The organism is uncultured Treponema sp., assembly GCF_934725225.1.
Classification (GTDB): domain Bacteria; phylum Spirochaetota; class Spirochaetia; order Treponematales; family Treponemataceae; genus Treponema_D.
In genome coordinates, this window is sequence record NZ_CAKVAM010000002.1 from 288,358 (window position 1) to 346,028 (window position 57,671).

Annotated in this window: 55 protein-coding genes and 1 tRNA gene (2 of these 56 only partly in view); 44 read left to right on the forward strand and 12 right to left on the reverse strand. The window is 40.6% G+C overall.

All coding sequences use genetic code 11. The features are described from left to right. The 5 genes from lepB to rfbB all read left to right on the forward strand — a co-directional run. A protein-coding gene (gene lepB / locus Q0H92_RS04150; RefSeq protein WP_296012262.1) for a signal peptidase I crosses the window boundary here: on the forward strand, window positions 1-1,686 show its 3' portion. 75 nt of this gene lie to the left of the window's left edge; only the last 1,686 of its 1,761 coding nucleotides appear in the window; the start codon falls outside the window, past its left edge; its stop codon occupies window positions 1,684-1,686. Window positions 1,687-1,734: 48 nt separating this feature from the next. Next, a complete protein-coding gene (locus Q0H92_RS04155; protein ID WP_296012263.1) occupies window positions 1,735-2,646 on the forward strand; it encodes a hypothetical protein in 912 nt (303 codons plus the stop codon). Window positions 2,647-2,707: 61 nt separating this feature from the next. Further along, window positions 2,708-3,583 (forward strand): glucose-1-phosphate thymidylyltransferase RfbA, encoded by an 876-nt coding sequence (gene rfbA, locus Q0H92_RS04160; RefSeq protein WP_296012264.1) that lies wholly within the window; start codon window positions 2,708-2,710, stop codon window positions 3,581-3,583. Further along, window positions 3,583-4,182: a dTDP-4-dehydrorhamnose 3,5-epimerase gene (rfbC, locus tag Q0H92_RS04165; RefSeq protein WP_296012266.1), complete on the forward strand. Its 600-nt coding sequence runs from the start codon at window positions 3,583-3,585 to the stop codon at window positions 4,180-4,182. The genes rfbA and rfbC overlap by 1 nt, the downstream gene beginning before the upstream one ends. A 1-nt stretch (window position 4,183) precedes the next feature. Next, window positions 4,184-5,299 (forward strand): dTDP-glucose 4,6-dehydratase, encoded by a 1,116-nt coding sequence (rfbB, locus tag Q0H92_RS04170; RefSeq protein WP_296012534.1) that lies wholly within the window; start codon window positions 4,184-4,186, stop codon window positions 5,297-5,299. Window positions 5,300-5,354: 55 nt separating this feature from the next. Here rfbB and Q0H92_RS04175 read toward each other — a convergent pair whose 3' ends face one another. The 3 genes from Q0H92_RS04175 to Q0H92_RS04185 form a co-directional block, all read right to left on the reverse strand. Next, window positions 5,355-5,921, reverse strand: a complete 567-nt coding sequence (locus Q0H92_RS04175) for a hypothetical protein (protein WP_296012267.1) — start codon at window positions 5,919-5,921, stop codon at window positions 5,355-5,357. 57 nt (window positions 5,922-5,978) lie between these two features. Then, complete coding sequence (locus Q0H92_RS04180; RefSeq protein WP_296012269.1) at window positions 5,979-8,006, reverse strand: UvrD-helicase domain-containing protein; 2,028 nt, start codon at window positions 8,004-8,006, stop codon at window positions 5,979-5,981. A 132-nt stretch (window positions 8,007-8,138) separates the two neighbouring features. Next, on the reverse strand, window positions 8,139-9,959 hold the full coding sequence (locus Q0H92_RS04185) for a methyl-accepting chemotaxis protein (RefSeq protein WP_296012270.1): 1,821 nt from the start codon (window positions 9,957-9,959) through the stop codon (window positions 8,139-8,141). Window positions 9,960-10,105: 146 nt separating this feature from the next. Here Q0H92_RS04185 and Q0H92_RS04190 point away from each other — a divergent pair, with 146 nt between their 5' ends. The 7 genes from Q0H92_RS04190 (at window position 10,106) to miaA (ending at window position 16,817) form a co-directional block, all read left to right on the forward strand. Beyond that, entirely contained in the window at window positions 10,106-11,395 is a 1,290-nt protein-coding gene (locus tag Q0H92_RS04190) for a hexokinase (protein ID WP_296012272.1), read from the forward strand. 102 nt (window positions 11,396-11,497) lie between these two features. After that, on the forward strand, window positions 11,498-12,130 hold the full coding sequence (locus tag Q0H92_RS04195; RefSeq protein ID WP_296012273.1) for a flagellar protein FlbB: 633 nt from the start codon (window positions 11,498-11,500) through the stop codon (window positions 12,128-12,130). 54 nt (window positions 12,131-12,184) lie between these two features. Next, a complete protein-coding gene (locus Q0H92_RS04200) occupies window positions 12,185-13,573 on the forward strand; it encodes a flagellar hook-length control protein FliK (protein ID WP_296012276.1) in 1,389 nt (462 codons plus the stop codon). 9 nt (window positions 13,574-13,582) lie between these two features. Then, window positions 13,583-14,032 carry a flagellar hook assembly protein FlgD gene (gene flgD, locus Q0H92_RS04205; protein WP_288605426.1) on the forward strand — a complete coding sequence of 150 codons (450 nt, stop codon included), beginning with the start codon at window positions 13,583-13,585 and terminating at the stop codon, window positions 14,030-14,032. Between the two features lie 45 nt (window positions 14,033-14,077). Then, window positions 14,078-15,469 carry a flagellar hook protein FlgE gene (flgE, locus tag Q0H92_RS04210; protein WP_296012278.1) on the forward strand — a complete coding sequence of 464 codons (1,392 nt, stop codon included), beginning with the start codon at window positions 14,078-14,080 and terminating at the stop codon, window positions 15,467-15,469. 167 nt (window positions 15,470-15,636) lie between these two features. Continuing rightward, entirely contained in the window at window positions 15,637-15,858 is a 222-nt protein-coding gene (locus Q0H92_RS04215; RefSeq protein WP_288605425.1) for a DNA-directed RNA polymerase subunit omega, read from the forward strand. Between the two features lie 26 nt (window positions 15,859-15,884). After that, a complete protein-coding gene (gene miaA / locus Q0H92_RS04220) occupies window positions 15,885-16,817 on the forward strand; it encodes a tRNA (adenosine(37)-N6)-dimethylallyltransferase MiaA (protein ID WP_296012280.1) in 933 nt (310 codons plus the stop codon). On the opposite strand, the gene Q0H92_RS04225 is transcribed toward miaA, so the two are convergent. After that, entirely contained in the window at window positions 16,798-18,174 is a 1,377-nt protein-coding gene (locus Q0H92_RS04225) for a HAMP domain-containing sensor histidine kinase (protein ID WP_296012283.1), read from the reverse strand. The genes miaA and Q0H92_RS04225 overlap by 20 nt on opposite strands. Then, on the reverse strand, window positions 18,171-18,872 hold the full coding sequence (locus tag Q0H92_RS04230) for a response regulator transcription factor (RefSeq protein WP_296012284.1): 702 nt from the start codon (window positions 18,870-18,872) through the stop codon (window positions 18,171-18,173). Before Q0H92_RS04230 ends, Q0H92_RS04225 begins: the two co-directional genes overlap by 4 nt. A gap of 131 nt (window positions 18,873-19,003) precedes the next feature. On the opposite strand from Q0H92_RS04230, the gene Q0H92_RS04235 reads away from it, so the two are divergent. The 18 genes from Q0H92_RS04235 to Q0H92_RS04320 all read left to right on the forward strand — a co-directional run bounded on the left by Q0H92_RS04235 (window position 19,004) and on the right by Q0H92_RS04320 (window position 36,426). Next, on the forward strand, window positions 19,004-19,660 hold the full coding sequence (locus Q0H92_RS04235) for an HD domain-containing protein (protein WP_296012286.1): 657 nt from the start codon (window positions 19,004-19,006) through the stop codon (window positions 19,658-19,660). Between the two features lie 120 nt (window positions 19,661-19,780). Then, window positions 19,781-19,972, forward strand: coding sequence for a flagellar FlbD family protein (locus Q0H92_RS04240; RefSeq protein ID WP_296012289.1), 192 nt, complete (start codon window positions 19,781-19,783; stop codon window positions 19,970-19,972). 24 nt (window positions 19,973-19,996) lie between these two features. After that, window positions 19,997-20,779 (forward strand): motility protein A, encoded by a 783-nt coding sequence (locus tag Q0H92_RS04245; RefSeq protein WP_296012291.1) that lies wholly within the window; start codon window positions 19,997-19,999, stop codon window positions 20,777-20,779. Between the two features lie 17 nt (window positions 20,780-20,796). Further along, the gene (gene motB / locus Q0H92_RS04250; protein ID WP_296012293.1) at window positions 20,797-21,519 is read left to right on the forward strand and encodes a flagellar motor protein MotB; all 723 of its coding nucleotides are present in this window, start codon (window positions 20,797-20,799) and stop codon (window positions 21,517-21,519) included. Between the two features lie 90 nt (window positions 21,520-21,609). Continuing rightward, a complete protein-coding gene (locus Q0H92_RS04255) occupies window positions 21,610-22,164 on the forward strand; it encodes a flagellar basal body-associated FliL family protein (protein WP_013701726.1) in 555 nt (184 codons plus the stop codon). 23 nt (window positions 22,165-22,187) lie between these two features. Next, window positions 22,188-23,222 carry a flagellar motor switch protein FliM gene (gene fliM / locus Q0H92_RS04260; protein ID WP_013701725.1) on the forward strand — a complete coding sequence of 345 codons (1,035 nt, stop codon included), beginning with the start codon at window positions 22,188-22,190 and terminating at the stop codon, window positions 23,220-23,222. After that, window positions 23,219-24,460, forward strand: coding sequence for a flagellar motor switch protein FliN (fliN, locus tag Q0H92_RS04265; protein WP_296012295.1), 1,242 nt, complete (start codon window positions 23,219-23,221; stop codon window positions 24,458-24,460). The genes fliM and fliN overlap by 4 nt, the downstream gene beginning before the upstream one ends. Before the next feature lie 121 nt (window positions 24,461-24,581). Further along, window positions 24,582-25,247 carry a flagellar biosynthetic protein FliO gene (locus Q0H92_RS04270; RefSeq protein ID WP_296012296.1) on the forward strand — a complete coding sequence of 222 codons (666 nt, stop codon included), beginning with the start codon at window positions 24,582-24,584 and terminating at the stop codon, window positions 25,245-25,247. Further along, a complete protein-coding gene (fliP, locus tag Q0H92_RS04275) occupies window positions 25,244-26,089 on the forward strand; it encodes a flagellar type III secretion system pore protein FliP (RefSeq protein WP_296012298.1) in 846 nt (281 codons plus the stop codon). Before Q0H92_RS04270 ends, fliP begins: the two co-directional genes overlap by 4 nt. A 36-nt stretch (window positions 26,090-26,125) precedes the next feature. Beyond that, window positions 26,126-26,395 carry a flagellar biosynthesis protein FliQ gene (gene fliQ, locus Q0H92_RS04280; protein WP_288984883.1) on the forward strand — a complete coding sequence of 90 codons (270 nt, stop codon included), beginning with the start codon at window positions 26,126-26,128 and terminating at the stop codon, window positions 26,393-26,395. A 1-nt stretch (window position 26,396) separates the two neighbouring features. Beyond that, a complete protein-coding gene (gene fliR, locus Q0H92_RS04285; RefSeq protein ID WP_296012304.1) occupies window positions 26,397-27,218 on the forward strand; it encodes a flagellar biosynthetic protein FliR in 822 nt (273 codons plus the stop codon). Beyond that, window positions 27,215-28,315 carry a flagellar biosynthesis protein FlhB gene (gene flhB, locus Q0H92_RS04290; RefSeq protein WP_365920454.1) on the forward strand — a complete coding sequence of 367 codons (1,101 nt, stop codon included), beginning with the start codon at window positions 27,215-27,217 and terminating at the stop codon, window positions 28,313-28,315. The genes fliR and flhB overlap by 4 nt, the downstream gene beginning before the upstream one ends. Window positions 28,316-28,412: 97 nt before the next feature. Continuing rightward, complete coding sequence (locus Q0H92_RS04295; protein ID WP_296012306.1) at window positions 28,413-30,539, forward strand: flagellar biosynthesis protein FlhA; 2,127 nt, start codon at window positions 28,413-28,415, stop codon at window positions 30,537-30,539. Next, window positions 30,532-31,875, forward strand: a complete 1,344-nt coding sequence (locus Q0H92_RS04300) for a hypothetical protein (RefSeq protein WP_296012307.1) — start codon at window positions 30,532-30,534, stop codon at window positions 31,873-31,875. Before Q0H92_RS04295 ends, Q0H92_RS04300 begins: the two co-directional genes overlap by 8 nt. A 35-nt stretch (window positions 31,876-31,910) precedes the next feature. Beyond that, on the forward strand, window positions 31,911-32,786 hold the full coding sequence (locus Q0H92_RS04305) for a MinD/ParA family protein (protein WP_296012310.1): 876 nt from the start codon (window positions 31,911-31,913) through the stop codon (window positions 32,784-32,786). Between the two features lie 62 nt (window positions 32,787-32,848). Next, the gene (locus Q0H92_RS04310) at window positions 32,849-33,592 is read left to right on the forward strand and encodes a hypothetical protein (RefSeq protein ID WP_296012327.1); all 744 of its coding nucleotides are present in this window, start codon (window positions 32,849-32,851) and stop codon (window positions 33,590-33,592) included. A gap of 69 nt (window positions 33,593-33,661) precedes the next feature. Continuing rightward, window positions 33,662-34,450, forward strand: a complete 789-nt coding sequence (gene whiG, locus Q0H92_RS04315; RefSeq protein ID WP_013701714.1) for an RNA polymerase sigma factor WhiG — start codon at window positions 33,662-33,664, stop codon at window positions 34,448-34,450. Window positions 34,451-34,458: 8 nt separating this feature from the next. Next, window positions 34,459-36,426: a FapA family protein gene (locus tag Q0H92_RS04320; RefSeq protein WP_296012329.1), complete on the forward strand. Its 1,968-nt coding sequence runs from the start codon at window positions 34,459-34,461 to the stop codon at window positions 36,424-36,426. A gap of 103 nt (window positions 36,427-36,529) precedes the next feature. Here the strand turns inward: Q0H92_RS04320 and gap are convergent, their stop codons facing one another. Genes gap through Q0H92_RS04350 form a run of 6 tightly spaced genes read right to left on the reverse strand, consistent with a single transcriptional unit; the run spans window position 36,530 to window position 43,638 of the window. Continuing rightward, window positions 36,530-37,597, reverse strand: coding sequence for a type I glyceraldehyde-3-phosphate dehydrogenase (gene gap / locus Q0H92_RS04325; protein ID WP_296012331.1), 1,068 nt, complete (start codon window positions 37,595-37,597; stop codon window positions 36,530-36,532). A gap of 48 nt (window positions 37,598-37,645) precedes the next feature. Further along, on the reverse strand, window positions 37,646-38,575 hold the full coding sequence (locus tag Q0H92_RS04330; protein WP_296012334.1) for a TIGR01212 family radical SAM protein: 930 nt from the start codon (window positions 38,573-38,575) through the stop codon (window positions 37,646-37,648). 8 nt (window positions 38,576-38,583) lie between these two features. Next, the gene (locus tag Q0H92_RS04335) at window positions 38,584-39,318 is read right to left on the reverse strand and encodes a tRNA1(Val) (adenine(37)-N6)-methyltransferase (protein WP_296012336.1); all 735 of its coding nucleotides are present in this window, start codon (window positions 39,316-39,318) and stop codon (window positions 38,584-38,586) included. Between the two features lie 4 nt (window positions 39,319-39,322). Beyond that, window positions 39,323-41,731, reverse strand: coding sequence for an AAA family ATPase (locus tag Q0H92_RS04340; RefSeq protein ID WP_296012338.1), 2,409 nt, complete (start codon window positions 41,729-41,731; stop codon window positions 39,323-39,325). 9 nt (window positions 41,732-41,740) lie between these two features. Then, window positions 41,741-42,943: a hypothetical protein gene (locus Q0H92_RS04345; protein WP_296012340.1), complete on the reverse strand. Its 1,203-nt coding sequence runs from the start codon at window positions 42,941-42,943 to the stop codon at window positions 41,741-41,743. A gap of 20 nt (window positions 42,944-42,963) precedes the next feature. Next, window positions 42,964-43,638, reverse strand: coding sequence for a hypothetical protein (locus Q0H92_RS04350; RefSeq protein WP_296012342.1), 675 nt, complete (start codon window positions 43,636-43,638; stop codon window positions 42,964-42,966). A gap of 205 nt (window positions 43,639-43,843) precedes the next feature. Between Q0H92_RS04350 and folD the strand changes: the two genes are divergently transcribed. Together folD and folE2 are read left to right on the forward strand one after the other, a co-directional pair. Beyond that, window positions 43,844-44,728 carry a bifunctional methylenetetrahydrofolate dehydrogenase/methenyltetrahydrofolate cyclohydrolase FolD gene (folD, locus tag Q0H92_RS04355; RefSeq protein WP_296012345.1) on the forward strand — a complete coding sequence of 295 codons (885 nt, stop codon included), beginning with the start codon at window positions 43,844-43,846 and terminating at the stop codon, window positions 44,726-44,728. Then, window positions 44,721-45,506 (forward strand): GTP cyclohydrolase FolE2, encoded by a 786-nt coding sequence (gene folE2 / locus Q0H92_RS04360; protein ID WP_296012347.1) that lies wholly within the window; start codon window positions 44,721-44,723, stop codon window positions 45,504-45,506. The genes folD and folE2 overlap by 8 nt, the downstream gene beginning before the upstream one ends. A gap of 45 nt (window positions 45,507-45,551) precedes the next feature. Here folE2 and Q0H92_RS04365 read toward each other — a convergent pair whose 3' ends face one another. After that, complete coding sequence (locus tag Q0H92_RS04365) at window positions 45,552-45,911, reverse strand: glycogen-binding domain-containing protein (protein ID WP_296012349.1); 360 nt, start codon at window positions 45,909-45,911, stop codon at window positions 45,552-45,554. Between the two features lie 205 nt (window positions 45,912-46,116). Here Q0H92_RS04365 and miaB point away from each other — a divergent pair, with 205 nt between their 5' ends. From miaB to sufU, 12 genes are all read left to right on the forward strand, one after another. Next, entirely contained in the window at window positions 46,117-47,499 is a 1,383-nt protein-coding gene (miaB, locus tag Q0H92_RS04370; RefSeq protein WP_296012351.1) for a tRNA (N6-isopentenyl adenosine(37)-C2)-methylthiotransferase MiaB, read from the forward strand. 101 nt (window positions 47,500-47,600) lie between these two features. Then, entirely contained in the window at window positions 47,601-48,374 is a 774-nt protein-coding gene (locus tag Q0H92_RS04375; RefSeq protein WP_296012353.1) for a transporter substrate-binding domain-containing protein, read from the forward strand. 15 nt (window positions 48,375-48,389) lie between these two features. Beyond that, a complete protein-coding gene (locus Q0H92_RS04380; protein ID WP_295799932.1) occupies window positions 48,390-49,058 on the forward strand; it encodes an amino acid ABC transporter permease in 669 nt (222 codons plus the stop codon). Next, window positions 49,045-49,767, forward strand: coding sequence for an amino acid ABC transporter ATP-binding protein (locus Q0H92_RS04385; protein WP_296012355.1), 723 nt, complete (start codon window positions 49,045-49,047; stop codon window positions 49,765-49,767). The genes Q0H92_RS04380 and Q0H92_RS04385 overlap by 14 nt, the downstream gene beginning before the upstream one ends. A 122-nt stretch (window positions 49,768-49,889) precedes the next feature. After that, window positions 49,890-50,078, forward strand: coding sequence for a type II toxin-antitoxin system HicB family antitoxin (locus Q0H92_RS04390; RefSeq protein ID WP_296012357.1), 189 nt, complete (start codon window positions 49,890-49,892; stop codon window positions 50,076-50,078). 101 nt (window positions 50,079-50,179) lie between these two features. Further along, window positions 50,180-51,739, forward strand: a complete 1,560-nt coding sequence (locus tag Q0H92_RS04395) for a hypothetical protein (protein ID WP_296012360.1) — start codon at window positions 50,180-50,182, stop codon at window positions 51,737-51,739. A gap of 129 nt (window positions 51,740-51,868) precedes the next feature. Next, window positions 51,869-51,943: transfer RNA gene (locus Q0H92_RS04400), tRNA-Arg, on the forward strand. A gap of 652 nt (window positions 51,944-52,595) precedes the next feature. Then, a complete protein-coding gene (sufC, locus tag Q0H92_RS04405) occupies window positions 52,596-53,435 on the forward strand; it encodes a Fe-S cluster assembly ATPase SufC (protein WP_296012361.1) in 840 nt (279 codons plus the stop codon). Between the two features lie 15 nt (window positions 53,436-53,450). Beyond that, complete coding sequence (gene sufB, locus Q0H92_RS04410) at window positions 53,451-54,866, forward strand: Fe-S cluster assembly protein SufB (RefSeq protein WP_296012363.1); 1,416 nt, start codon at window positions 53,451-53,453, stop codon at window positions 54,864-54,866. A gap of 10 nt (window positions 54,867-54,876) precedes the next feature. Next, window positions 54,877-55,929, forward strand: a complete 1,053-nt coding sequence (locus Q0H92_RS04415; RefSeq protein ID WP_296012365.1) for a SufD family Fe-S cluster assembly protein — start codon at window positions 54,877-54,879, stop codon at window positions 55,927-55,929. Between the two features lie 10 nt (window positions 55,930-55,939). Next, window positions 55,940-57,184, forward strand: coding sequence for a SufS family cysteine desulfurase (locus Q0H92_RS04420; RefSeq protein ID WP_296012367.1), 1,245 nt, complete (start codon window positions 55,940-55,942; stop codon window positions 57,182-57,184). 26 nt (window positions 57,185-57,210) lie between these two features. Next, a protein-coding gene (gene sufU, locus Q0H92_RS04425) for a Fe-S cluster assembly sulfur transfer protein SufU (RefSeq protein WP_296012368.1) crosses the window boundary here: on the forward strand, window positions 57,211-57,671 show its 5' portion. 13 nt of this gene lie beyond the right edge of the window; 461 of the gene's 474 nt are visible here — the first part of the coding sequence; it begins with the start codon at window positions 57,211-57,213; its stop codon lies off the right edge, out of view.

Sequence of the window (57,671 nt, forward strand, 5' to 3'; positions counted from 1 at the left end):
CATTTGGACATTTCCGCCGTGGCTTTTCCTATTTCCGCAGGATTTACTGTTCTTCTTTATTTTGCTTCATACGTTGAGCTTGTAAAAAATAAATCAGTGCGCCACTTGAATTCTGTGCGCCGTGTTTTTCAGTACGAGCCTTTTGTTTTTATAACAGCTTTTGTTATTCAGCGTTCTGGAAAATTTGGATTTTCTGCTGCCTTTGATTTTTTGTGTGCTTTTGCTTGGATTGTGATTCTTGTTCTTGCACTTTTGGCGCAGTATTTTCTTGCTGAAAAACGGATTGCGTCTCTTGATTCCGGCTGGGCTGAATTTTTAAAGGCGAATCCTTACAAAAAGCCAAAGGGAATAAAGCGTGTTGCTGTTGAAATTCTTGAATGGATTGACGCGCTTTTCCAGGCTGTCTTTACAATCATGCTTTTGAATATTTTTATTTTTCAGCTTTACGAAATTCCGTCAGAAAGCATGGTTCCGACTTTCCTTGTAAAAGACAGGGTTGTTGTTTTTAAATCTCTTGCCGGTCCGAAGTTTCCGCTTAGCAATGCAGGTTTCCCTTATCTTCAAAAATATAAAAGAGGCGACATTGTTGTTTTTAGAAATCCGCATTACGGAAGCGACCGCGAAAATGAAGTGAAAACTTTTTTCAGCCAGTTTATTTATATGTGCAGCCTTACACTTTTAAAGACGAACACTGACGAGCATGGCGAAATAAAAGCCGACCCTCTTGTAAAGCGTGTAACCGCAGTTCCGGGCGAACAAATTTATATGCTTGATGGAGCTCTTTATTCGCGTACAAAAGATAATCAGGAATTTAAGCCTGTAGTGCAGGATTCTTCTTGGGCTGCTTGGAATTTGAATCCGCTTTCTTCAAAGATAAAATCAAAAATTCAGGCAATTCCTCTCTCCGAAGCTCAGGCTGAATCGACTTTGAAGATTGAAGAGCAGCGCAGAACTCTTGACTTGAACAGCGCAAAAGCTGAATGCGAAAAACTTTCCAAGGAATTTGCTCGTTATGCGCGTCCAAAAGAAAATTCGGGCAAATCTATTGAAGAGATTTTTTCAGCTCGGGACTTGTTTGTCTACAATTTGTTTTCAAATATAAATAACGAAACGATTTCGCTTTTGACTGTAAAAGGCGGCTCCGATTGGGTTGACTCGTTCCTGAACAGCTGGCACCGTGAAAATAATATTTCTTTGCAAATGGTTGGAAGCGATGCGTATGCGGAATCAAGTTTCAGACTCAATGTAATGGCAAAGCTTTTATTCGGCAGGATTCTTGTAAGAAATGCAAGCCTCCTGGCTTCTGAAATTCCAGTTTCAAAATGGCAGTCTGATTCTGTGCGAATGGAATATCTTAAGGCGGCTCAAGAACTTTGCCTTTACATTCTTGAAATGGATTTAAGAAATCTTCCTGTTTTCCCTGCAAATGATGCGAATGGAAACGCTCAGTACATTCCTGAAAACTGCTATTTTATGATGGGAGACAACCGCTACAATTCTCTTGATATGCGCCATAGCTACGAGCAGACTTTAGTTTCAGTTTCGAAAATGGATTCAATGTCTGTAACTTACTATACAAGCCTCTCTCCTCAATATGTAAACAGAAGCCGTATGCTTGGAAAAGCTTGCTTTAGATTCTGGCCGTTGAACCGTGTTGGAATTCCCAAAAGTGGTTTGACTGACTAAAAGTGAATTGTTGTTGATTTTTGAAATAATAAATAATATAATAGATTTATGACTGAACAGTACGAAAATAATAATGAAGATGAAATTTCTTTGATTGATTTGTTTGCGGTTCTTATCCGCTATAGAAAACTTGTAGTTATAGGAACACTTTCTGTTGCGCTTATCGTTTTTACATGGCTTTTTGTCCTGCCGAAATTTGTTCCTTCGCTGAATAAAAAAACGCTTACAGTTTCATATTTGTTAAAAACAGAACGTTTGCCTGCCAGCGTTCTGCCTTCTGTTAATAATTATAGCATTTTATGGACTGCAATAAATTATATGAAGGATGTTAGAGTGCTTGCGGATGTACAACGGGAATTTTCAATTTTTGCTGATGAAAAAAAGGCTTCTTCTGTTAGCGCTTATAATAAGCAGATTCAAGATGCTATTGATAAAGAAAAGTTTGTAGTAAAAACTTCTCCTATTGTTGATACAATTGCTGTTATTTTAAAGATTTCTGTTGAAAAAAAGGAATTTGCTGATGATTTCATTAAGAAAATAGCAAAAATGACATCTGATTATATTGAAACTGATTTAATGCCGGAAATTGACACTTTGGAAGATAATGCGGATAGGATTCTTGAAAAATATGGTGAGATGGGATTGTCTGAAAAAAAAGCTTCCGCTTCCGCTTCCGCTTCCGCTTCCGCTTCCGCTTCCGCTTCCGCTTCCGTGAATTATGCAGATATTTCATCTGATATAAAATCTTTTAAGACAAAGCATGATGAGTTTGTAAAATCTTTGGATGATGCATTTGTAATTACAGATCCTGCGGGCCGCGCAATGAAATTTATAATTGCTGTGTTTGCATCGTTCTTTGTATTTGTATTTATATCATTTTTGCTGAATGCTGTGGCAAATATAAAGACAGACCCTTATGCTTCAAATCTTATAAAAAAAGCATGGGATGAAGGAAAATAAATTTATAAGCATGACTTTTTGAAATTCAAAAAGTCATGCTAAAAAAATCAAGGATTGAGATATGAAAGGAATTATTTTAGCAGGCGGTTCTGGAACTAGGCTTTATCCAATTACAAAAGCTGTTTCAAAGCAAATTCTTCCGTTGTATGACAAGCCGATGGTTTATTATCCGTTAAGTTGCCTTATGCTTGCGGGAATAAAAGAAGTTCTTATAATTTCAACTCCAAGAGATTTGCCTTTATTTAAAGAACTTTTTGGAGACGGAAGCTGGCTCGGAATGAAATTTGAATATAAGATTCAGGAAAAGCCGCGCGGACTTGCTGACGCTTTTATCATCGGAAAAGATTTTATCGCGGATGACAGCGTTGCGTTGGTTCTTGGCGACAACATTTTTTACGGACAGTCTTTTACTTCAACTTTAAAACGCGCAAAAGAAACTGTTGAGTCTGGAAAGGGCAGTGTGATTTTCGGCTATTATGTAAAAGAGCCTTCTGCCTACGGAGTTGTTGAATTCGATAAATCTGGAAAAGTTCTTGGAATTGAAGAAAAACCTTCTGTTCCAAAATCAAACTATGCAGTTCCGGGACTTTACTTTTATTCAAATGATGTTGTAAAAATCGCCGCTGATGTAAAGCCTTCTGCCCGCGGAGAAATTGAAATAACTTCTGTAAACAACGAATTCCTTTCAAGAGGACAGCTTTCTGTTGAACTGCTTGGACGCGGAATGGCTTGGCTTGATACAGGAACTTACGACGGACTTTTGGAAGCAAGCAATTTTATTGCAACAATTCAAAAGCGCCAGGGAATGTATGTAAGCTGCATTGAAGAAATCGCATTCCGCAACGGATGGATTTCAAAAGAAGAGCTTTTGTCTCTTGCTTCAGGCTACAAAACTGAATACGGCCGTTATCTTGAATATATCGCAGGAGCAAACTGATGTTCGAATTTAAAAAATGCGTTTCTTCCGACGGAATAGAATTTTCAGGACTTTATGAAATTCAGCCGAAAGTTTTTGGAGACAGCCGCGGATATTTTTTGGAAACTTACAGTGAAAAAGATTTTTTTGATGCTGGACTAAAAATGAAATTTGTGCAGGACAATCAGTCGTCTTCTTCAAAAGGCGTTTTGCGCGGACTGCACTTTCAGACAAAGCATCCGCAGGGAAAACTTGTGCGCTCGTTGCAAGGAAAAGTTTTTGATGTCGCCGTGGATTTGCGCAAAGGTTCTGCTACATTTGGAAAATATTACGGAGTTGTCCTTGACAGCGAAAAGCAAAATCAGTTTTACATTCCAGAAGGCTTTGCCCACGGATTTTATGTGATTTCTGATTCGGCGGTTTTTGCTTACAAATGCACGGACTTTTATCATCCGGAAGATGAAGGCGGCTTGATGTGGAATGATTCTTCAATTGGAATCGACTGGAAATCTGTTGGGGCTGAACAGATTCCGCTTTTAAGTGAAAAAGACAAGAAGCATCCGTCATTCTCTTTTGATGCGGATTATTTTGATTTAAATGGAAAATGGCAGGGAAAATAAAATGCGCAAACTAAAAAATATTCTTGTAACTGGCGGAGCTGGCTTTATTGGCTCGAATTTTATTCACTATTTGTTTGGACTTTCTTCAGCGAACGGAAATCTTTTTAACGATGCGGATTTCAGCGGAAACGTTGTGAATGTTGACTGCCTTACTTATGCCGGAAATCTTGAGTCTTTAAAAGATGTTGAAGAAAAATTCGGCGGAAAGCGTTACTTCTTTGAAAAAGTGGACATTTGCGACCGTTCAGAAATTGAGCGCATTTTAAAGCAGTATGACATTGATACAATTATTCATTTTGCCGCGGAAAGCCATGTTGACCGTTCTATTCTAGGACCTGAAACTTTTATAAAAACAAATGTTATGGGAACATTCACCCTTTTGGATGCTGCCCGCAATTTTTGGAAAAAGCCGGACGGAACATTCAGAGACGATGTTCTTTTTCATCATATTTCAACTGATGAAGTTTACGGTTCTCTTGGCGAAACTGGATATTTTACAGAAACAACTCCTTATGATCCGCGCTCTCCATATTCTTCTAGCAAGGCAAGTTCCGACCATATTGCAATGGCATATTTCCATACTTACGGCTTGCCGCTTACTTTAAGCAACTGCACAAACAATTACGGACCTTATCAGTTCCCGGAAAAACTTCTGCCACTTATGATTAGCAATATCCGCGACGAAAAGCCTCTTCCTGTTTATGGCAAGGGCGACAATATCCGCGACTGGATTTATGTTGAAGACCACAACCGCGCAGTTTGGCTTATTGTAAACAAAGGACGCACTGGCCAGAAATATAATATCGGCGGAGAAAATGAGTGGCAGAATATAAAGCTGCTTCATAAAGTGATTGAGCTTGCCTCTGAAAAACTCGGAAAACCTGTTTCTGAAATTGAAAAGACAATCACTTATGTAAAAGACCGCCCTGGGCATGACAAGCGTTATGCTATTGACTGCACAAAAATAAAAACTGAGCTTGGCTGGCAGCGCAAAATGACTTTTGAGGAAGGCTTGAATGCGACTGTTGACTGGTATTTAAAAAATACAGAATGGGTTGACCACATTCTTAGCGGCGAATACACAAAATGGATAGACGCTAATTACAAGTCAAGATAAAATGAAAAGAAAAGCCTCGTGAAAACGAGGCTTTCTTTATGCGTAAAAATATTGCTTACTGTCTTTTTACAAACTGTATGAAGTCTAAATTCATTCCGACATCTCCAGTTTTTTGCTCTGAATTTGCCTGAATTGTAATAAGAATTGTGCGCGGCTCGTCAATTGTAAAATAGATTGGCGCTCTTGTTGTAAGCTCCCAAGTTCCTAACGGCGGATTGCTTGGATAAACGCGGAAAGGCGTGTTGTCAATATAAACATAAAACGCGCTGTGGTCGGAATCTGTGGCTTTTTCCTTTATAAGGCATTCGTAAGTTCCAGCCGGAAACTTTACCTTGAGTTTTGCAGTTGCTGCCTCATCAAGAAGCCGTGCCGCAAACTGTCCGCTTGCATCTTTATCCTGAACAACAAGAAAATGATGAAGCAGCATGGATTCAACTTCGTATTTTATTCCGATTCCAGAATATTCAATAACAGGAAGCTCTGTCATCATTGGCGGCGGAGTCTGCTTGTCTTCAACTTTCAGAAATTCCGAATTCTTAGGTGAAGTTGCGCAGGAAAAAAATGCCAGTGTATATACTGCCGTTAAAATAGTAAAAAGTGTTCTCGATAAAATTGTTCTCATTTTTTCATTATAACACAAGAACTTTGCATTTGCAAATATCAATCTTGCCTGAAACTTTTAAATCTTTGGAACTCTTGGTTTTGCCATGTTCTTCAGCATGTTTTGCAAAAGCTCGTGGGCTGTTTCTGCATCCACTTCTTTTGAAGGCTCGTGATATTCAACAAGATTTTTTGGAATTTCATCAAGGAAGCGGCTTGGCTCGCATTCAACTGTGGAAGTCATTTTTCTTCTGTGTGAACATGAGGAAATCAAAAGCCTGTCTCTTGCTCTTGTAACTGCAACGTAAAAAAGCCGCCGCTCTTCTTCGACTGCCGCATCTCCGCCTTCTTCTACAGCGTGGGCGTGAGGCATAAGACCTTCTTCCGCTCCGGCAATAAATACAACTGGAAATTCCAAGCCCTTGCTTGCGTGGATTGTCATTAAATTCACTTTGCCTTTGTCCTGCTCGTCGCCCATATCATCTCTTGAAATCAAAGTGATTCTGTTTAAATATGCGTAAAGACTTGTGTCGTCATAGTTCGGATTGTTTTCCCATTGCTCCATGCTTTTGATTAAGCTTTCAATGTTCATGTATTTGAATCTTGCGGATTTTTCACTTTTTGGATTTTCTGAAATCAAGTAGTCAAAATAATTTATTTCATCAACTAAAGCGCGAACTTTTTTTGCAAGTCCTTTTCCGGAAAGCATGCTTTTGGAATTTTCTATTATATTTGAAAAAGTTTCAAGATCCGCTTTTGTTTTTTCACTTACAGGACATTCCTCTTCCGAAGATGACAAAATCGCCTGAATGGATTCCCACAGAGAAAAATTCATTGTGGAAGCAACTTTGTTTATTGATTCGATTGCAGCTTTTCCGATTCCACGACGCGGCGTGTTTATTATGCGCAAAAGATTTATGTCGTCGTCATGGTTTGCAATTACGCGCAGATAGCTGATTATGTCTTTTATTTCCTTCCGCTCAAAAAAACTTGTGCCGCCGCTCATTGTGTATGGAATGTTGTTTTCAAGAAACGCTTCTTCGATTGCGCGGCTCTGTGTGTTTGCCCGGATTAAAACTCCAAAGTCGTCATAGTTGCGTTTTTCGTCTACGCTGATTCCAAGAATTCCTTCTGCGATAAAGTCAGCTTCCGCGGCTTCGTTTTCCGGCGAATAAAGTTCGATTGGTTTTCCGTTTCCATTTCCGCTCCAAAGCTCCTTGTCTTTGCGGTTTGTGTTGTGTTTTATAACTCCGTTTGCCGCCGCCAAAATTGTTCCAGTTGAACGGTAATTCTGCTCAAGCCTTATTTCAGTAACATCAGGAAAATCTTTTTCAAAATTGATTATATTCTGAAAATCTGCGCCGCGCCAGCTGTAAATGCTTTGGTCATCATCGCCAACGACTGCGATATTTTTGTTTGCAAGAAGATGCATCATTTCGTACTGCTGATGGCTTGTGTCCTGAAATTCGTCAACCATTATGTAGCGGAACCTGTTTCGGTATGCTTCCAAGATTTCCGGGTTCTCTTTAAAAAGTTTTATCGGAAGCACAATCAAGTCGTCAAAATCAACTGAATTAAAAAGCTTAAGGCTGGACTGGTATTCTTCGTAAAGGCTTCTGTACATATCGCTTTCGGAATTCCAGTTTTTGCGTCCGGTTTTTATATCGCTGAACAACGTGCTTATTTTGTAAAGATCCATTGCGTCCGCTGAAAATTTCAGTTCGCGACCGCTTTCTTTTATAAGAGCCTTTTTGTCGGTTTCGTCATAAATTGAAAAATTTTCCCGGTAGCCAAGCTTTGTAATTTCCTGCCTTAAAATTCGCACTCCGAATGCGTGAAAAGTGCTGACTGTAAGATTGTTCAGTTTTTTGCCGGTCAGTTCCTTTATGCGCTCTTCCATTTCCTTCGCAGCTTTGTTTGTAAAAGTTAGCGCGAGAATCTGGCTTTGCGGAATTCCTTTTTCAAGCATATTTGCGATTCTGTAAGTGATTACGCGGGTTTTTCCAGAGCCTGCGCCTGCAATTATTAAAATCGGTCCTTCAATTGTAGACACAGCTTTGTATTGCTCTGGATTGAGTTTGTCCTTTAAATCATTTTCAAGAGACATTTTTATTCCTTTTTTAACTAATTGATAATTGTCATTGCCGTGCTTGACACGGCAATCTGCTGTAATTTTTTTATGGATTATCGGGTCAAGCCCGATAATGACAAATTCAATTTTCTGACTAACTAGCTTTTTTTATTCAGTTTTGTAGCTGTCAACAATTTTCTTTACAGATTCAGAAAGCTCAAGATTTTCTTCTGAATGTGAATTTACTTTGCCGGCAAAATTTTTCATCTTGTCAATATTTTCAGAAGCGGTGCTTGAGCTGTCAAGAATTTCCGAAGCTTTTTCCTGCAAAATTGAAACCTGCTCTTCAAGAAGCGAATTTTTTATTTTGAGCTGCCCGGACGAAACAGAAATCGCATCGGACTCTTCATGAAGAATTTGCATCATGCTTTGGATTTTGCTTGACTCTGAATTCTGCTCGTTCATTTTTTCGCAAACGCTTTGAATTGAAGTGTTCATGCTTTTTATGCTTGATTCCAGCGCGTCAAATGATTTTGTGGAATTTGTGGAAGCAGAAACCATTTGCTCCACAGCCGACTCTATATTTTCAACAAGTTCTTTTATTGATTTTGTCTGCGATGCGGAATTTGTGGCAAGTGTTCTGATTTCATTTGCAACTACGCTGAATCCTTTTCCTGCTTCTCCTGCGTGCGCCGCTTCAATTGCCGCGTTCATGGCAAGCAAATTTGTCTGCGCAGAAATTTCAGAAATTACTTTGTTCGCTTCAAAAAGCTTAGTCGCAAGTTCCTGAATCGCTTCAATTTTCTTTGCGACTTCGGACTGGCATTGCTTTCCGTCGTTGGATTTTTGAACGATATTTTCGTATTCGCTGTTGATTCCAGAAATTTTTTCATTGATTTCTTCTATATTTTTTGTAATCTGGCTAACGGCGTCTGTGGAATTTTGAATTGCCACGTGCTGATTTTTTGCTTTTTCATCAAGCTCAATTACAGAAGTTACAACGTCATCAATCGTTCCGTTTGCTTCCTGAGTTTTTTCAGTCTGTTCCTTTGCCTTTGAGTAAATGTCTTCTATTAATTGACCTTCCGTTTCAATTAGGCTTGTTGTTTCGTGAGTCTGGCTTAAAAGCACATTTGAATTTTCGCTTAACTTTGAAACTGCTGTTTTTTCAGAGATAATCATTTTCTGGAGCTTTTCAATTATTTTATTGCAGGCCCTGGAAATTTCAGCAATTTCCTTTTCTTTGTATTCCAAAACACGCGCTGTAAGATCACTTTCTCCGCTGGCGATTTCGTCCATTCTATATGAAATTGTAAAAAGCTTTGTAAAAAATGAAGAAATCCACATATATGAAAAAACAATGCAGATGACTAAAAGTACCAGGCAGGTAACGGTCATTGTTGTTTGGCTTTGTTTTATAGATTTTATTATTGAAGCAGCTTCAAAATCGCAGGCAACAAATCCGATTGCTTTATTGTCCTTTATAATTGGCGCATAAGCTGTTATCATCCAACCCCATTCATCTTGCTCTCTGAAATCTGAAATTATGATTTCTTTTTCATTCAGCACAATGTGTGGATAGTCGCCGTAACTTGTCAAGTCTTCAACAGTTCCGATTGGAGAAAAATTTTCATCGTCAAAAGGAGTTGTGCTTCCGTCTACAATATAAGTGAAATTGTTTCCGCCGCTTGGAATCATTGTGTAAAGAAATTTGCACTGCGTCTGCGATTTTATGATTCTAAGTTCTTTATATAGTTCTGTATAGTACGGATGTGATTCGTCAAGTTTTTCTGCAAGCTCTGAAAAACGGTCTGCATCTATTTTGTATAGCGCGCGTTTTACTAAGGATTCTCCTTGTGATGAAAAAACATTGAATGCTGTTGATTTTATGTTTATCATCGCTATTATCGTGGTAATAACTGAAATAAGAACTATAAAAAAAGATATAAATACCAAGAACTTAAATTTGTATGAATTTGCAAATTTCATAAATACCTCTCTGCTATTTTCTTATTCTTTTATAGATTATATACGATAATTTCCATTTTGAACATATAAATCAGATTGATAATTCTTAGTTTTATATTTATAATAGTAGCAATCTTTTTAATTTCAAGTTTATAAGGAGTTCGTTTATGAACCGGAAAGTTGCAGCCTTTTTGGGCAGACACAATTTCAGCATCCATCAGGACATTAATTCAGTTGTTGAAGCCATGCTTTTTGATATGAATGAAGGTTTGAGCGGCCGTCCATCTGGCGAGGATATGATTAGAACTTATGCGAATCCTCCGTCTCAGGCTACAGCTGGAAAAAGTGTCATTGTAATTGATGCCGGCGGAACAAATTTCCGTTCTTGCCTTGTAACTTTTGATTCAAACGGAAATCCTTCAATTGATTTTATGGAAAAAACAAGAATGCCTGGCGTTGACCGCGAGCTTTCTAAAAAAGAATTCTTTGACCAGATTGCAGCAAACCTTGAGCATTTAAAGGACAAGTCTTCTAGCATTGGATTCTGCTTTTCTTATCCAGTTGACATTCAGGAAGACGGAGACGGCGTTCTTATCAACTTTACAAAGGAAGTAAAAGCTCCTGAAGTTGAAGGCTCCCACATCGGAAAAGAACTTGAAAAGGCGTTGAAGGAACACGGCTGGAAAAACAAGCTTCATGTTTCAATGCTGAACGACACAGTTTCCGCCCTGCTTGCTGGAGCTGCCGACCCTGATGAAGGAATGAAATATTCTTCTTACGTTGGATTTATTCTTGGAACTGGAATGAATTCCGCATATATTCAGACTGCAAGCCTGGAATACAAAAATTTAAAGACACAGATTATAAACTGCGAGTCTGGAAAATTCGACAAGGTTGCAAGAAGCGACTTTGATATTTCATTTGACAAAAAAAGCGAAAAGCCTGGAATCGGCATTATGGAAAAACTTTGCTCAGGCGCGTATATGGGACCGATTGCGTTTGAAGCCGTAACAACTGCCGGCAAGGAAAATCTTTTTACAGAAAAACTTTCCGAAAAACTTTCCAAGCTTGATTCTCTTACTCAAATTGAAATGGATTCGTTCCTTCATGCTCCGTATTCAACAAATTCAAAACTCGGCTCAATTATGGCTGAATGCGCCAAGGAAGATGACTACGATGTTTTGTTCCAGCTGCTTGACGCTCTTGTAGAACGTTGCGCTAGAATGGCCGCCGCAATTTTGTCTGCCTGCGTAATAAAGAGCGGGGAAGGTAAGACTGCCGACAAGCCTGTGTGCATTCTTTGCAACGGAACTTCATTCTTTAAAACTTATAAAGTTCGCCAGCGTGTTCTTGGTTATCTTGAAGAAATTCTTGTAAAGGAACGCGGACTTTACTTTGATGTAATCAGCCGTGAAAACGACATTACTCTTGGCACTGCGATTGGTGGTCTTCTTTAATTAAATTCAAGGGGAAAGCTTTTAAAGTTTTCCCTGTTTCTTTTGGGCGTGGTTTTTCTTAGGTTTTTCTAAAAAAAGTCCGATAATCAACTGGAGCAATATATGTCAAACGCTAAAGTTTTAGGAAAATCAATTCTCCTCATCATTCTTATTGTAGTTCTTGTTTTGTTCGGACTTCTTTGGTTTGACTATCTGGGAATAATTCAGGCTAAGAGAGCTTTTGCGCCTTTGTTTAAATTAGCCGGGCTTTCTCCGCAGACTTCTGTCTCTGCTTCATCTTCAAAGGAACTTGTTGAGGCTGACCTTGACAATGACCGTTTTGCAAAAAGACTTGAGGCGCTTGACATTCGTTCTCAGGAGCTTGCAAAAAGAGAAGCGGAAGTGAAAGAGCGCGAGGATGCGAATGCCCAGGTTGCGCAGGAACTTGAAGACAAAGAAAAAACTCAGGCTGAACGTGAAAAAACATTTAATAATTTAGTAAAAAAGTACGATGATAGAAGTGTAAACATCGAGCAAATTGTTGCTAATTTGAACGGTATGCCGCCAAAAAGCGCAGTTGGAATTCTTGTTGAAATGGACGATCAGGACGTAATTGATGTTCTGCGCCGCGCCGATGAGATTGCCGCAGCTTCTGGTGAATCTTCTACAGTCGCATATTGGCTTTCTTTAATGCCTAGTGAGCGTGCTGCTGAAATTTCACGCAAAATGGCAAACAAACCGCTTTCAATAAATTAGCAAAATTGCCTGTTAATGCGGCGCGCCGGTGTTTATAGAATCCGGAGGTTGCCCATGCAGGCATTAAGTTTACAGATTGTAAATCCACAGCAGGAACGCGATGTTTCTGTAAAGAAAATTCCGACTGCAAAATCTGAAGACAGAGAGCCGTCATTTAAAGAAATGGTGGAATCCGCTTCAAGAAAAGATCGGGCAGACAATTCTCCTTCCAAAGAAAAAGTTCAAAAAGTTTCAAAGGCTTCTGATGAGCCAGCTGCAAATTCCGTAGAAGAAAAATCTAGCACGGAAATTCAAAATTCTTCCTCGGCTGTTTTTGCTTCGTTTGCGGTTGTTCAAGAACCTTCTGTGCAGGAAGAATCTTTTGTTAATTTAGATTTTCAAAGTGAACTTTCTTCTGATTCTATTTCTGAAATTTTGCCTTCTAGCGAGCAGCTTGCGTTTTTGCGTTCTGAAGATTTTTCTTTAGAAAATAAAACTGATGATTTTTCAGCTGAAAACAATTTTTTCCTTCCGTTGAACGAAATGCAGAATTTGCAGGCGGCGCAGAATCTTTCAGTTGACGAGCCTGAAAAGTTTTTAGAAACCACAAAACTTGCCGGGCATTTTTCTTCTTCTGATGAAAAGTCTATGCTTGCGTCTTTGCAATCTACTCCAGATGAAATTGCAGCTTTGCAGAATTCCGCGGAACTTTCCCAGCTTGGAATTTCTTTAGAATCCGGCGAAAAGAAAACTGATTTTTTCAAGCTTGAGCTTTCTTCTTCCGATGATAATGGCGCAAAAGAAGTGCCGTCGCTTTTTGAAAATATTTTTACAGTTACAGACGAACGTTCCGTTGAACAGAAAATTGCTGACTTTAAATCCGAGATGAAATCTGACTATTCAGAGCAGGACAACAGCCTGAATCTTTCGCTTTCACTTTCTGAAAATGCAAAGCAGAACATTCTTGCTTCAAACAACCAGAGCGCAGGAGCTTCCGGCTCTACTTTCCAGCAGATGCTTTCTCAGCAGATTCAGTTTAATGCGCCTGATTTTGCACGCGCTGGAAACATTGTTTTGCAGGACAACAATTCCGGCTCAATAAACATGATTTTAAAGCCAGAAAATTTAGGAAATGTTAAAATAAATCTTCATCTTTCCGATAATGTGATTACAGGGCAGATTACTGTAAACAGCAAAGAAGCTTTCGAGGCTTTTAAACAAAACCTTGAGACTTTAAAGCAGGCTTTTCAAAACAGCGGATTTGAAAATGCAAATTTAAGTCTTAGCTATGCCGACACTTCTTCCGGCTCATTTGCGCAGGGAGAACGGCAGCAGAGCAGCGAACAGTTCTTTTCTAACAAAGTTTACGGTGATTATACGTCTTCCGCTGAAATTTCAGGAGCGGCTTCTTCGCAAGCTGCATATAGCGCGGATTCTGACAGAAAAATCAGCGTTGTTGCATAGGAGTAAAAGATGGACGGAATTCAGTTGAATACAAGGCTTAGCGATCAGGAAATGGCAAAGCTGAATATGCAGGTAGATTCTTTCAACAAGTCAATTACGATTGAAGGAAGAAAAGTTCAGCGCGACTTGGGAAAGGATGATTTCCTTAAGCTTTTGATTACTCAGCTTTCAAATCAGGATCCTACTTCTCCTATGGAAAATACAGAGTTCATTGCGCAGATGGCTCAGTTCAGTTCTCTTGAGCAGATGACAAATATGAATCAGGAATTTGCAAAGATGAATTCGATGCTTGTTTCTTCACAGGCTGTGGGAACAATCGGAAAAACTGTTGACATTGCGCTTGGCGACACAAAGACAACTGGAGTTGTTGAAGCCGTAACTTACGGAGCGAATCCGCAGGTTCGTGTAAACAATATGTATTATGATATGAAACAAATCTCCGCAGTTTACGGAGAATGAGTTCAGGTTGGGGAACTCTATAAAAAATCATAAGAGGGTAAATTTATGATGAGATCACTTTATGCAGGCGTTTCGGGCTTGCAGAATCACCAGACAAGAATGGATGTAATTGGAAACAACATTTCCAATGTAAACACTTATGGATTTAAAAAAGGCCGCGCTACTTTTCAGGACATGATAAGCCAGCAGATTAACGGTGCCGCTCGTCCTACAGAAGAAGTGGGCGGTGTAAATCCTAAGGAAGTCGGACTTGGAATGAGTGTTGCTACAATTGACACAATCTTTACACAGGGAAACCTTCAGACAACAGGAAACACAACCGACCTTGCGATTCAGGGAAACGGATTCTTTGTTCTTAAAAACGGAGATGAAACTTTCTATTCACGCGCAGGTGTTTTTGGAACAGACTCAAACGGAACTCTTGTAAATCCTGCTAACGGACTTCGTGTTCAGGGCTGGATGGCAGAAGGTGTGAATGGTCGTCAGGTTGTGCGCACTTCAGCAACTCCTACAGACTTGGTGATTCCAGTTGGCCAGAAAGACCCGCCTAAAGCAACAGAAAATGTAAGATATTTCTGCAACCTTAACAAGAACACACCTGAAATCCCGGAAAATCCGACTGCGGATCAGGTTATTGAAGGAACTTGGCAGACAGAAATTGACATTTATGATACTTACGGAAACGCTCATCAGGTTCAGATGAATTTTGCAAAAGTTCCGGGAAACCCAAACCAGTGGACAGTTACTGTAAATGTTGACCCGGACAACGCTGAATTTACTCAGACAAGAATCGGCTTTGGAACAACAGACGGCGTGCAGAATACTTACACTTTGAATTTTGACAACACAGGCAAACTTCAGTCTGTGGTTGACAGCGCAGGAAATCAGTCTAATCCTCAGGGCGAAATTGTTCTTCAGGCTTCTTATGCTGTCGCTGATTCAAATGCTGATGCAAACGGAAATCCATACCGCCAGACTTTCAACTTGAACCTTGGAACAATCGGCTCAATGGAAAACACGATTACTCAGGCAGCTTCAAAATCTACAACAAAAGCAAACTATCAGGACGGCTACAAACTCGGCTATCTTGACAACTTTAAGATTGACCAGTCTGGAATAATTACAGGCGTTTATTCAAATGGTTCTGTCCGCACAATCGGACAAGTCGCAATGGCAAGTTTTACAAACCAGGGCGGTCTTGAAAAGAAAGGCGACAACACTTACGCGGAATCAATCAACTCTGGAATGGCGAACATCGGCGAAAGCGGAACTCAGGGAAAAGGAAGCATGCTTTCTGGAACTTTGGAAATGTCAAACGTTGACCTTACAGAGCAGCTCACAGACATGATTGTAACTCAGCGTGGATTTGAATCGAACGCAAAGACAATTCAAACTGGAGATTCAATGCTTGAAACTGTTTTAGGTTTGAAACGCTAATTTAGTTGAACTAGGAATCTTTAGAAAGCAATTTCTTTAGAACCTCTAATTCATAACCCAACCTTAGCTGGACAGATGAACCCTCGTCTGTTCAGCTTTTTTTGTATTTGTTTGACTATGCCTGCATTTTTTGATATAATTATTTCACTTTTTGTGAGGGGTAAACTATGATTTTTCCACTTGAAGAACTTGCTAAATTCAAAGGCGGAATGTACGCCATTACTGTTGCTGCTAGCCGCCGTGCATATCAGCTTGCAAAACTTGCCATGATAGAAGATCCTGCTGTTTCTGAGCTTGTAGAAGACAATGACGGAAAAGTTGTAAGTCTTGCGGCTCGTCAGCTTTTTTCTGGTGAAGTTAAATACGCTATTGAAGCTCCGGCACGCTAATTTTGTTTTTTTGCATTGATTAAAAATTGATTCCAGTAATTGTTGTTTTTGCACCAACTGCTTGCGGAAAAACTGCTTTGGCTGAAGACTTGTTCGGCAAAAGCAGTTCTTTTGTTTTTAAAGGAAAAGCGGAAGTCATAAGCGCAGACAGCCAGGCGGTTTACAAAGGGCTTGATATTGGAACTGCCAAGCCTACAAAAGAAGAACAGCAGGAAATTCCTTTTCACCTTATTGATGTTGCCAGTCCGCAGGAACAGTTCGGGCTTGGAAACTTTCTTGAGTCCGCAGATTCTTTGTGCGCGCAAATTTGGAGCAGAAAAAAAATTCCTTTGGTGATTGGCGGAACTGGTTTTTATATAAGAAATTTTTTGCTAGGCTCGCCGTCAACTCCAGAAAGTCGCCCGGAAATCAGAGCGCAGATAAAACAAAAACTTTCCGATTTAGGAAAAGAAAGTTTGTATGCCGAGCTGAAAATTGTAGATCCTGTGAGCGCAAAAAAAATAAATATAAATGACGAATATAGAATTTGCCGCGCCCTTGAAATTTTTTATTCATGCGGAAAACCTTTAAGCTCGTTCAGTCTTCCTTGCGAACTTAGAAAGCAATATAATTTTTGCACGCTGATTTTAAATCGCAGCAGAGAAGAACTTTACAAGCGCATTGATTTGCGTGTGGAAAAAATGTTTGAAGCAGGACTTGCGCAGGAAGTTGAGGCGTTGAAGAAATCAGGGCTTACAAAAGATTCTCCTGCAATGAAAGCCATTGGCTATAGCGAGTTTTTTATTGAAGGTCTTTCCGTGGAGCAAATAAAAGAAAAAATAAAATTCAACAGCCATCGTTATGCAAAAAAACAATACACATTTATGCGCGGAATTCCCGGAGCTTGCATTGTTGATGCTGACGACAAAGAAAAAATAAAGCAAATAATTTCAAGTTTTCTTAGTTCAGTGTTATTGTAAAAGTTGTTCCTTGGTTCGGCTTGGATTTTACATTTATGCTCCAGCCGTGGCTGTCTATAATTGACTTGACTACAGAAAGTCCTATTCCCATTCCATTTTCACGCCGGGAATTTGAGGCGCGGAAGAACAGCTCAAAAACTTTTTCCAAATCTTCTTCTGGAATTCCAACTCCAGTGTCGCTTATTGAAATTTCAATTTTCCCAAGTGAATTCTTTTTTGCTTCAAGTGAAATTGAGTCTCCGTCATTTGTGTAGCGCAGAGCGTTTCCGTAGATATTTTCCAAAGCGCGTGTAAAAAGATTTTTGTCCATAAGAACTTGCTGCTCTTCGATTTCTATTGAACTTGAAATTTTCCGCTTGTACAATTCTGCGGCGCCTTCCATGTTTGCAGCAAAATCCTTTAAAAATAATTTCAGTTCAACAGGTCTTAAAGTTTTTTTCCATTCTGTGTTGTCCATTTTTACATAGTTGATTAAATCATTTATCATTGACTCAAGCAGTCCGGCTTTTGTGTTTATTATTGAAACTGATTTTTTTATGTCGTCAATGCTGTTTACAATTCCATCTGAAACCGCTTCGGAATATCCTTTTATCAGCGCGACCGGCGTTCTCAAGTCGTGGCTTATTCCCATTATAAAACGTGAGCGGCGTTCAAGATTTTCCTTTAACGCTTTTCTCATGCGCTCCAAGTCTTCCGCGAGCTGCAAAATTTCGTTTGAGTTTCTTCTGCCTGAAATTTCAAGCTTTGTGTCAAGTTCTCCGTTTGCGATTTTTTGTGTTGCCTTTTGAATTATTTCTATTGAATTTGAAACCGACTTTGCAATTAAAATAATCACCGTGATTGACAATGTTTCAAAAACAAGCACAACAAAAAAAATGTGCATCATGAATTTTGGAATTCTTTTCAGCGAGCTTTTTCCTTTTGCATCGAATCTGCTTATAATCAGACCTTTGTTTTTGTGGCTTCCGTCGCGCGCTTCTTTTTGTTGCTCTTCAAGAAAGAAAGACTGAAACTGATAGTCGTAAGTGGAATTTGTTGTCTGCACAAAATCAAAAAGTTCCTTGGGATTGTGCGTGCTTCCCGTCTTTAATTCTGGAATTGTAGAAAGAATAACCTTTGAGTTGTAAAAAACTAAAATCTGAACGTCCGGCGGAATTTTTTCAATATAGTTTTGAATCTGGTTCCAGTCGCTTTCCGAAAGATTCGCCTCGTTTATTTTTCTGATTTCCTTGTAGCCTTTCATCAAAAATCTTCGCGGGGAATTGTAATACGTGTAAATTGGAAAAAGAATCATGCACAAAGTTGGAAGTATTAAAATTCCCGTGATTAAAAGCGAAATTTGATTTTTAATTTTCATTCATTGTTTTCCATGCTGAACTGGTAGCCCATTCCAAAAACTGTCTTTATATATTTTGGATTTGCAGGATTTTCTTCAATTTTTTTTCTTAGTCTTTGAACATAAACTCCAACCGCCGTCATGTCTCCGAATGGAGTTTTCCATACCGCATTGAAGACTTGTTCTGGAGTTGCTGGCTTGCTGTTGTTTTTTACAAGGTATTCAAGAACTTCATATTCTTTTGTTGAAAGCGGAATTTTTTCAGCTCCTTTTTTTAGAATGCAGCTGTTGCAGTAAAGAGTGTAGGAACCGAAATTTATTGTTTCTTCCACGGAAGCTTCTGTTGCGCAAAGACGCGCGAGCTTGGACTGAACTCTTGCAACTAGAACTTTCGGACTGAATGGCTTTGTTACAAATTCATCCGCGCCAAATCCAAGCCCTTCTATTATGTCTTCATCAGCATCCCGCGCAGAAACTATGATAACTGGGATTGTCGCTTTGTAGTTTTTTCTGAAAGCCTTTAAAAAGTCAAATCCGCTCATTCCAGGAAGATTTAAATCCAGAATTACCAGAGCAGGCGAATATCCTGTGTTTAATTTTTCAAGAGCTTTTTCTGCTGTGTCAAATGCCAGCGATTCAAAATCCGCGTTGTTCAAGTACATGCAAATCAGCTCTGCCATTTCTGGAACATCTTCAATTACAAGGATTTTTGTTTTCATGGCTGAAATTTACAATTATTCAAAAGGAAGTTCAAGAATTTTTGCGCGCCTCTAACAGATTATTATTATTTTTTGAAGGAATAATTTCTGATTTAATGCTTTTTTAACAAATGTTTTCTATAATATATGATATGACAGTTGAAGAAATAAAAAAGAACACAGAAATAAATGCGTTTTTGAACAAAGGAAATGAAATTTTAGGGAATCTTGGTTTTACAGACCATGGCCCTGGACATTGCGCCTTGGTTTCTGAACGTGCAGGATTTATTTTGCAGGAATTCGGAGAATCAAAAGAAAAGATTGAGCTTGCAAAAATAGCTGGATATATGCACGACATTGGAAATGCTCTGAACAGAAATCACCACGCAGAATACGGCGGACTTCTTGCAAATGAAATTCTTGGCAAGCTTGATTTTTCTTGCGAAGACAGAATTGAAATTGTTTCGTGCATTGCAAATCATGACGAGTCAACTGGAGGAGCGTTCGACAAAGTTTCCGCAGCCCTAATAATCGCCGACAAAACGGATGTAAGGCGAAACCGCGTAAGAACAAAGGAAAAATCTGCATTCGACATACATGACCGCGTTAATTTTGCAGTTGAAAATTCGACTTTAAAGATAAACCACGAAAAAGGTCAGATTTCCCTGAATCTTCAGATTGACGAGAACATTTGCACAATGTGCGACTACTTTGATATTTTCTTAGCGCGAATGCTCATGTGCAGAAAAGCCGCGGAATTTTTTGACTGCCGTTTTAAGCTTATGGCGAACGGAAGCAAAGTTCTTTAGCAGTTTTTTTCAGTTCTGACAGTTTGAGTCAATTTAAAAATTCCGCTTTCTCTTGTTTTTACGCCAAAAATAGTCTAAAATACTTGACGATTCACATTTTACAGTTCATTATAGTATATTATGATTGAAGTAACGCGTCTGAACGGAAAGAAATACTGGGTCAATCCGCACCAGATTGAATCTATGGAACAAAATCCTGATGTTACGCTTGCTCTTCTTTCAGGCAAAAAAATTGTTGTAAAAGAATCTCCAGAAGAAATCATAGAACGAATTGTTGTATATAGAAAAAAAATAGGTATGCAGGAACTTTGATTCTTGCGCGAGCGGGAGGAAAAAATGGATTTAGCTACTCTGATAGGATTCTTTGGCGGACTTGCAATGATGGCAGTTGGTGTTTTTACGTCCGGCGGATCCATTATGGGTATTATAGATATTCCATCAATTTTCGTAACTATTGGCGGATCTTATTTTTCTTTGTGGATTTGCGCCCCTATGAATCAGATTATCGGTCTTTTTGGCATTATGGGAAGGGCTTTTAAAACTTATGACTACGGAGAAAAAACAACAGTTCAGAATATGGTTGCCCTTAGTGAAAAAGCCCGCCGCGAAGGAATTCTTGCTCTTGAAGAAGGACTTGACGACCTTGACGATCCGTTCCTAAAAGAAGGCTTGCGTCTTATGGTAGACGGAAACGACGGAAGCGCAATCCGCTCTATTCTTGAAAATGAAATGGCTCAGGCAGAAAGCCGCCACATGGCCTGGATTAACGTTGTTATTCAGTGGGCTGGTTTTGCTCCTGGTTACGGAATGATGGGAACCGTTATTGGTCTTATTGGTATGTTAAGAAACCTTGAAGACAAAAGTGCGCTTGGTCCTAACATGGCGGTTGCTCTTATTACAACTTTGTATGGGTCTATGCTTGCGAACTGGCTTTTTGGTCCTTTGGCTCAGAAGCTCATTATGCAGAATGGAAACGAAATGAATGTAAAGGAAATGGTTCTTGAAGGAATCCTTTCAATTCAGGCTGGAGACAACCCTCGTATTCTTGGTCAAAAGCTTCTTACATATTTGGATCCAAAATCCCGCAAGGCAATTGAGTCCGACATCCTGAAAGACTAGGCTTGGGGAGTTTTTCAATGGCAAAAAGAGAAAAAAAAGAACCAGAAAAACCGTCAACCGCCTGGATGGGTACTTACGGAGACATGATTACTCTCATGCTCTGCTTTTTCGTTATGCTTTACGACCCTTCTGAATCAGACGCAGTTCAAATGGCGGCTTTGCAGGCTTCGCTTTCAAATAATAATCCGGGCGGCGGAATTTCAGTAAGTCCCGGTAGCCTTGCTAACTTGGGAAACGTTGTCAGTTCTCTTCCTTCTATAGAGAAAGGCCGGGCTTTGGGTCCTGCTATGAAAAAGGCGATTTCAAGTTTTGCGCCGGAAGTAAAATCAAATAAAATAACTATAACCAGCGATGAACGCGGACTTGTAATTTCTCTTGCATCCGATGCTTTTTTTGAGGAAGGCAGCGCGGAACTTAACATTGAAGAGGCTAGGGGAACTTTGCTTAACCTTGCGAAATTTTTTGCTTCCCCGGAAGTCGCAGGCAGAAGATGGCGCATTGAAGGACACACGGACAACAAGCCTGTTCCAGCTTCAAGCATTTATCCAAGCAACTGGGAACTTTCTGCGGCGCGGGCGGCAAATGTCTTGCATTATCTTGCGGATTTTGGCGTAGATGAAAAGCAGTTTTCTATTGCAGGATACGCGGACACTCGTCCTAAGCTTAGCAATGACACTGCGGAAGGCCGCGCTTACAACCGCCGTGTGGATGTGATTGTTCTTGATGACGGACATTTTTAGCAGAAATGCTTATTTTTCAATTTCTTCTAAGATAAAATTTAAAAATTCCGATATAAATAACGAGAAGATTTTAAAATCCGGGAGGACTTTATGGCAGACGAAAGCAATGCAGACGACTTGGGCGATGACATCGGAGCTGAAGTTTCAACAGGAAAAAAGAGCGGAATAAAAGGCGCGTTTCCTCAGCTTTTGAAATTTATTTTGATTGGTGTTGCTGCTGTAATTTTCATTGTTACTATCGTAGTTGTTACAACTGCTATTTTAAATAAAGGCGGAAAAACACCTTCACAGTCAATTCCAATCAGCGAGGAATATACTGTAAAAAGAGAATCTTATGACTGGTACACTTCTTTGGATCAGATTCGCACATCAACAAGCGATCCTGTTCCGGCGAGTGTGAGCGTTACAATTGCGCTTGGCTACAAAAAGGAGGACAAGGCGGCTTCAACTGAAATCACAGAGCGCCGTATTGAAATCATTGACTTTTTGAGAAGATTTTTTTCAGAGCAGACTGTTGAAGATTTGCGTCCGCAGAATGAGGAAGTTCTAAGACAGCAAATCCGCGACCAGATAAACGATGATATTTTAAGCAACTCCAGAATACGCGATGTTCGTTTTACAGGAAAGGATGTTGTTCAGCAGTAAGCTGAAAAAAGGTGGAATGAGACATGAATGAAGTTCTGTCACAGGATGAAATTGACCAGCTCCTTCAGGCTATAAGCACTGGCGAAAGCGAAGCAGATGAATTTAAGCCGGTTACCGATACCAGGCGTATAAAAATCTACGACTTCCGCCGTCCTGATAAATTTTCAAAGGAGCAGATTCGCACGGTTTCCAATATGCACGAAACTTTTGCGCGTCTTACAACAACAAGCCTTTCTGCCCAGCTGCGTACTTTGGTTCATGTCCATGTTGCTTCCGTAGACCAGCTGACTTACGAGGAATTCATTCGTTCTATTCCAACGCCTACAACTTTGGCTGTAATAAACATGGATCCTTTAAAAGGAAACGCAGTTCTTGAAATTGCTCCTGAAATTACATTTATAATAATTGACCGTCTTTTTGGCGGCTCTGGAGATACAGGCGGAAAAGTAAACCGCGACCTTACAGATATTGAGCAGTCTGTTATGGAAGGAATCATCGTCCGCATTTTGGCGAACATGAGAGAAGCTTGGACTCAGGTTATAGACTTGCGCCCGCGTCTTCAGCAGATTGAAACAAATCCGCAGTTTGCCCAAATTGTTCCTCCGAGCGAAATGGTCATCCTTGTTACTTTGGAAATAAAAATAGGTGAGGAAGCGGGTATGATGAATATCTGTATTCCTTATATAACGATTGAGCCGATTGTTTCAAAACTTTCGTCTTCTTTCTGGTTCAGTTCAGTTAGAAGAAGCTCCACAACTCAGTACCTTGGAACTCTCAAGGAAAAACTTGCGGATGTTGAGATGGAGCTTGTTGCGGACATTGGTTCGATAAATGTTCCTATTAGAGATGTTCTAAGCCTTAGGACAGGCGATGTTATAAGGCTTAACACTATAAAGGTTGGAGAGCCGCTTACATTAAGTGTGGGCAGCAAGAAGAAATTCTACTGTCAGCCTGGCGTTGTCGGGAAAAAGGTTGCCGTTCAGATTATTGAAAAAATCGACGAGCAGGAAACTGAAAATTTTGAAGAATTAACACCAGAAGGAGACGATAACCTATGAGTGAAGGATCTATATCACAGGAAGAAATCGATGCATTGCTGTCCGGCGTAGATGTCGGCGGACTTGGTTCAGGCGGCTCGTTTAATTCTGCTCCAGAGGTTGACATTGATGTTCCAACATTGCAGAATTTCGCTGGAACTATAAAAGACAAGCTTGCTGAAGTCATTAAGAATATGACCGAAAAGGACACTGTTCCGGGGGCTCCTGTTGTTGAGGCGATTGGACGTGATCAGCTGCTTGCAAAGCTCCCGGAAGAAGCTGTGGCTGTAATGGCGGACTTCTCTTCTGGACTAAGCGGCGACCATCTTTTCCTTATGTCCCCGGAATTTGCGACAAAGCTTGTTGGATATATAAACAAAGAGGAAAATCCTGCTCTTGATGACATGGGACTTTCTGTAATTTCAGAAGTAGTTTCATCTCATTCGGGCGCGGAAATAACAGAGCTTAGCAAAGGCGGAAAACTTCCGGGACTTGCAACAAATCCACCAGAAGCTGTAAAAGAGCCAAAGGCAATGATTCGTATGCCTCAAGGAACTTTTGCTTGCTTTACATATCCTGTTACTGTTGGCGGCGAGCAGTTTACCTTGTGGGAAGCTGTAAGCGGTTCTGCTGCTGACGGAATGGCTCGTGCTCTTGGCGGCGGTTCAAAACCTGCTTCACAGCCAGCTGCATCTGTAAATTCTGGAATGGATAGCACTTCTGCTATGGGCGGCGCTCCGCAGATGTCTTCTTCTTCCGCAGGATTTACTCAGCAGCCAATGATGGGCGGAATGCAGATGGGTGGAAACATGATGGGAATGCAGCAGATGCAGCCTAATCCGGCGATGATGGGAGGTATGCAGATGGGTGGAAACATGATGGGAATGCAGCAGATGCAGCCTAACGCTTCAATGATGGGCGGAATGCAGATGCAGACTCCTCCGAATGTTCAGTCATTGCAGTTCCCGAATTTTTCGCAGTCTGTAGGCGGCAGCGAGCAGGGAAATATCAACTTGATTATGGATGTTTTCATGGAAATGACGGTCGAACTTGGCCGCACCAAGAAAACAATCAAGGATATTCTGGGACTTGGCGAGGGAACAATCATCGAGCTTGACAAGCTTGCCGGTGAGCCTGTTGATATTCTGGTAAACCACAAGCCTATTGCCAAGGGCGAAGTTGTAGTTATTGATGAGAACTTCGGTGTTCGTGTTACAGAAATTCTTCCGTCTCTTGAACATGTGGCTTCATCTATGTAAAAATAAATTTGCAAGGGGCTTTTGAATTTCATTGAAGTTTAAAAGCTCCGTCAAATATAAAAGCGGCAGGCTTGGAATGCGGTGGGGATAACGCAAATGGTCTGTTGCTTTGGGTGGGAAAATGAATTATTCAAAAATAAAAATTTTAGCGGCAATGCTGGCTTTATGCGCCGGACTTTCTTTTGCCCAGCAGTCTTCGTCTCCTTCCGAAAATCTTACTTCCGCGCAAATTGAAAATTCTCAGATTTCATTAGACTTTTCAGAAAATTCTGATTCTGGAGATTCAGGCGAAAATGCTTTTAGCTCTTCTGGCTCTTTCGGCGGAATCGGAATTTTTGTGCGCATGATTCTTGTTTTGGGAATCATAATTGCGGCGATTTATTTTTTGTTCAAATTTATGCGCAAGTCTATGGGCGTTGAGCCGGTTACGGAAGACGATGTTTTTTTGCGCAAAGTTTCGTTTATAAGTCTTGGCGAAGGAAAATCCGTTCAAATTGTAAGTCTTTGGAACAAGGCGTTTATTCTTGGAGTTTCTGACAATTCCGTTTCGCTTATAAAAGAAATTGACGACAAAGATTTAATTGACGCGATGAACCGCTATGCCGACATGAACAGCAATGCGAAGAAACCGCGTTCATTTGAAGAAATCCTTCAGCTTTTTATGCCCGGAAAAAAAGAGGAATCCAAGGAAAATATTCCGGCCGCAAAAAAATCAGCTTATGACAAAGGCACAATGGATCTTATAAATTCCTTGAAGGGCAAAATGGTTGGCGGAGAAGAAAAATGAAAAAACTTTTCTTGCTGAAAAAACGTTTTTTTAAATTCGCTGTTGCGCTTTTAGTTTGCACTTGCTGCTTTTTTCCATTGTCATCGCAAAGCCAGAATAATTTTCCAGAAGGCTCTTCTAGCGGAACTACAGAAATGAACCGCCGAATAACTGGCTTGGATTTTCCGAATTTGAGTTTTTCCGCGACAGCACCTCGCTCTGGAAATGAAGTTGCGTTTAGTGTGCAGCTTTTGCTTCTTCTTACACTTTTAACTCTTGCGCCGAGCATTTTTATTTTGATGACTTGCTTTTTGCGCTTTTCGATTGTCCTTGACTTTATAAAAAGGGCGCTTTCTTTACAGCAAGTTCCGCCGACCGCAGTTCTGAATGGAATTGCAATTTTTATGACGCTTTTCTGCATGTGGCCGACATTCAGGCAGATTTACACGGATTCTTTTCAGCCGCTTTCGAATAATGAAATTACTTTGACAGAAGCTATTGAAAAAGCAGAGTCGCCTATAAGAATTTTTATGTTCCGCCAGATGGGAAACGACAAAAACAGCATTCGAACTTTTATGACAATGGCTGGGCTTGAGCGTCCGGCTAATGCTTCCGATGTTCCGACTTATGTTTTGATTCCAGCTTATATTCTGCATGAGCTTACAGTCGCATTTAAAATAGGAATTCTTCTATATATTCCGTTTATTGTAATTGACATGGTTGTTGCAAGCATTCTTATGAGCATGGGAATGATGATGCTTCCGCCTGTGCAAATTTCCATGCCGTTCAAGCTTATGCTTTTTGTTCTTGTTGACGGCTGGCATCTTTTGACTCAGCAGCTTTTTGTGAGTGTCTTGCGTTAAAAACTTTGACATCCGGCTTTTGAATGGGAGGAAATTATGTCGTTGAATCTTATTAATAATTTAGTTCGCGGTGGAATTTTGCAGGTTTTTCTTATGTGCGCTCCTATTCTTGGTGCGGCTCTTTTGGTGGGACTTATCGTTGCGATTTTTCAGGCTACAACTTCGATTCAAGAGCAGACACTTACTTTCTTGCCAAAGTTCCTTACGATTCTTTTTGTAATTGCTTTGCTTGGCGGATTTATGTTTAGTTCTTTGGCTCAATATTTCCGCGGAATTCTCGATTTGATTCCGGCTATGGCAAGATAGAATGCTTGAGCGGATTGTTTCTAACGCGCCTGTTTTTCTCTTTGTTGCGGTAAGATGCTTTGCCACGATAATGACGCTTCCGCTTTTTTCTTCAAGAACTGTTCCAAGAACTGCAAAAATCGCGCTTGCAGGCTACATGGCGTTTTTTATTTTTCCGCAGATTTCTTTGACGGACGGAATTTTTTCTTCGTATAAAAATTATATTTCACCTGAAGGAAATTTTACGCTTGAATATATTTTTCTGCTTGCCGGTGAAGCGATGATTGGAATAATCCTTGGATTTTTTGTGCAGATTATTTTTGCTTCGTTCAGTACAGCCGGACAGTTTTTTGCGTTCCAGATGGGACTTAGCGCGAGCGAAGTTTACGATTCACTTAGCCAAGTTGAAAATCCGCTTATGGGACAATTTTTCAACTTTATGGCGATGCTTGTTTTTTTGCAGAACAACTGGCTTCAGATGCTGCTTTTAAAAGGAATGTCTGAAAGCTTCAAAGTTATAAGCGCAATTTCAATAGTAGACAATTCGCGTTTTCTTGCGGAATTTATGATGAAGTCGCTTACCTTGCTTTTTAAAGACGCGCTGATTATTGCGCTGCCGGTTATGGCGTCTCTTTTTTTAATAAATGTTACGGTCGGAATTCTTTCAAAGGCGGCTCCTCAGATGAATTTGCTTTCGGAAGGATTTCCTGTTCTTATGCTGACTGCATATTTTTTGATTTTTGTTCTTGTTCCGCAGTTCATTGAGTTTTTTGAAGGCTGCTTTAAAGGCGGAATTTTTGAAATCGAAAAGCTTTTTATCGGACTTAAAGGAGGCGGACAGTGATTGACTTGCAGTGGTTCGCCGCGGAAGATGAAGGCAAGACAGAAGAAGCTTCGGAACAGAAACTCAGCAAAGCAAGAAAAGAAGGTCGCGTTGCAAAAAGCCAGGAGCTGAACGGAACTGTTGTGTTCCTTTTTGTTGTCGCAGTTCTTATTTTGCTGGCTCCTTGGTTTTATAACAAAATCTGCGAAATGATGATTTTTTACTTTAACAATGTAAATGCCCAGAAAATTGACGATGCAAGATTTTATTATATTTTTCTGCGGAATCTTCTTCCGATTGTGCTTCCTTTGTCGCTTGCAGGAATTCTTGCTGGCGTCATAATAAATTTAGTCCAGAACAGAGGATTCATTTTTACAACAAAAACAATAGAGCCAAAGTTTTCAAAAATCGTTCCTAAATTCGGCGAGTACTTTAAAAAGACTTTGTTTTCGATGATGGGGCTTTTTAACATTGCAAAGTCGCTTTTAAAAGTTGCCATTATCGTTGCGGTCGCGGTTCTTCTTATCCGGCTGGATTTGGCTAAGACTCTCGGATTTTTAAAGGCTGGCGGAATTGATTTGGCGTTGCGTTCTGTTTCTGGAATGGTTGCCCAGCTGCTCGTTGTTTCTGCTGTTATTCTGATTGTAATCGGCGTGTTCGATTATGTAATGCAGCGCAGGGAATTTAAAGAGCAGATGAAAATGACCAAGCAGGAAGTAAAAGAGGAATTCAAGGAAAGTGAAGGCGACCCGGAAGTAAAAGGCAGGCTTGAATCCGCGCAAAAAGAAATGCTTTCACAAAATATGCCGAAAGCTGTCCGCGAGTCTGATGTTGTAATTACAAACCCTACGCATTATGCTGTTTCCCTTCAGTGGAAGCAGGAACAGCAAGATGCGCCGATGATTACTGCGAAAGGAACTGACAATACCGCGCAGACAATGAAAAAAATCGCCGCTGAAAATGATGTTCCGATAATCGAAAACCGTCCTCTTGCCCGCGGACTTTACGCAGATACAGAAGTTGGCGACATAATTCCTACATCTTATTTGCGGGCTATTGCGGCTGTTTATGCGCAGGTTGGCTTTATGAATAAGGAAAGAAACAAAAAATCCACTTAAAAGTTACTTTTTGCCGTTTTCAAAATCCTTTTTTTGTTGTAGAATAAAAAGACATTATATTTCTAAATTGAAGCTTTTTAGTTAGGGTGGGGACTCGATGGCGGAAAAGCGCGGCTCAAGCGGTAGTATTTTAAATTTTATTTTACGCAATTCACTGGCGGTAGGCATTATCGTCGTTGTTTTGTTTATGTTTATTCCGCTTCCAACTGCTTTTATTGACCTTGCAATGGTTATAAACCTTGCGCTTTCTTTTATAATTCTTTTGACCGTTATCTATATGAAGCGTGCTGCGGATTTTACATCGTTTCCGCGGGTCGTCCTTATAACAACAATTTTTGGTCTTGCGATAAACATTTCTTCCACTAGAAATATTCTTGTTCATCCGGTAAAAACTTCCGGGCACATGGCTGGACAGAGCGAAATGGTTCAGGCGTTTGCGAACATTGTTGCTGGCGATAAAGTTTTAATTGGATTTATAATTTTCATTATTTTGATTGTTGTTCAGGTTCTTGTAATTACAAAAGGCGCGGACCGTGTTTCTGAAGTTACGGCGCGTTTTACTTTGGATGCCATGAACAACAAGATGTTTACGATTCAGAATCAGATTAACAACGGTTCTATCACAGAAGAAGAAGGCGAGCGGAAAATCAATCAGCTTAGGCAGGAAATCGACTTTTATTCTGCAATGGACGGTTCTTCTAAATTTGTAAGCGGAAACGTAAAGGCTGGAATTTTCATTACAGTTGTAAACCTTATCGGCGGAATTGTAACTGGAACAATGGCAGGCGCTTCTATAACTGACGCTCTTGACAGCTATGCGAAACTTACGATTGGCGACGGACTTATGTCTCAGCTTCCGTCTTTGTTGCTTTCTTTTTCAACAGGACTTTTGATTACTGGAAGCAACGACGGCGACTTGCTTTCAGATCAGCTCAAAGAGCAGTTTTCTGCAAATGGAACAATTTATGTTATTGTTGGAGCTACATTGGCGGCTCTTGGAATTGCGTTCCATAATGGAGCAACTGCGACTCTTGTTCCGATTGGAATTTTGTTTGTTTTTGTTGGCACTCGGCTTTCGCGCTTAAAGACAAAAGAAGAAGAGCAAAAGGCGGTGGAAGCAGAAAAAGCAAAAAATTCTCCGCAAAAAGGAAATGGCGGTCCTGAAGAAATTTCTCCTGTTGTAAAACTAGACGACCTTTCACTTGAAATTGGATATGCGCTCATTCCTCTTGTTGATGATGAAAAAGGCGCGGAGCTTATGTCGCGTGTAAAAAGAATCCGCCGTGAAGCTGCTCTTGACCTTGGACTTGTTATTCCGCCGATTCATATTATGGATCAAATGGAACTTTCGCCGGAAGAATATTCGTTTAAAATCCGCGGAATTGAAGCTGGAAGAGGACGGCTTAAGCTTGGGCATTTTATGTGCCTGAACACTGGAAATGTTCCTAAAGACAGAGAAATTGTCGGAGAAAAAACAAAAGACCCTGCGTTTGGAATGGATGCAATCTGGCTTCCTGATTCAAAGCGGCTTGAAGCTGAAAAAGCCGGATATGCGGTGATTGACGCTCCTACTATAATTGCAACTCATCTTACGGAACTTATAAGACGCAACGCTTCTAAAATTCTTAGCCGCCAGAGTGTCAGCGCGATTATTGAAGAAATCAAGAAAACGAATCCTGTTGTTGTTGATGAAGTTACAACCGGCGACCACAGATTTTCTTACGGTGAAATTGAAGCCGTTCTTAAAAATCTTCTTGAAGAGCAGGTCAGCATCCGCAACATGGTTGTTATTCTTGAAACTTTGGGAGACTACGGAAAACTTACACGCGATTCTTGGACTCTTACAGAAAAAGTGCGTGAAGCTCTTGGCGCGCAGATTTGCCAGCAATATGCGGATGAAAACAAAGTTCTTCACGTGCTTAATCTTTCGCAGAGCCTTGCCCAGAAAATTCTTGACCACAGAGCCGATATGCCGGGCAAAGGTCCTATTGTCGCTTTTGATCCTGTTGACGCAAGAAATTATATTTCTACAATGAGCAATGCGGTTGCCGCTGTCCGTGAAAGAAATTATCTTCCTATTATTTTGTGTCCGTCTGAAGTTCGCCGGCTTGTAAAGTCTTCTACAGAACTTGAAATGCCTGGAATAATAGTTTTGTCTATAAACGAAGTGATGGCAGCTTCGCCAAATATAAAAGTTGAATCTCTTGGAGAAATAAATGGCTGACAATGAGCTTAACACAAATGTCCAAAGCATTACTGGTCGTTCCCGCGATGAATGCATGGATAAACTTTACGATAAATATGGAACAAACTTTCAAGTGCTTGGCTGCAAAACTAGACTTTCCGCAGGATTTCTTGGATTTTTTCAGCGTGAGCAGATTGTTTTAAGATACCAAGTTACAAATTCTTCTTTGGATCAGTCCACTTTTACAAGAAAAGTCAATTATCCTGCAAGCTCTGGCTACACAAGAGTTTCTTCAACAGGCGGGCTTCCGCTTAAAAATTCTTCGCCTCTAATTCATTCTCATCAGGATTCTTTTTTGCAGAAGCGCGATGAATTTTTGACAAAAGTAAATCCAACTGTTACAAACAATCTTCAAATCGGGCAGCTCACAAAGCAGTTTGACCAGTTTAAAAATGAAATGCAGGAGCAGATGAAAACAATTGTTCAGGCTACTTCTGCGGAAAAAGAACATCCTTCAATTTTAAAGATTCAGGAGCTTCTTGAGGAAAACGAATTTACAAAGTCCTACATAAAAAAAATGTGCTCCAGAATGAAAAACGAATTCAGCCTTGAAGAGCTTGACGATTTTGATTACGTTCAGACTTGTGTGGCGGACTGGATTGGAGAGAGCATTCCGATTGCTTTTGAAGAAAAAAAATCCGCGCCGCAAGTTATTATAATTGTCGGACCTACAGGCGTTGGAAAAACAACTACAGTCGCAAAGATGAGTTCCCGCATTTCAATCGACTATAAAAAGAACCGCGAAAAATATAAGTATCCGCCTAGAATCCGCATGATTACAACAGACACGATGCGAGTTGCCGCCATTGAGCAGCTTAAACGGTGGGCTGAAATTATAAACGTAAATGTTGACAAGGCTGAAAGTTCTGAGGATTTGAAAATTCTTTGCGACAGCTATGTTTCTAATTCTGACTATATTTTTATTGATACAAGCGGCTACAGTCCGAATGATTATGAAAATATAGCGAAAATGCGCACCATTTTAAATGTCAAGAATTTAAACGAAAATGTTTACCTTGCGATTACAGCTGGAGTGAGCGCGAAAGACTTGGAAAATATAATCCGCAATTACGAAGGATTTGATTTTAAAAGCATAATTGTTACAAAATGCGACGAAACCACATCGTTTGGCCGTGTTATAAGCGTTTTGACGGAAAAGAACAAGCCTGTTTCTTGGATTACGACAGGCCAGGATGTATTGAATACAATTCAGCGGGCAGATCCAAAGTGGTTCTTAAAAAATCTTTCAGGATTTAAAATCAACGCAGAACATATTGAAAAAAAGTTCGGAACTGCCGATAAAGAAGCAGAGTAATCTAAAAATTGAATCAGGGCAACAGGAGAATATAAATGGAAGAACAGGCAAAAGAATTGCGCGCTCTTATGAATGAAGATAATTTCGCTAGGCCGTCAGCTCCACATAAAACAAGAATAATTGCTATAACAAGCGGAAAGGGCGGAGTCGGAAAAACTAATATCGCAGTAAACATGGCGATTGCATATTCCCAGCTTGGAAAAAAAGTCATACTTATTGATGGCGACTTGGGAATGGCGAATGTAAATGTTCTTTTGAGCGTTGTTCCGCAGTACAATCTTATGCACGTGATAAACCGCAAGAAAACAATGAACGAAATAATTCTGGACACGGAATTTGGCTTTAAGTTTATTGCAGGCGCAAACGGATTTTCTAAAATCGCAAATCTTTCAAATGACGAGCTTGACTATTTTGCAAAGGAATTTGCTTCTCTTTCAAATGCCGACATTATCATAATAGACACTGGAGCCGGAATTTCAAACAATGTTCTTCAGTTTCTTGCCGCCGCCGATGAGGTCTATGTAATTACAACTCCTGAGCCAACTGCAATTACTGATGCCTACGGAATTATAAAAATAATCACAACAGAACTTCTTCACAGGCAGATAAATTTGAAGCTTCTTGTAAACAGAGTTCATTCTTCTGATGAAGGAAAGCGTATTTCAGATTTGATTATAAATATTGTAGCGCAGTTCTTGAATTACAAGGTTGAATATATCGGATTCGTTTATGACGATCCTGTTGTTCAGGCTTCCGTTATACGCCAAAAGCCTTTTATGATTATAAATCCGACTTCAAAGCCTGCCGTGTGCCTAAAGCATATTGTTGGCAGAATTGAAAAAACTGATATTCCATCGGATGCAGGAGTTTCAAACTTCCTTAAAAAGTTCCTTGGGGGCAAGAAAAAATAAATCTTGACCTTAGAGGTGTTTTGCCTTAATCTATAAGAATATAATAAACGGGAGGAAAGAACATGTTCAATTTAAAAAATGTAGCTGCTTCTGCTGGTGTTGGATTTGTTCTGTCTTTCCTTATAAGCATTATTTCTACTCATCGATTTTTTGTTGCTTCTTTCCGCGGAATTATTTTTGCCGTGGTTTTTGCGCTTTTGGCATTTGCGGCAGAATTTTTGAATAAGAAGTTTCTTTCAGTTGAAACTTTGTCGGATTCAAAAGACGAAGCTGGAAAAAAAACGGTTTCAAAGGCTGGCTCTGTTGTGAATATCACAATTGACGATGAAAACCTTACAGAAGACGAGGCGGCTCCAAATTTTGATGTGAGCGCAAATAAAAATTTCTTTAATGGCGGCGGCTCTGTAGGAACGGCTTCAAAAATAGAAGAAAAAACGGAAGAAGCTCCTGCTGCTGATTCTTTGCAAAAAGCTGATTCTTCTGTTGCTGCCAATGAGCCTGTAGAAAATGCAGTTCCAGTTGCGGATTCTAGCGCGCCGGAAAAAATTGAGCCTGAAATTAAGCCAGCGGCGGCGTCTGCTGAAAAAGCTTCCCAGTCGCAGGAAATAGATGCTTTGCCTGATATTGGTGTTTTTTCCGGGGAATCAGATGATGACGGCGGCGTTATAAATGACTCCGATTTTGCTCAAACTGAATCTTCGGAAAAACTTCCTTCTGCGCCTACAGACGGAAAAGTTTCTGTAGAACAGGATACAAAGACAATTGCAAGCGCAATAAGGACGTTGCTAAAAAAAGATGAAATGTAATATGGGGATATTAACGAAGAGCTTTGGAACTGAAACTTCTAAAGTTTTTCTAGCAAGGGTGTGGGATACATGGCAAATCAAATTTTAGATGAAAACGAAGAAGCTGAACTTTGGCATGAGTATAAAAAAAGCAAATCTGTCGCAATAAGAGACCGTTTAATCCGTCAGTATATGCCCCTTGTAAAATGGGTTGCGGGACGAGTTTCCACAGGGATGCCTGACAGCGTGGAATTTGACGATCTTGTTGGCTTTGGGCAGTTTGGACTTTTGGATGCCATAAATAAATTTGACATTGACAAAGGCGTAAAATTCAAGACTTACGCAACAACACGCATAAGAGGCGCGATTTTTGATGAGCTTAGGGAACTGGATTGGGTTCCGCGTTCTGTGCGCCAAAAATCCCGCGAGATAGAAGACACAATTGTTGAGCTTGAATCAAAATTGGGACGCACTGCTTCTGATGCGGAAATTGCAAAAGCCATGAACATGACAGAAGCTGAATATCAGTCGGCTGTTATGAAGGTAAGCGGAACAAGTGTGCTTTCACTGAACGATGTTTGGTATTCCGGGGACGAAAGCGAGCACGTTTCAATTGGAGACAGCATTGAAGCTCCTAACAGCCTTAATCCTGATGTCATTGTTGAGCGTGAGGAAATCCGCAGAGTTATAATTCAGGCTATAAATGAACTTCCTAAAAATGAAAAAATGGTAATTGTTCTTTATTACCACGAGGATTTGTCTTTTAAGGAAATCGGTCAGGTTCTTAATGTAAGCGAAAGCCGCATAAGCCAGCTTCATTCAAAGGCGAATTTGCGTTTGCGTGCAAAACTTACAAGCGTCCGCAAAGGAATTTTTTAAGAGGTTTTATGGTAACTCTTGACAAGCTTAGAATAGACATGGAAAAGCAGCTTGCTTTTGACAAGGACATTCATACTGTTGAAGTCCGGGCAGACACATTGGATGAATGTCTTGATGATGCGGCTGTTCAGCTTGATTCAAAAAAAAACAACCTTGAATATGAAGTTATAGAAAGGGGAAGCCAAGGCATTATTGGTCTTATGAAAAAGCCTTGGAGAATCCGCGTATATGAAAATCCTACTGTAATCCGTCAGAAAAAAGAAAAAGAAGCCGCGTCTCTTGCTGGAGAACAGGCTGGCGCAAGCAATGCTGAAAATGAAAGAGTTGACGGAATGTTCTATGTGCATAGATTTGGCTCGCGCATATTTGTTAAAGTTACATTGCCAAAAGGCTCTGGAACTCCAGTTTCTGCATCGGACCTTATAAATGAAGCCCGACGGCCGGACAACACTTCGCTTGATGAAAAGCTTTTAAAGAAACTTGCGGAAGACGGCACGGACAACAGTTATATGGAAGTTGGAACTTTTACCCATGTCGCGGCAGGAGATGCTGTTATGGCTGTCGATATTTCCAAGGATGAAATGCAGGCAACCATTACTGTTTCACCTCCATCGCAAGGCGGCTCTGAAATTTCCGCGGAAAATATAAAGAATGCTTTAAAGACACAAGGTGTTGTCGCCGGAATTGAAGACGACAAAATAATTTCGTTCGTTGACAATCCGATTTACAATATGCCTTATGAAGTTGCGGCAGCGATTCTTCCTGTTAACGGCACAGACGCTTATATTGATTACAAATTTGAAACTGATAAGACAAAACTCAGGCTAAAGGAAACAGCGAACGGTCAGGTTGACTTTAAAGAGCTTAATCTTATTCAAAACGTTGTTGTCGGTCAGCCTTTGGCGGTAAAAGTTCTTCCTCAGCGTGGAAAAGGCGGAAAAACAATTCTTGGCCGTTATCTTGAAGCAAAAAACGGAAAAGACATTCCGATTCCACTTGGGCAGAACACAAAGCTTGATTCAGATGGACGCACAGTTATTGCAGAGAAAAACGGAAACGTAACTTTGGTTGGCGACAAAATTACGGTTGAAGAAGTTTACGAAGTTCCGGGCGTTAACATCAAATCCGGAAACATCACTTACATGGGAACTGTTGTTTGCCGCGGAAACGTTGAAGACGGATTCAGCATAAAGGCAGACGGAAACATAGAAATTTACGGTTCTGTTGGAAACTGTCATATTGAAGCTGGCGGCGATATTGTTATTTCTCAAGGCGTAATGGGCCGTGATGAAGGCGAGATAATTACAAGCAAATCTGTCTGGGCAAGATTCCTTCAGAATGTAAAAGTTACAGCGGAAGAATATGTTGTTGTGAACGACAACATTATGAACAGCAATGTTACCGCGATGAAAAAAATCCTCTTGAAGGGAAAGCGCGCTTCTATTATTGGCGGTCATCTTTTTGCAACTGAGGAAATTACTGCAAAGAACATCGGCTCTTCTGGCGGCGGAATTGAAACAATCCTTGAAGTTGGGTTTGATCCAAAGGCGAAACTTAGATTGCAGGAACTTCAGGAAATGCAGTCAAATGTTGTTAAGCAGCTTGAGGAAGTTGACTTGAATATTTCAACGCTGGAAAATCAGAAAAAAGTGCGCCGTTCGCTTCCAAAGGAAAAAGAGGAAACTCTTGCGAACTTAAGAAATCAGCGTGTTGACTTGATGGATTCAAGCGAAAAAATGACAACTGAAATCAATGAAATCAACGCTCATAACAGGGAACTGAAAGTTGTTGGATGTGTAAATGCAAGCGGAACTGTTTATCCTGGCGCAAAAATTCTTGTGCGCGATGAAATTGATGAAGTCCGCTCTGAATGCAAATCTGTAACTTTCTATTTTGACAACGGATTTGTAAAGCGCAAAAAATATGAGCCGACTCAAGATTCAGATGAAATGGAAAAGCCAGACGGATACAAATAAAAATCTGGCTTGAAAATTCGTTTTTACTTTTTCAGTTTTTTTCTAGTTAAACAAAAAAGGCATCCATTTTCAGGATGCCCTTTTCTTCAGAAAGTAGCTATAATTAGCAGTTTTCTGCGAAGTATTTGATTGTGCGTACCATCTGTGAAGTGTAGCTATTTTCGTTGTCGTACCAAGAAACAACCTGTACTTCATAAAGATCATCTGCAATCTTAGAAACCATTGTCTGTGTTGCATCGAACAAAGAACCGAATCTCATTCCAATTACATCAGAAGAAACGATTTCGTCTTCGTTGTATCCAAAAGATTCTGTTGCAGCAGCTTTCATTGCAGCATTGATTTCTTCTTTTGTAACTCCAGCTTTCTTTACAACAGCTGTAAGGATTGTTGTAGATCCTGTTGGAACTGGAACACGCTGTGCTGAACCAATCAATTTTCCGTTCAATTCAGGAATTACAAGACCGATAGCCTTTGCAGCGCCTGTTGAGTTTGGAACGATGTTCTGAGCACCTGCGCGTGAACGGCGAAGATCGCCCTTGCGCTGTGGACCGTCAAGAATCATCTGGTCGCCAGTGTAAGCGTGGATTGTAGACATGATTCCGCTCTGAATTGGAGCATAGTCATTAAGAGCTTTAGCCATTGGAGCCAAGCAGTTTGTTGTGCAAGAAGCGGCAGAAATGATGTTGTCGTTCTTTGTAAGAGTTTTGTGGTTTACATTGTAAACGATTGTTGGAAGGTCGTTTCCAGCAGGAGCTGAAATTACAACTTTCTTAGCGCCAGCATCAATGTGAGCCTGTGATTTAGCCTTTGATACATAGAAACCTGTGCATTCAAGAACTACATCAACACCGATTTTTCCCCAAGGAAGATTTGCAGCGTTAGCTTCCTTGTAGATTGTGATTTTCTTTCCATCTACAACGATAGCACCTGGTTCTTTTACAGTTTTTCCGTCTTCAGCAAGAACGTCATCAATGTGAGAAACTGTGTGTTTTCCTTCACCAATTTTTCCCATGAATCCACCCTGTGCTGTATCATATTTAAGAAGGTGAGCAAGCATTTTTGGGCTTGTAAGATCGTTGATAGCAACTACTTCATATCCGTCAGCTTCAAACATCTGGCGGAATGCAAGGCGACCAATGCGGCCGAAACCGTTAATAGCAACTTTAACCATGGTAAGTTAACTCCTTGAATAAATTATTCTATAGCAACTATTTTATTCCTATTGCAGTTTATTGTCAATAAAGCGTTCTATGTTCTTTTTCAATGTATTTAAAACATTTTTTTTATCCGCGGACCAAATCGGAGCAATCAGAATTTTTTTTGGACCGTCGCCAGTTATTCTGTGGACTACGATTTCAGGCGGAAGGATTTTTAAGCACTCGCAGACAAATTCGCAGTATTCTTCAAGCTCAAAAAGTTTAAAAGGATTTTCCTTGTATTCCTGCGCCATTTTTGTTCCCTCAAGAATATGCAGAAGCTGAATTTTTATTCCGTCGAGCCTAGGATTCAGTTCGGAAAGATATTTTACAGTTTGAAGCATAAGTTCTTTTGATTCGCCCGGAAGCCCGAGAATTATATGCGCAATGACTTCGATTCCTGCTGATTTCAATTTGTAAAAACAATTTTCGAATTCTTTTAAAGTGTAGCCTCTGTTTATTTTTTTTGCAGTTTGCTCGTGGATTGTCTGAAGTCCAAGTTCAATCCAGACTGGTTTTATTTTGTTTAGTTTGCAGAGAAGTTCAAGAATTTCATCTGGAATGCAGTCCGGGCGAGTTCCGATTGAAAGCGCAACAATTTCTGGCCGACTGATTGCGCCAAAGAAAATTTCCTTGAGTTTTTCTATTGTAATATTTTTGTTTGTGTAAGTGTTTGTGTACGATTGAAAATATGCGATGTATTTTCTTTTTTCAGGTGGAATGCTTTTTGGAAATTTTGAATCAACTCTTTTTTTCGCTTCTTCAATTTGAATTTCTATGGGAGCTGGTTTTGCCGCAAAATCTCCAGAGCCGCCTTGAGAACAGAAAGTGCAGCCTCTAGTTCCTTTTGTTCCGTCGCGGTTTGGGCAAGTGCATCCGGTTGAAAGAGAGAGCTTGTAAACTTTGCAGCCGAATTTTTCTTTTAAATATGAATTGAGAGTTCTGTAGCTCATTTTAATTTTTAATTTCGTCCATAAATTTTTTCAATTTGATTTGAATATTTTCCGTCGTCGCCATAAACGATTATTGGACTTTCAATTTTTAAATAAGGCTTTGCGCATTTTTCAGATTCAAGCAAAACCATCGAAGCTTCTTTTTCTTTGTTTGGAAAAACAAGTTTCATTCTTTTTGGCGCAAGTTTGTATTTTTCGAGCAAAGAAAAAATTTGCGGCAGGCGGAAAGGCTTGTGAATCAGAAAAAATTTTCCATGCGACTTCAAAAGGGCAGAGGCAGTTTTTATTACGTCTTCGAGCGTGCAGAAAATTTCATGGCGCGCAATGGAAAGTGTTTCATCTTTGTTTGTGTTTCCGTTTGAAATTTCTATGTAAGGCGGATTTGAAACAACTGCGTCAAAAGAATTTTTTTGCAAAACTTCAAACGGCTCTTTTATGTCTGCGCAAAATATTTTGATTTTTTCTTGCAGGCTGTTTAGCTCTACGCTTCGGCTTGCCATGTCCGCTGATTCTTCTTGAATTTCTATGCATTCAAAATTTGCCTCTGGATTTTTTTCAGACATTAAAAGCGGAATTATTCCAGTTCCTGTTCCCAAATCGCAAACCTTGCACTTTCCTTTTGTGTGCGCAAAGTCGGCTAAGAGAACCGCGTCGATTCCAAAGCGGAATTCTTTTTTTCCTTGAATCAGCCTAAGAGTTTTTACATGAAGATTTTCTATTGTTTCGCCAGCTTTAAGATTCATTTTTTTATTTTGCTGAAATTATGAAAATTGTATTTTTTGTTTTCCAGTTGAAAATATTTTTTTCCGCAGCCTGAATAAAAAGCTCTTTGAGTTTTTCGAATTTTTCATTGCCGAGTTTTCCTTTTATAAATTTGCCGTAGGAAGAATTTTCTGCGTTAAACCAACGTTCGGTTTCTTGCGCGCTGATTTTTCGCTTTTCCAAAATAAATGCAGACTTGTAAAGACAAGAAAAATTGTTTTGCTCAAAAATATTTTTTACAGTTTCTTCGTTCCATGAAAAAATCGGATTCATAGTGTTTTCAAAAAACTCTTTTTCCGCCTGCTCTGATTCTTGCAAAAGTTTTTTTATTTCTTTAGGTGCGACTTTTTCTTTAAAAAGTGTTTCTTCAATTAGCTTTGTTAAATGCTGACCTGAACAAGGAATTCTTTGTGAAATTATAGCCTGTGCATTTTTTTCAAAGAAAGGGAAAAGCTCTTTTGTTCCGTTTTGAACTTCTTCTGCGCTGAAAGAAATGTCGCGCTTTATTTTTTCTGTTCCAAAAAATCCGTCGCTTAAAGAAACGCAAAGCTCTTCAATATCATCTTTTGTGGAAAAAATATCACGCGCAAAAAATCTGTCAAATTCTATGTCGCCAAAAAGTGCAATAGAATTTCTTAGCGTGTCTTTTTTTATGCAGAGTTTTGGCTGGTCTAGTTCTTCAAGTGTTGAAGCGTAGCGTGTCAAGGATTGCATTCCAGCTGGAGTTCTGCATATTCCGCATACTAAGCCTTCCGGAGTTTTTCGTATAAGGTCAAATAAAAGAAGCGCGTCGTCTGCATTTGCAACAAGACATCTGTGGAATCTTAAAATGCTTGCGGCTTCGGTCATCGCATTTCGGATTCCAAGTAAATTCTGCGCCTTGTTTGTTTCAAGCCTTGCCCGCCAAAGAGATTCGCCTTTTTCAAGAACTGAATTTTTTCTTGGATTTTCCGCAGTGTATGTAAGATTTTCTCCAGTTTTTTTTAAGCCGTGAAAATGTCCTGCTTCTTTCCACCAGTCAGAAACTGCGTTTATTTGCTCTGAATCTTTTTCTTCAGAATCTTCAAGGATTGACGCAATCTGGGCTTCCCTGCGAGAAAGAATGTCTTCTCTGATTTTTGCTTCGTAGCCTTGAGTTGAAGGCGTGTAGAAAACTTTTCCAACAAGAGTGTCCGGCAAATATTGTTGCGCAACCCAATGGTCTTTGTAAGCGTGCGGGTAAAGGTAGCCTGCTCCGTGTCCGAAACCTTCCGCATCTCTTGAAGCGTCCCGCAAATGATTTGGAACATCGGCATCTTCTTTTTCAACAGAAGACAAAGCGTCAAAAAATGCCATTGAGGAATTTGATTTTGGCGCAGTTGCAAGATACAAAGCCGCGTGCGTTAAAAAATATCTGCCTTCTGGAAGTCCTACACGGTCAAAGGCGGCGGCACAGCTTTCAACAATTGAAATTGCATTTGGATCTGCAAGCCCGGTGTCTTCGCAGGCAGAAATCAGCATACGGCGAAAAATAAAATGCGGGTCTTCTCCTGCCTTTACCATTCTTGCAAGCCAGTAGCAGGCGGCATCTGGGTCGCGTCCTCTTAGGCTTTTTATAAATGCGGAAATTATGTCGTAATGATAATCTCCGTCGCGGTCGTAAAGAACAACTTTTTTTTGAATTGATTCTTCGCAGGCTTCTTTTGAAATGTAGATTGTGCTTCCAAAACTTGGCGGCCATTTTTCTGGAGTCGTTTCAACTGCAAGCTCCAGCGCATTTAAAAGGCTTCTTGCGTCTCCGTTTGCAGTTTCGATTAAATGTTCCAGCGCGCCTTTTTCAAATTCAACTTTCCATTTTCCGTAGCCGCGTTCTGCGTCGGACAAAGTTTGCTTTGCAGCTTTTAGCAAATCTGTTTTTGTAAGCGGCTTGAGCTGAAAAACTCTGCTTCTTGAAACCAGGGCTTTGTTCACTTCAAAAAAAGGATTTTCTGTTGTTGCGCCTATTAAAATTATAGTTCCGTTTTCGACCCAGGGAAGAAGAGCGTCCTGCTGGCTTTTGTTCCAGCGGTGAACTTCGTCTACAAATAAAATTGTTTTTCTTTTATAAAGATTTTTTTGTGTTTCAGCATCGGAAATCGCTTTTCTAATATCTGCAACGCCTGTGAGAACCGCGTTCAACGTAATGAAATTTGAACTTGTATGATTCGCAATTACGCGTGCAAGTGTTGTTTTTCCTGTTCCTGGAGGTCCGTAGAAAATAACGGAAGTAAGCTGGTCTGCCGCAATCGCCCTTCTTAAAAGTCTTCCTTTGCCTACGATGTGCTCTTGCCCAATGTACTCGTCAAGAGTTCTTGGCCTCATTCGTGCGGCAAGAGGCTCGTGGGAATCTTTTAAGTTGGAAAAAAGCTCATCCATTTTTTTAGGCTAGTCTCCGTCGCGGTTCCATTCATCATTTGAAGGATACCAAGCGTAAAGACCAGTGTCGTCCCAAGAGTCGGAGCTAGAGCGGATTGAGCCGTAAATAGTTGAAGCCGCGTATTCATCCGTTCCTTCTTCTGTTGAATCAGAGCCTTCTGCTTTATTCGGATTAAGAACAAAGACCATGAATACATATTCAGAAATTACAGAGTTTCCGTTGCTTGTCATTTTTGAAGTGCCGCCATTTGGAATGCCAGTTGTTTGATTGATTGCAACTCTTTCAAGTCCGCCTGAAGTTCCAAGAAGAATGTAGTCTTTTGCAGCGGCAATAGAAAGAAGTCCGCCAGCGTCAAGGTCAACAGACTGCTCGCTAGAATCAGAAGCCGTTATATAATAAAGACTTGAATTTCTGTTTACATTGTTGCTTCTTGTGTAAGTTTTTGTGTAATAAAGGCAGTTCGCGTTGGAAGTCATTCCGTAGTATCTTGAGAAATAATTTTTTCCATTAAAGTAGCAGGCTGAAATCGCATTTGTTTCATTAGATGCTTCATCAACAAATGTCTCGCCAGAAATTTCTGTGGGCGCGCTGCTTCCGTTCAGTTTGTAAAGCTTGTAAGTGTCTTGGGATGTGGCTCTGATTCTTGCGTAGGCTTCTCTTTTGTCAATTGAAACTGAATTGTCGTCGGCTACAGAAAAATATTTGTTGTCGAAAATTACTTTTGCGTTTTCAAAAGAATAGTTTCCGCCGCTGATGTTTTCAACTTTTGTCCAGGTAAGTTCTCCTTCTCCAGGATCTGAATGTGTCGCGTAAATTGTCGCTGTCTTTGGCTCGTTTTCGCCGTCATCGTTTTCAACCCAAATGTAAGTCAGAGCGTAAAGATATTTGCTGTCGCTTGCAAGAAAATATGTTGTGGCAGGAATGTCGTTGTCGCCTTTTTCTGAACTAGGAGAAGTTGTGCCATTCCAGCCTCCGTTGTAACTTTTTGTTTCGGATGAAGGTTGATTTGTCTTGTAAAAAATTTTTCCGTTGCAAGTAAAAATGTAGTCTTTGTAGTGAACGATTGAATGCATATCGCCTTGCAATCCGCTTGAGTTCAGTTCTATTTCGTTGTTGATTGCGCCGTAAATGTCATCGTGGCAGGAAGTAAATCCTACAAGGCAGGCAAAAACTGCGGAAAGAAAAATGCTGTTTATAATTGACTTTTTCATTTGTTTTCCTTTTGTAAAAATTAGAAATGGTATCTTGCCGTTACGCTGAATGTAAGAAACTGTCCTGCAAAATTTTCCGCATTGTCATTGTACCAAGAAGCGAACTGCGGCATAAGAAGATACGAAGCTTCAAGTCCGAGCGACCAGCTTTCTGTAAGGCGGAACATTGCGCCGGCTTCCGGTTTTACAACAAGCCCCGGAAAATAATTTTTTCCGCCGAAAGATTCCCAGGCAAATCCAAGTCCGATTGTGAGCGGAAATTCAAATCTGCCTGCAACCGGCTGGTAAGTGAGCGAAGCAATAAATGGAACATAGTTGAATACGTGGCTTCCGATTGAAACATTGAATCCAAAGCTTACATCGAATCCGACTGCAATTTTTGAAGTCAAAAAGTAATGGTAGCCCAAAGAGCCAAGTCCGCCGAGTTTTAGCTGCGAATCTCCTTTTATGGTGCTTTCAAAGTCTGGAAAATTCAACGGAAGGCAAAGACCAAGCGCAATTTTTATGTACTGGTCTCCCGGAAGATTCATTCCAAGGTCAAAGCTGATGTCGTCTTCCGTGTATTCGTCTCCGTCATCGCCTGAATTTTCATCCTGCGAGCTTTGCATAAAAGTTGTCTTTGGAAGTGCAGCCTGCGCCGCCGAAATGTAAATTCCTATAATTCCTACGCTCAAAAGCGTAATCAAACGTTTCATAATTTTTCCTTTAACATAAAAGCAAATTCTTCTATGGCAATTTGTTCTGTTTTTTTATATTATGCTTAGGCAGTTTTCAAATGGATTTTTCCTTGAATATTGCCAAGCGATTATACTTGGTTTCAAGGATTTTATCAATCTAGCGGAAGTTTTGAATTCTGCATCTGCTTTATAAAAAAGAAAACAAAAAAATGGAAGGTTACAGATGAGCGCAAAAATTATAGACGGAAAAGCAATTGCCGCGGAAGTAAAAGCCGACGTTGCAAAAAAAGTTTCGGAGCTTAAGAAAAGCGGAATTACGCCTTGCCTTGCGGTTATTCTTGTGGGAAACAATCCTGCGAGCGTAAGCTATGTTTCAGGAAAAAGAAAAGCTCTTGCAGAAGCCGGAATGGAAGACAGAAGCATTGAGCTTCCAGAATCAACTACAGAGCAGGAACTTTTGTCTTTGATTCAAAAACTGAATGAAGACAAGACTGTTCACGGAATTCTTGTTCAGCTTCCGCTTCCTTCTCATATTGACGAAAAGAAAGTTACAAATTCAATCAGCCCGGAAAAAGACGTAGACGGTTTTCATCCAGTGAATGTGGGCAGGCTTGTTACAGGCGAAAAAGGATTTCTTCCTTGCACTCCAAACGGAATCACTGTTTTATTGAAGAAAATGAACATTGAAACAAGCGGAAAAAATGTCGTGGTTATCGGACGCAGCAACATTGTCGGAAAGCCTATGGCACTTTTGATGCTAAGAAAAGAATTCAATTCAACTGTTACAATCTGCCACACAGGAACAAAAAATCTTTCGGAATACACAAAAAATGCTGACATTCTGATTGTGGCTTCCGGCCGCCCGAACACAGTAACCGCGGATATGATAAAACCCGGCGCGGCTGTAATTGACGTTGGCGTAAACCGCATTCCAGATTCAACAAAGAAAAGCGGATTCAGGCTTTGCGGCGATGTTGATTTTGAAGGCGCAAAAGAAGTCGCGGGCTTTATAACTCCAGTTCCGGGCGGAGTCGGTCCTATGACAATCGCAATGCTTATTTTTAATACTTTGGAAAGCGCGGAAAATTTTAAGGCTCAAAATGATTGATATTCAGAATTCAAAAGACACACGCGAAATTCCCTTGCAGAAAGTCGGCGTTACAGACTTGAGCTATCCTGTTCAGGTTTTGGACAAGGCGGAAGGCTCTCAGAAAACGTGCGCAAAAGTGAATTTGTTCGTGAACTTGCCGCACAATTACAAGGGAACTCACATGTCGCGCTTTATAGAAATTTTCCACCGCCACCGGGAAAATCTTGGAATGAAGCAGTTTCTTTCTATGCTTGAGGAAATCAGAAAAAGCCTCGATGCGGAACGCGCGTTCGGCTCAATGGAATTTCCTTTCTTTATGAAAAAACAGGCTCCAGTTTCCAATGCGGAAAGCATAATGTGTTACAAATGCACTTACGAGGGCGAGGTTAGTTCAGGCGGAAACAATTTCTTTATAAAAATTGAAATTCCTGTTACGACTTTGTGTCCGTGCTCAAAGGCAATCAGCCAGTACGGTGCGCACAATCAGCGCGGAATTGTTACGGTAAAACTTAAAAATTCAAGCCTTTTCTGGATTGAAGACGTGATTGAAGAAGTTGAAAAAAGCGCGAGCGGCGGACTTTACAGCATTTTAAAGCGCCCGGACGAAAAATTTGTTACCGAGCATGCTTACGAGAATCCCCGTTTTGTGGAAGATGTTGTGCGCGAAGTTTTTATTGCGCTAAAGAATTTTTCAAAAAGCGAAAAGCCTTTCAGCTGGTTTAGCGTAGAATGCAAGAATTTTGAAAGCATTCACAATCACAACGCCTACGCTTACACAGAATTTAACGAAGCATAAAAAATGCCGGAGCTGCATTGTCGCGTTCTCCGGCACAAGGGGCTTTTAGTTTATGAGCGTTTTTACGTCAACAACGCCGTTTTTTCCGCCGAATCCGTCATCTGTTGTAGCCGGAGCATTTTTGTCTGTCATCCAGTTTCCGTTTATGATGAACTTGTAAGTAAGCACGCTTTTTTCTGAAACAACTTTTCTGTATACAAAAGTGTTGCCTTCTTTTTTCATTGTCTTTGCGCCAGACTGCCAGTTTGTAAAGTCGCCCGCAAGAAGAACATTTTTTGCGCTCGGATGCGAGAACGAGAATGTAACTTCTACTTTTCCATTGTCGAGCTTTTTGCAAGCCACATCAGCGAAAACTGCCGCGGAAAACATTGCCAGTGCAACCGCCATTGCTAAGATTTTTTTCAATTAAAATTTCCTCCTTCTTTCAATCTATGCTCCGAATTCTATAATGACAAAAAATATATGTCAAAGAATTTGTGAAAATATTACGAAAACCGTTTTGCTGAATACTTTTTATACTTAAAAATCATACTTTTGTTGTATTTTTGCCACAAATGAAATATAAACTTTTTCAATTGTGCAATGCCGCTTTATTCTTTATAATGGGCAAATGACTTATTTTTTTGAAACTTACGGCTGCGAAATGAACATTGCCGAAAGTGCTTCCGTTGAACAGATTTTAATTTCACGCGGCTGGAAAAAGGCTGAAAATGTTCAGCTTGCCGACATGGTTGTAATAAACACTTGCTCTGTGCGCGGTTCCGCAGAAGAAAGAATATTCGGGCGGCTTGGATTTTTTTCCGGACTGAAGAAAGTGCGTTCGTGCGCTCCCGATGCAAAAAAAAGAAACATGGAAATTGCCGCGGAATACGTGCAGAAAAACGGAGCGGTTCCTCTTACCGTGATTGTAATGGGCTGCATGGCGGAACGTCTTTTAAAGTCGCTTCAAAAGCAGTGGCCTTGCGTTGACTATGTTGTGGGAACTTTTGCAAAAAATAAATTCGGCGAAATAATTCAGGCAGTTGAAGAAGGCCAGAAATATATTCAGACTGACGAAGAGCCGGTTTATGTTTTTGCGGAAACTTCGTATGAGGAAGGCGCGTTTTCGACTTTTGTTCCCATTATGCACGGCTGCAACAATTTCTGCTCGTACTGCATTGTTCCTTATGTTCGCGGAAGGGAAGTGAGCCGTCCTGTAGAACAGATTCTGCATGAGCTTGATGTGCTTGCCGGACGCGGCGTAAAGGAAATAACGCTTTTGGGGCAGAACGTGAATTCTTACAAGGGCGCAGACGGAATGAATTTTCCAAGCCTTTTAAAAACAATCTGCCGCCATCTGGAAAAAACAAATTCGCCTATTGAATGGATTCGGTTTGAATCAAGCAATCCCAAGGATTTTTCGGATGAGCTTATAGAAGTTATTGCGGAAGAAAAGCGCATTTGCACTGGGCTTCACATTGCAGTTCAGCACGGCTCCAATTCAATCTTAAAAGCCATGAACAGAAAATATACACGCGAGCAGTATCTTTCACTTGTTCAAAAACTGCGTTCCCGTATTCCAGAAATTCAGCTTACAACGGACATAATGCTTGGCTTCCCCGGAGAAACTGAAGAAGACTTTGAGCAGGCGGCTTCGCTTATGAAGGAAGTGGAATTTGAAAGCGCGTTTATGTACTATTATAATCCGCGTGAAGGAACTCCAGCCGCAAAAATGCAGAACCAAATTCCGCTTGAAGTAAAAAAAGAACGTCTTCAGAAAATAATAGACATTCAGCTTGGAATTACAAGAAAAGTGATGGAAAAGCAGGTTGGAAAAAACATAAAGGTTCTTGCGGACATTATAAGCCGCGACAACGCCAAGGAACTTTTGGGCAAGACCGGGCAGAACGAGCGCATTGCATTTGAAGCTCCTGTTTCCTTAATCGGAAAATTCGTGCAAGTTCACATAGACAGCCTGAACGGAAACACATTTAAAGGCAGCCTTGTGCGCTAAGAAAACGCTTTTAATTGAAAATCAACTGAAAAACTGCTAGAATACGTGAGTTTTCAGGTTTGACATGGAAACAAAATCTTTAATTTAAATAGAGGCATTTTATGAAAAAAGCTGTTGTTTTGGCATTTGCATTGGCGGCTTGCATGGTTCTTCCTGTAAGCGCAAAGAAAAAATCTGTTGAAATCAAAGGAATAGAAGACCTTGACGGAAAACGCATCGGAGTTCAGGGCGGCACAACTGGCGAAACTTATGTTCAGGAAAACTTGAAGAACGCAAAACTTTCTTCTTTTAAATCTGGAATGGACGCTGCTCTTGACCTTATGAACGGTCAGATTGACGCTATTGTTCTTGACGAGCTTCCGGCAAAGCAGATTGTTTCCCGCAACAGCAAAAAGCTCAAGATTGTGGACTCAAAATTTGCGCAGGAAGAATATTCAATCGCTGTAAAAAAAGGCAACGCTTCCCTTTTGGAATCAATAAACAAGACAATTGCTTCTCTTAAGTCTAACGGCGGATACGAAGAGCTGGTTAACGCATTTATGCCTGCTGACGGAATTATAAAAATTCCTAGCGACGAAGTTCTTTCTGGAAAAGTTGTAAAGCTTGGAACAAACGCCGCGTTCCCTCCTTTTGAATACGTAGAAGGAACTAAGATTGTTGGCTTTGACATTACAATGGGACAGAAAATTGCAAAGGACTTGGGACAGTCTCTTGAAGTTGTTGATATGTCTTTTGACAGCCTTATTCCAGCTCTTTCTAGCGGTGCGATTGACTTTATTGCGGCTGGAATGAGCGTTACAGAAGAGCGCAAAAAGAACGTGGACTTTTCTGAGCCTTACTTCACTTCAAATCAGGTTATTATAGTCCGCAAGTAGCTTTTGGAGACGGCTGTGTTTGATTCAATTTACGATACGCTTATTTCCGGGCAGCGGTGGCTTTTGCTTCTGCAGGGACTGGGAGTTACGATTTATATCGCTATTGTTGCGATTATCCTTGGAACGATTTTGGGAGCAGTGTTCGCGCTGTTCAAGATTTCAAAGAATCCTGTTTTGAGGATAATTGCGGAAATCTACACAACCGTTATCCGCGGAATTCCTTTGGCAACCCAGCTCATGATTTTCTACTTTGTTGTTTTTGCTCCTCTTGGACTTGACCGTGTGCTGGTTGCGACTCTTGCCTATGGAATAAATTCCGGGGCTTACTGCACAGAGATTTTCCGCGCTGGAATTCAAGGCGTGGATTCCGGGCAGATGGAAGCAGGACGTTCCTTGGGACTGAACTACTGGCAGACTCTTACAATGATAATTTTTCCGCAGGCAGCAAAAGCTGTTCTTCCTACTTACACAAGCGAATTCATAGTTCTTATAAAAGAAACTTCCGTGGCAAGCTTTATTGCAGTTATGGATCTTACAAAAGCCGGCGACATGATCCGCAACGCAACTTACAACGCCTGGATTCCGCTTCTTTCATGCGCGCTTATATATCTTTGCCTTACGCTTGGGCTTACAAAGCTGTTTTCGATTCTTGAAAAAAGGATGGCAAAAAGTGATAGAGACTAAAGACTTGAAAATAAGCTTTGGAGAGCTGAAAGTTCTAAAAGGCATAACGCAGACAATAAAGCAGGGCGAAAAAGTTGTAATAATCGGGCCTTCCGGCTCTGGAAAATCCACTTTTCTGCGCTGCCTTAATCTTCTTGAAACTCCAGATTCCGGCTCTATTCTTTTTGAAGGAAACGACATCACAAGCAAAAATGCGGATATAAATCTTGTGCGCCGCCAGATGGGAATGGTTTTTCAGCATTTCAATCTTTTTCCGCATCTTACAGTTCTAAAAAATATCACTCTTGCGCCGGTTAAGCTGAAGCTCCTTTCTCAAAATCAGGCGAATGAAAAAGCGATGGAACTTTTGGAGCGGATTGGACTTGCGGACAAAGCGAATGTTTATCCTTCAACTTTAAGCGGCGGACAGAAGCAGAGAATTGCGATTGTGCGTTCCCTTGCAATGTCGCCTAAAGTCATGCTCTTTGACGAGCCTACCAGCGCGCTTGACCCGGAAATGGTCGGCGAAGTTCTTTCCGTTATGAAGGAGCTTGCAAAGGGCGGAATGACAATGGTTGTTGTAACGCATGAAATGGGATTTGCCCGAGAAGTTGCTGACCGTGTTGTTTTTATGGAAGACGGAATTGTTGCGGAAGAAGGAACTCCGTCGCAGATTTTTGACTCTCCAAAGTCCGAGAGATTAAAGAAATTCCTCAACTGCATTTTGTAAAAATCACTTTCTGTTGACAGTGGCTGCATTTTGTGCGGCCATTTTTTTTTATAATTTAAATCAAAAACTTGAATTCCGTCCAAATTTGAATCATAATATCTTTATGCACTGGAGGTTTTATAATGTCAATGGAATACACTTACTGGAAAGATAAAGATTTTTACATTGGATATTTGAATGATTTTCCGGACTACAAGACGCAGGCATATTCTATAAGTGAGCTGGAAGAAAATCTTCGTAGTCTTTACGATGACATAAAAAGTGATGAGATTCCGTTTATCCGCCATGTTGGAAAACTGGAGATGGTATAATATTCTGAGATAAACGAATATCTTGCGAAGTCTATATTGAAAAAACTCAAGAATGATGATTTTTCAGAGTTATGACGTTTTATAAGCACTGGAGGTTTTTTATGAGAAAATTTGGTTTTTCTGCGCTGGTTTCTTTTTTATTTTTGCTGGCTTCTTGCATGAACCTGGGCGGCTCATCTGGAAGCGACGGCGCAATACGTGTTGCAGTTCCTGGAAGCGGTTCGCGCGGCGCATACACTCTTAGCAAGGAAAATGCAAAGACATATAAAGTAGCCCTTTTATTGGACAGCGAAAACATAAAAACTCAAACTTCCGAGGCGGGGGGGGCGGACATAGTATTTGACGAGCTTGAGCCTGCCACTTACACAGTTCAAGTGGAAGCTTATGACACAGCTGATGTTCTTCTTGCAAGAAAAAGCGAGACTGTAAAAGTTACCGCTGGCGATACTGCGGAATGCAATGTGATTCTTAAGCTTTTTGCAAGCAGTATTCTGGACAGCGGATATATACTGTGGAAGTATAGTGATACAGCTTATACAAATTATTTTGAAGGCTTTTCTAGCATATCTGAAAATACTAATGTAACAAGCACATCGATTTCTGACAATTCTCTATCTTTTGCAGAAGATACGGATGGTAATAAGTATGTAATGATATTAAATTATGATGATAATCATTATTATATAAAATCTACTAGCAATATTACTTCAGAAATTTCAACAGATATAAACTTATTTCCTTTCCAAGATTCTCTTTATTATGATGATTCCGCAGATGTTTTATGGACTGGATTGTATTCTTATGATGAGAATAATGATACTAATATAATTTGTTTTTCAAAGATAAAAGAATTGGATAACAATGGCAGAACACCAAAAGATTCAGATTTTAGTATTCCTTTTGATGATAGTGATTTTTGTTCTTTTGCAATTCAAGGAAATATTCTTTATCTTTCATATATAAAAAAGGATGCATATTACTTACAGCGTGCTACAATTACAGAAAAAGCTGACGGCACATTTGCGGTTTCTAAAGTCGGCGCGGCAAAAACAGTTTCTGACCTTGGTGTTTCCGGCGCGATTACAGATATTGCAATCCTTTATGACGGAACGGTTTATGTTCTTGTTTCAAATGTGGGCAATACAGCAGGCGATTTTGAGGACTCGTTTAAATATGAATATGACCAAAGCAACACAATGTACAGCCGCGGCGCGCTCTTAAAAATTCAAAGCACAGATTCAGGATTTGAAGTCGTTGACACATTGGGCTGGACAGATTCTTCGAGAACAATAGCTCCTGTTGGGGACGCAATATATAATGGAAAAGCTTTAAGCTCTTTGACAGCTTACATTCCGTCTCTTTCTGAAAACAGTAATAAATTCTACGGGCCACGTAGGTTTGTTGCAATAAGGCCAAAGGAAATTGCAATTGCGGACTGCGGCGCAAACTTTGTAATGCCAAACTTAACAAAAAAAACTTATGGAAAAATGTTTGCCCACAATAGGGTTTTAACTGTAAATCTATCTAATTTTGCAATCAGTAATGTTACGAAACTTGAAAATATAAACTTTAGCGGTCTTACTTTAAATGTAGTAAAAGGAAATATCTCCGGGTATATAGAAGCTAACAACTGTCAATATCAAACTGCTGAAGAAATATAAAAGAGCAATAGTTTGTTTTATTAGTGAATGCGTTTATTAAGTTTTATTTGCGCAACTCTCTAAAAATTGCAGAAAATCAGTTTTTGCACTTGAAGAAATATGCAAAATAATATAAACTGTTTTTCATTCGGCGCTTTAGCTCAGCTGGATTAGAGCATCTGCCTTCTAAGCAGAGGGTCGACGGTTCGAGCCCGCCAAGCGTCACTAGTCCGTTTCTGTTTTTCGGAAGCGGACTTTTTTATTTTTAAATTATTTGTTCTTATATGCCATTTTCTTTGTATCGTAACTACAGACAAACTGTGCAATAGCCACAAGCAAACTGTACAACCGCCCCAGTTTGATTGTGCTTACGCCCCAGACAAACTGTATAGCCGTCCCAGTCAAGCTGTGCCGTAACTACAGATAAACTGTATAACAAGTACAGCCGAACTGTACAACGTATTTACAGATTCTGTGCCGCAGAGCCGCGCAATGTGCAGTTGCCGGTCAGGGCAAACACATTATAAATAATTTAAGTAGCCCAAATGTCGAGTTTTATAATTTAATGTCATTATCGGGCTTGACCCGATAATCTATTGAAAATTTCCAACAGATTCCCGTGTCGTAGCACTGGAATGACACTTAAATTACTGTTCTTATCAAAACTCGACATTTTGGCTAGTTACTTTGCAACAATCAGCGTGTAGTGCATTATTGCGCGATTTTGAACCACGAAACCGTGCCAGGGAGCCAGTTTTATGCTGAATACATTTATAATGCGCTTGACCTGAGCTTCCGGTTTCCAAACATTGCAATTTTCCTATAATATCAGTATATTTTAGGTCATATACGAGAACTTTTTATAATGAGGAACTTTATGGCAGAACCGCTGCTTTCAATTCAAGATTTGTGCACATCTGTTGGTGAAAAACAGATTCTTAAAAATATTTCATTGGACGTTGCTCCCGGAGAAATCCATGTTCTTATGGGACCGAACGGAGCTGGAAAATCAACTTTGGGCTATACTTTGATGGGAAGCCCTGAATATTCTGTAACCGGCGGAAAAATTATCTTTAACGGGCAGGACATCACTTCTGATTCTGCGGACAAAAGGGCAAAGGCAGGCATTTTTCTTAGCTTCCAGGAGCCGCTTGAAGTTCCGGGCGTTTCGCTTGAATCGTTTATCCGCTCGTCCATGCAGCAGGTTACAGGCCAGAAAGTAAAGCTCATGCAGTTCAGCCGCGAGCTTGAAAAAAACATGGATTTGCTAAAAATGGATCACAGCTATGCTTCGCGCGATTTGAACGTTGGGTTCAGTGGCGGAGAAAAAAAGAAGAGCGAAATCCTTCAGCTTTTGATGCTTAAGCCTAAACTTGCCATTCTTGATGAAACAGACTCTGGACTTGATGTTGATGCCTGCCGCATTGTTTCCGAGGGAATCAAAAAATACATGGAAGCTTCCGGCGGCTCTTTGATTGTAATAACCCATTCAACTAGAATTCTTGAAAATCTTTCCGTGGATAAAACTCATATTATTGTAAAAGGCCGGCTTGTTCATACCGGGGATGGAAGCCTTGTTCAGAAGATAAACGAGGAAGGCTTTGACGGCTTTATTCCGCAGGAAATAAAAGATGCCGAGCGCAAGGAACAGCTTGCCGCCGCTGCAAAAGCCGCAATGGACGCTGTAAAGATGAACGCTGCCAACGGCGGACTTTAATCAGGAAAATTGTTTATGGGTGAAGAAAAAACACAAGTTTCAGATATTGACCGTTCTCTTTATGATTTCCGCTACGAGGAAAGCGACAGGGACTTTTATAAAATCCGCGCAGGTCTTGACGATTCAATTGTCCAGAAGCTAAGCGAGGAAAAAAGCGACCCTGAATGGATGAAAGAGTTCCGCTTAAAGAGCCTTCATTTGTTCAATGAAATAAATGAGCCTGACTGGGGACCAGACATCCGCGACTTGGACATTCAGAAAATTGTAACTTATGTAAAGCCTAAGACTGAAATGGCTGCAAAGTGGGCTGACGTTCCAAAAGACATAAAGGACACTTTTGAAAAACTTGGAATTCCAGAAGCGGAGCGTGAAAGCCTTGCCGGAGTGGGAGCGCAGTACGACAGCGAAGTTGTTTACCATAATGTTATAAAGGAAGTTGCGGAGCAGGGTGTAATCTACACTGATTTTGAGTCGGCGTTAAAAAGCGATGAATGGGGCGGAATGGTAAAGGAATATTTTATGCACCTTGTTCCTCCGTCTGACCATAAATTTGCGGCTCTTCACGGCGCTGTCTGGAGCGGCGGAAGTTTTGTCTATGTTCCAAAAAATGTAAAAGTAAAGATTCCTTTGCAGTCATATTTCAGGCTGAATGCGGCAGGAGCCGGGCAGTTTGAGCATACGTTGATTATTGTGGACGAGGGCGCGGACTTGCATTTTATTGAAGGGTGTTCCGCTCCAAAATACAATGTTGCGAATCTTCATGCTGGCTGCGTTGAGCTTTATGTAAAGAAAAATGCCCGGCTTCGTTATTCAACAATTGAAAACTGGTCAAAGAATATGTACAACCTGAATACAAAGCGCGCCATCGTTGAAGAAAACGGACGCATGGAATGGGTTTCCGGCAGTTTTGGAAGCCACATTTCATATTTGTATCCGACTACGATTTTAAAGGGCGACAATTCAAGCGTTGAATTTACAGGAATCACATTTGCAGGAAAAGGTCAGAATCTTGATACCGGCGCAAAGATGGTTCATATTGGAAAAAACACTTCGACTGTAATAAACACCAAGTCCATTTCAAAAGGCGGCGGAGAGTGCACTTACAGAAGTTCTATTGTCGTGAACAAAGGCGCAAAAAACTCAAAGGCGAGCGTTGACTGCTCTTCGCTTATGCTTGATGACGAAAGCCGCAGCGACACTGTTCCTGCAATGAATGTAATGACAGACGACTGCGACATCGGGCACGAGGCAAAGATTGGCCGTATTTCCAACAAGGCGATTTTTTATCTTATGAGCCGCGGAATCAGCGAGGAAGATGCAAGGGCGATGATTGTTTCAGGCTTTGCGAATCCTGTAAGCAAGGAACTTCCGCTTGAGTATGCAGTTGAAATGAACAATTTGATTCAGCTTGAAATGAAAGGCAGCATGTAAGGGGCTAGAAATGGAAAATTTTGAAATAGACGTAAATCAGTTTCCAAGCCTCACTTGGAATTTTCTGAATATAAACAGGGCGCGCCTTGAGTTCAGCAGTGAATTTAAATCTTGCGGAGCGGTTTCCGGCGCAAAAGAAATTGAAAATTCAGCTTTATATGATTCAATAAAAACCGGGCTTGGCGAAGGCTTTGACAAGAAGTTTGATTCTCTTTTGCAGAAAAACGGAATAAAGACTTTGCTTTTTACTGCGGAATCCAAAAATCAGGTTCGGAAAATCGAGCTTTTTGCGCAGAAAAATGAGGCTTCTGTTTGCGACATTGTAATTCACGCAAAGGAAAACGCGCAGGCTTCTTATATTTTTGTCTATAAAAGCGAAGCGGACATTTTGAATGCTCAGCTTGGGGGTAGAATCCGCGTGCTTGCGGAAGAAAATTCGCACGTGCATATTTCCTGCGTGAACTTGCTTGGAAAAAACGCCGTGCATTTTAATTCAGTCGGCTCAAAGTGCAAGGACAATGCGACAATAGAAATCACGGAGCTTGAGCTTGGCGGAAACAAAGCGTTCAGCGGAACTTTTAACAGCCTTGAAGGATACAAGAGCCGTTTCTTGGGAAGGGCAGCCTACGTTGTAAAGGGCGAGTCTTTCCTTGACATGAACCAAGTCGCGCTACAGACAGGAAAAAGCAGTGAAAGCCGTTTTTCTGTGGACGGAGTTTTGCTTGAAAAGGCTAAAAAAACTTGGAGAGGCACAATCGACTTTAAGAAAGGCTGCGCGGATTCAGTGGGAGACGAGCAGGAAGATGTTCTTTTGCTTAGCTCGGATGTTGTAAACAAAAGCCTTCCTGTTATTCTTTGCGATGAAGAAACTGTTGAAGGCCGCCACGGATGTTCAATTGGAAAAGTTGATATGGAAAAGCTTTTCTATATGCAGAGCCGCGGAGTTGATGAAAAGACTGCGAGAGAGCTTTTGACAAAGGCAAAGGTTTCAAAGGTTTCACGGTTTATTCCAGATGAAAGCCTTGTGGAAGAAATCAATTCTTTTGTTGAAGCGATTATATAACGAGGAAACTATGTTCAGTGCACAAGAAATACGCAGCGATTTTAAGATATTCAGCCAACCAGAAAACGAAGGGCTTATTTACTTGGACAGCGCGGCTACAACTCATAGGCCGGAATGTGTAATTCAGGCTGAAGCTGACTTTTACAGAAAGAACAACGCCAATCCTTTGCGCGGACTTTACGCTTTGAGCATAAGGGCAACTGAAGACTATGAAAATGCAAGGGCTTCTGTTGCAAAATTCCTGAATGCCAGCGAGCCTGCGGAAATTGTTTTTACACGCAATGCTTCTGAAAGCCTGAATCTTGTTGCGTACACTCTTGGGCTTTCTGAAGTTCAGGCTGGGGACGAAGTTGTTGTAAGCTGCATGGAGCATCATTCGAACATTCTTCCGTGGCAGATGGTTTGCAATGCAAAGGGCGCAAAACTTGTGTGGCTTGAGTGCGATTCTTCCGCGGAAATTTCAGAGCAGGAAATAAAGGCGAAAATAAATTCCAAGACAAAAATTGTTGCGGTTGCGCAGGTTAGTAATGTCTTTGGAATCACAAATCCTATAGAAAAAATTGCAAGCTATGCCCATAAAGTTGGAAACGGCGGAAAAGGCGCTTACGTTGTTGTGGACGGTGCTCAGAGCGCGCCTCATAAAAAAATCGATGTGCAGGCATTGGATGCGGACTTTTTTGCGTTTTCGGGGCATAAACTTTGCGCTCCTATGGGAATTGGCGCTCTTTATGGAAAAAAACAGCTGCTTGAAAAGATTCCTCCTTTTTTGCGTGGCGGAGAAATGATTGAATATGTTACCCGCGAGACTACGACTTTTGCAGAAGTTCCGCATAAATTTGAAGCCGGAACTGTAAACGCTGGTGGAGCTGTTGCGCTTGCAAAGGCGATAGAATATATTCAGGGAATCGGACTTGATAATATAGAAAAAAACGACGATTCTCTTGCCCAGACGATGATTGAGGAAATGAAAAAAATTCCTTATCTTCATATAATCGGAAACGATGACTATAAAAAGCACTGCGGAATTGTTACTTTTACCATTGACGGCGTGCATCCGCATGACATTGCTTCTATTCTCGATACAGAAAAAATTGCAGTCAGGGCAGGTCATCATTGCGCCCAGCCTTTGATGCAGAAACTTGGCGTAGGCTCAACTGCGCGCGCAAGTTGCTACTTTTACAACACTCAGCAGGAAGTTGAAACTTTTATTGAAAAGCTAAAGCTTGTCCGCCGCTGGATGGGATTCAAAGAGTAAAGGCAATTAAAAACTGAGGTACTAACATGGATTTGAAATCGCTTTATCAGGAAATTCTTAACGAGCATAATTTGAACCCGACCCACAAGGGCGTTATGGAAAACCCGACATTTACGTTGCAAGGCGTGAACCCTAGCTGCGGAGACAATATTTATCTTCAGCTTAAAATCGATGATAACGGAATAATTTCAGAAGGAAGCTTTAACGGCTCTGGATGCGCTGTAAGCCAAGCTTCTGTAGACATGATGCTTGATGACATAATCGGAAAATCAAAGGATGAAGCTCTGCGGCTTGCTTCACTTTTTATGGACATGATTTACGGCAAGGTTGAAGACGACAACACTTTGGAAGAACTTGATGAAGCTGCAAGCCTTAAAAATATCAGCAAAATGCCTGCTCGTGTAAAATGCGCAGTCCTTGGCTGGCACACAATGGAAGAAATGCTCAAAAACGGAAAAACTGCCGGGCAGGGAAGTGTGGAACATTG

Coding starts and splice junctions, on each gene's coding strand:
- Q0H92_RS04155 (WP_296012263.1), top strand. CDS start 1,735: ATGACTGAACAGTACGAAAATAATAATGAAGATGAAATTTCTTTGATT.
- rfbA (WP_296012264.1), top strand. CDS start 2,708: ATGAAAGGAATTATTTTAGCAGGCGGTTCTGGAACTAGGCTTTATCCA.
- rfbC (WP_296012266.1), top strand. CDS start 3,583: ATGTTCGAATTTAAAAAATGCGTTTCTTCCGACGGAATAGAATTTTCA.
- rfbB (WP_296012534.1), top strand. CDS start 4,184: ATGCGCAAACTAAAAAATATTCTTGTAACTGGCGGAGCTGGCTTTATT.
- Q0H92_RS04175 (WP_296012267.1), bottom strand. CDS start 5,921: ATGAGAACAATTTTATCGAGAACACTTTTTACTATTTTAACGGCAGTA.
- Q0H92_RS04180 (WP_296012269.1), bottom strand. CDS start 8,006: ATGTCTCTTGAAAATGATTTAAAGGACAAACTCAATCCAGAGCAATAC.
- Q0H92_RS04185 (WP_296012270.1), bottom strand. CDS start 9,959: ATGAAATTTGCAAATTCATACAAATTTAAGTTCTTGGTATTTATATCT.
- Q0H92_RS04190 (WP_296012272.1), top strand. CDS start 10,106: ATGAACCGGAAAGTTGCAGCCTTTTTGGGCAGACACAATTTCAGCATC.
- Q0H92_RS04195 (WP_296012273.1), top strand. CDS start 11,498: ATGTCAAACGCTAAAGTTTTAGGAAAATCAATTCTCCTCATCATTCTT.
- Q0H92_RS04200 (WP_296012276.1), top strand. CDS start 12,185: ATGCAGGCATTAAGTTTACAGATTGTAAATCCACAGCAGGAACGCGAT.
- flgD (WP_288605426.1), top strand. CDS start 13,583: ATGGACGGAATTCAGTTGAATACAAGGCTTAGCGATCAGGAAATGGCA.
- flgE (WP_296012278.1), top strand. CDS start 14,078: ATGATGAGATCACTTTATGCAGGCGTTTCGGGCTTGCAGAATCACCAG.
- Q0H92_RS04215 (WP_288605425.1), top strand. CDS start 15,637: ATGATTTTTCCACTTGAAGAACTTGCTAAATTCAAAGGCGGAATGTAC.
- Q0H92_RS04225 (WP_296012283.1), bottom strand. CDS start 18,174: ATGAAAATTAAAAATCAAATTTCGCTTTTAATCACGGGAATTTTAATA.
- Q0H92_RS04230 (WP_296012284.1), bottom strand. CDS start 18,872: ATGAAAACAAAAATCCTTGTAATTGAAGATGTTCCAGAAATGGCAGAG.
- Q0H92_RS04235 (WP_296012286.1), top strand. CDS start 19,004: ATGACAGTTGAAGAAATAAAAAAGAACACAGAAATAAATGCGTTTTTG.
- Q0H92_RS04240 (WP_296012289.1), top strand. CDS start 19,781: ATGATTGAAGTAACGCGTCTGAACGGAAAGAAATACTGGGTCAATCCG.
- Q0H92_RS04245 (WP_296012291.1), top strand. CDS start 19,997: ATGGATTTAGCTACTCTGATAGGATTCTTTGGCGGACTTGCAATGATG.
- motB (WP_296012293.1), top strand. CDS start 20,797: ATGGCAAAAAGAGAAAAAAAAGAACCAGAAAAACCGTCAACCGCCTGG.
- Q0H92_RS04255 (WP_013701726.1), top strand. CDS start 21,610: ATGGCAGACGAAAGCAATGCAGACGACTTGGGCGATGACATCGGAGCT.
- fliM (WP_013701725.1), top strand. CDS start 22,188: ATGAATGAAGTTCTGTCACAGGATGAAATTGACCAGCTCCTTCAGGCT.
- fliN (WP_296012295.1), top strand. CDS start 23,219: ATGAGTGAAGGATCTATATCACAGGAAGAAATCGATGCATTGCTGTCC.
- Q0H92_RS04270 (WP_296012296.1), top strand. CDS start 24,582: ATGAATTATTCAAAAATAAAAATTTTAGCGGCAATGCTGGCTTTATGC.
- fliP (WP_296012298.1), top strand. CDS start 25,244: ATGAAAAAACTTTTCTTGCTGAAAAAACGTTTTTTTAAATTCGCTGTT.
- fliQ (WP_288984883.1), top strand. CDS start 26,126: ATGTCGTTGAATCTTATTAATAATTTAGTTCGCGGTGGAATTTTGCAG.
- fliR (WP_296012304.1), top strand. CDS start 26,397: ATGCTTGAGCGGATTGTTTCTAACGCGCCTGTTTTTCTCTTTGTTGCG.
- Q0H92_RS04295 (WP_296012306.1), top strand. CDS start 28,413: ATGGCGGAAAAGCGCGGCTCAAGCGGTAGTATTTTAAATTTTATTTTA.
- Q0H92_RS04300 (WP_296012307.1), top strand. CDS start 30,532: ATGGCTGACAATGAGCTTAACACAAATGTCCAAAGCATTACTGGTCGT.
- Q0H92_RS04305 (WP_296012310.1), top strand. CDS start 31,911: ATGGAAGAACAGGCAAAAGAATTGCGCGCTCTTATGAATGAAGATAAT.
- Q0H92_RS04310 (WP_296012327.1), top strand. CDS start 32,849: ATGTTCAATTTAAAAAATGTAGCTGCTTCTGCTGGTGTTGGATTTGTT.
- whiG (WP_013701714.1), top strand. CDS start 33,662: ATGGCAAATCAAATTTTAGATGAAAACGAAGAAGCTGAACTTTGGCAT.
- Q0H92_RS04320 (WP_296012329.1), top strand. CDS start 34,459: ATGGTAACTCTTGACAAGCTTAGAATAGACATGGAAAAGCAGCTTGCT.
- gap (WP_296012331.1), bottom strand. CDS start 37,597: ATGGTTAAAGTTGCTATTAACGGTTTCGGCCGCATTGGTCGCCTTGCA.
- Q0H92_RS04330 (WP_296012334.1), bottom strand. CDS start 38,575: ATGAGCTACAGAACTCTCAATTCATATTTAAAAGAAAAATTCGGCTGC.
- Q0H92_RS04335 (WP_296012336.1), bottom strand. CDS start 39,318: ATGAATCTTAAAGCTGGCGAAACAATAGAAAATCTTCATGTAAAAACT.
- Q0H92_RS04340 (WP_296012338.1), bottom strand. CDS start 41,731: ATGGATGAGCTTTTTTCCAACTTAAAAGATTCCCACGAGCCTCTTGCC.
- Q0H92_RS04345 (WP_296012340.1), bottom strand. CDS start 42,943: ATGAAAAAGTCAATTATAAACAGCATTTTTCTTTCCGCAGTTTTTGCC.
- Q0H92_RS04350 (WP_296012342.1), bottom strand. CDS start 43,638: ATGAAACGTTTGATTACGCTTTTGAGCGTAGGAATTATAGGAATTTAC.
- folD (WP_296012345.1), top strand. CDS start 43,844: ATGAGCGCAAAAATTATAGACGGAAAAGCAATTGCCGCGGAAGTAAAA.
- folE2 (WP_296012347.1), top strand. CDS start 44,721: ATGATTGATATTCAGAATTCAAAAGACACACGCGAAATTCCCTTGCAG.
- miaB (WP_296012351.1), top strand. CDS start 46,117: ATGACTTATTTTTTTGAAACTTACGGCTGCGAAATGAACATTGCCGAA.
- Q0H92_RS04375 (WP_296012353.1), top strand. CDS start 47,601: ATGAAAAAAGCTGTTGTTTTGGCATTTGCATTGGCGGCTTGCATGGTT.
- Q0H92_RS04390 (WP_296012357.1), top strand. CDS start 49,890: ATGTCAATGGAATACACTTACTGGAAAGATAAAGATTTTTACATTGGA.
- Q0H92_RS04395 (WP_296012360.1), top strand. CDS start 50,180: ATGAGAAAATTTGGTTTTTCTGCGCTGGTTTCTTTTTTATTTTTGCTG.
- sufC (WP_296012361.1), top strand. CDS start 52,596: ATGGCAGAACCGCTGCTTTCAATTCAAGATTTGTGCACATCTGTTGGT.
- sufB (WP_296012363.1), top strand. CDS start 53,451: ATGGGTGAAGAAAAAACACAAGTTTCAGATATTGACCGTTCTCTTTAT.
- Q0H92_RS04415 (WP_296012365.1), top strand. CDS start 54,877: ATGGAAAATTTTGAAATAGACGTAAATCAGTTTCCAAGCCTCACTTGG.
- Q0H92_RS04420 (WP_296012367.1), top strand. CDS start 55,940: ATGTTCAGTGCACAAGAAATACGCAGCGATTTTAAGATATTCAGCCAA.